This is a genomic window from Vibrio sp. OY15 (assembly GCF_000742455.1).
In the GTDB taxonomy this organism is placed as follows: Bacteria; Pseudomonadota; Gammaproteobacteria; order Enterobacterales; family Vibrionaceae; genus Vibrio; species Vibrio alginolyticus.
Map to the genome: position 1 here is coordinate 173,014 of NZ_JPIL01000004.1, position 57,671 is coordinate 230,684.

A 57,671-nucleotide genomic window follows, 5' to 3' on the forward strand; every position below is an offset into this window, starting at 1 on the left:
GAGCCTTACGTACCGAGTAAGTTTGCTGATTTAGATGTTTTCCCAACCATGCGTGGTGGTTTTGCGCAGGTTCAGCGCCAAGTGAACGACTTCCTAAATAAGATTAATAACTTACCGATGGAAGAAACGCTAGATTCTCTCAATTCAACGTTAAAAACGTCCGAAAAAACGTTAGCTTCAGCAGAACGCGTGGCGGACAGTATTGATAAACTTTTGAATCAAAAAGAAACGCAAGAGATCCCAACAGATATTCGCCAAAGCTTACAGCAATTACAAAAAACACTCGATGGTTATGGGCCCAACTCAACCATGTACAGCGAAATGGAAGCCACGCTAAAAGAATTAGAAAGCGTGATGACAGAGTTTAAACCCGTACTTAAACAGCTAAACGAAAAGCCAAACTCTCTTGTGTTTGGAGAAGATGAAATCAGTGACCCAATACCAGTTAAAGGCCAAAACTAATGAAACGAGTATTCTTTCTGTCTATCGCGCTATTTGTCGGTCTAACGGGTTGCAGTAGCGCTCCGCAAACTAAAGGAGCTATGTACCTTCTACCTAAGGCGGAACCAGTGACGCTGAGCTCTTCTGATATCGCTCAGCGCCCAACTTTAGTTGTTAGTCCAGTGACATTGGCGAGTTATTTGAATGATAATGGCATTGTTTATCGAACCTCTGAGACCCAAGTTATTCAGGCGAAACACAATCAATGGGCGCACAGTATTTCTGAGCAAATCACTCAGAGAGTTGTCGCGGAACTACGTCAAAAGCAAAGTCATTACTGGCCGACTGAAATGAACAATCTGTTGGATCAAAGCGGTGAAGCCAAACTACAGCTTACGTTAAATAAATTTAATGGCAGCTACAAAGGTAATATCGAAATTGAGGGAGAATGGTTGCTCATTAATGCCGAAGGTAAGGTCGAAAACAGTGCGCCAATACAAATCTCACAGCCGCTTCAAGATGAGGGCTATGAAGCGCTCGTCAACGCTTTATCCATAGGCTTAGAAAGCCTAACCTCAGACATTGCCAAACAACTCTAAGTCAATGTTAATTACAGGGAAGCAAGTTGCTTCCCTTTTTTATGCAGAGTGTAGCGACTTCTACTAAGCTGAAAGCTGACGAAAAGCCGAAAAGGAAATTGGATGAAACCATGTAACTTGCTATCACTCTCCTCACTCATTCTTGTATTACCTACATCAGTAGCGCTCTCAGCCGAGACACAAGAATCTCGTTGGCGAAATAGCATAGAAGTGTACATGCTAGGACTGAATATCCACGGGGATACCAGTATTGGTCGCTTTTCATCAGAGGTGGATGTCGATCCTAAGTTCATCGTAGACCACCTCGATATTGGGGCGATGTTGCGATTCGAGAGTATTTACCAAAGTAAGTGGGGCTACTACATAGATTATAGTTTCATGAACTTAAGTGGTGATGTTAATAATATCAAGGGCGCTCTGCCTAACGCTCGTTATCGTGCGGACATCGAAATACGGCAAGGTGTTCTAGAAGCAAAGGCATTCCAACGCGAACAATATTCATTTGGTAAACTGGATTATATGTTTGGATTACGTTGGTGGGACAATGACATCACCGGCAAGCTGTATCGTAATGATAACCGGGTACTAGAAGATAGACTGTCATTACAAGAAGATTGGGTCGATTTTTTAGTTGGCTTGCGACTCATTGATGAATTGAGCGAAAACTGGCGATTTCATGCCAGCATCGACGCCGGACTTGGCAACGATACTCACTTCACTTATGCCATTCAAACTGGTGTTCGTTATCGTTTTAACGAATGGTCTGATCTCAACTTAGCTTACAAGTCGACCTGGGTTGATTACAAAAATGAGGGAGTATTTGAATATGATACAGCTTCTCAAGGGCTTTTAGTCGGACTTGGCTTTTACTTTTGATCAGGTGAAACCCTAGCCTATATTCAAGCGTTGTAACGTGTACTAGCTCTAGGTACACGTCTAGTGTCGCGTTACAGATGCTTAAATAAGGCAAATTGATCTTCATCAGACTATAAATTGCTCTTCGGTGTTACTCTCTGTCGCAAAATGTAAAACCCCACTCTATGACCTCATATAGGTCTTATTGATAAGGTTCCCGAGTAGCAATGTCGATTAACATTTCCGATTTAACCACCGCCCTAAATAAGGTGGAGCATATTCATAAAGTTCAGCTTGAAAACGTACATCAGTTCTTCAAAGCAAACGAAGCTTTTTCGTTGCAAACATTCAGCCAGCTGATATCCAGCGACTCGCTTGATGATCGATTTAAAACCATCGATAGAGCGTTCTCTTTGCTTGGTGATGCAAAAACCTACCTTTTAGAAGTGTCTTACCTTATTAAGTAAAAAAGAAAGCCCCGATAAAATTCATTATCGGGGCTATCATTTTCTATCTAAACTACTGATTTACAATTTGTAACGATCATCAATTACCGTTAGTTCTGGGAAGGTTTTACCCTCGTCCATCGCTTCTTCTGTCTCTTCTTTTACTTGGTTATCAATCCAGAAATTACCGATATCCATTGGATGAAGCACCCATTCTGTCGCTTTTGTCATGCCGTTTTTAGGAATTTTAACCCAGCGCCAATGAGCAACTCGAGAATAAGGCACCATGTAGCCAGGAACGATGATATTTGCTTTGCTGACATAGTTTTGGATTTGATGCGACAAGTCGTAACGCTTCTCCTGATCAAACTCAGAGTCATACGCTTCAATTAACTTGTCTAGCTCAGGGCTGCTGTAGTTGGTGTGAGCATTCGTTTGTGGTCGATTTGCATTATCCGAGTGTAGGTATTCCCAATACGCAGGGATCTCACCAGAGCCCATATTCAAAAACGCTAGCTGATGCTTTTTCTCAAGAATGTATTTAAACGCAGATGAGCCATCCACCAAGTTTAAGGTGAACTCAAGACCAGCAAGTTTCGCTTGCTCTTTCAGGTATGCAATACGCGGTGTCCAAGAGTTGTATCCGTAGGTGATGGCAAAGCTCAAGCGTTGGCCCTTGTCGTTAACACGAATACCATCTGCGCCCACTTTGTCAAAGCCCGCTTTTTCGAAGTGTTTAACCGCCGCATCAGCATCAAACTTTGGCGGTGTATTGTTAGGATCATCGTATTCGCCATGACCAAAGCCGAGTCCATGCGGTTTACGTGAATAATCTCCACGCATGATGTTTTCAATCATGCCGTCATAGTCAGTGGCTGCCATAACACCTTTACGCACTTCTAGGTTATCCAACATCGGCATCGCTGTGTTCATCCAAAGACCACCAGCTCCTTGCGGTGCTTCGTTAAAGCCCCAGTACTTTTGGATATAGCCTTTTTTGTACACATCACTATTGGTTTTGTCATGCCAAAAGCTTGGTAGCACCATCTCAAAGTAGTCTAAGTTGCCTTTCTCAAAGTGCTTCATGGCAATATCAGGATCGCGAATTACCTTAATGCGAACCTTTTCAACGTTATAACGGTTTTTATAGTAGCGGTTGTTGTATCCCCACCAATCTTCACCGACATGTTTGAATGTTACGCTCTTACCTTTCTTCACTTGATCAATGTAGTAAGGCGCTGCGGTTGGCTCAGATTTAAAGTTAAACTTTCTGACGAAGTTATCAGGCATGCCATCGTTATTTGCGTCCTTTTCTCCTTCAAAGAAGTGTTCAGGACGAGGCTGAAAACCATTACTTGGCATGTTAATCATAACCATAAGTGAGTCATGACTTTGAGCTACAGCAAGATTGACTTTGATCGTGTAGTCATCAATTTTTTCAACACTCACAATACTGTTTGTGAAGAAGTCGTTATACCACGGGTCGATAATGTCTTTTGACGTGTAGTACTTCATCATAAAGACGTAATCATCTGCTGTAATTTTTTCACCATCTGACCACTCGGCCGTTTCGTCGAGTTTAAAGAATACGGTTTTGTTGTCCTCTCCAAATGCCCATGACTTAGCAAGTTGAGGGATCCATTTGCCAGTATTTGGATGACGCTGAGCCAGTTTTGGTGAACCATCCATTAAGTATTGGCGCAAACCTGAGTTCGCATCTGGACCAACACTTCGTAATGTTTGCGGAAAGCTCTGAATGTAAGTGCGATAGGTGCCACCTCGTACCGCTTCTTCAGAGGCAAATAGAGGTTCGTTGTTGTTTGAAATCCATTCGATATCAGCTGGCAATTCTGCCGCACTCAGTTGAAAACTGGCAGCGGTCAGTGTTGCTAGTACTGAAAATGGCAGTTTTTTAGTCATGTTTCTTCCTTGTTGTGTTTGCGCACTAAGGTCGTAACAAGGAAGACAGCGTGTGAAAGCTCACAGAAAGCTGCGATTTAAAATACGCAGATAGGAAATAATAGGAACGTAATATGAAGTGACGTCCTGCCAGCTTCTATATTAATTTCAAAGAGTTTCACTAGGTCATCCTAGACCTTACAACGCAGTGAATGCATCTTCGCCATAGTATTCTTTAGACATTTGTAACGCAAGCCATCAATAACACATGGTTGCATTTTCGAGGCATCACAGTGAGTTATGTTACAAAAGTGTGATCGGCATAGTACCAAGCCCTACTTTACTCAGAATAAACCGCAGAACCTTTATCTCAATTGGCCCCGATATACCAGTTAAAGCGAGTAAATGATCAGACATAGCTGGTTAAAAGGAATGGTTGTTTACCGCGATCAGTATTTTCATTCGATGTAAAAAGTGAGGCATCTTAGCCTCACTTTTCTCCATACAATCGAGACAGTGCTTACATGTTAGATAAGCTCTCATTGATCGACTTCAGCACTTCTGCAGGATTTGACGCTTGAGTGATAGGGCGACCAATCACAAGATAATCTGAACCTGATTGGATAGCGTCTACTGGCGTCATGATACGGCGTTGGTCACCTTGTTCTGAGCCAGCAGGTCGAATACCAGGGGTCACTAACTTAAATTCTTGGCCTAGTTCGCTCTTCAGTAATGAGGACTCTTGCGCTGAACATACCACACCATCTAAGCCTGCGTTTTTGGTCAAGGTTGCTAGACGAATCACTTGCTCCTGAGGCGCAACATTCAAACCAATACCAGCTAAATCACTTTGTTCCATACTGGTTAGTACCGTTACACCGATAAGAAGTGGACGATCTTTACCATATGGCTCAAGAATTTCACGTGATGCCGTCATCATACGCTCACCACCGCTCGCGTGTACGTTCACCATCCATACACCCATTTCAGCCGCAGCGCGAACTGCTTTCGAGCAGGTGTTTGGAATATCGTGAAATTTTAAATCTAGGAATACAGAGAAACCACGTTTATGGAGTTCACGTACAAAATCAGGACCAAATAGCGTAAACATCTCCTTGCCAACTTTTAGTCGGCATGACGCAGGATCAATTCTATCTACAAACGCAAGTGCATCTGCTTGGTTATCATAATCCAGTGCGACAATAACTTTTTGGTCGATCATTTCATCTCCTAACTGTTTTGGTTCTTATTCAATAAAAAGTTAAAAAAATGCAGCGGACAGAAACTCTGCCAGCTGCATTAAGAATTATTCACCATCCAATCCGCGGATTGGCTTGATCGTCCCCCATCCTTTACAGGACGGACAATGCCAATAAAGGGAATGGGTAGAAAATCCACACTTCCGGCATCGGTAATGCGGTTTCACTTTTAACTGTTCACCCACCATCGCTTGTAGTGTTGATAGGCTGTCTTTCGCTCGACCATCTTCTGCTTCTGCAATGTGGTAGCCAATTAAACGGTAGAAGCCCTTCATGGTTGGGTTTTTCAGCAATTGTTTCGTCAGTAACTCTTGAGCAGCCCCAACGTTCTCGTGATGAGCAACTAATTGAGCCAACATCAACTCGGCTGATACGCCTGCTTTCTTATCAATACAAGCTCTCAGAAACTCGACAAGTTCATCTTCCTGACCCAGATGATGATAGCATTCTGCAATAGTTGGCAAGACATCACTGATAAAGTCTTTATCTTGCTCAAGTACCCCCGTCAGATATTTGATGGTGTGCTTATAGTCTTCAGACTCTAGGTAAATTCGTCCCAAAGCAATACTTGCTCGAACACACTTCGGGTCTTCCGCTAACGCTTTTTTAAAATGCTGTATTGCCTTATTAGTATTCCCATCAGCTTGGTCGAGCATGGCTATTTCACACCAAAAATGGGCAATATTTGCACGCATCCTTGAGCGTTTATTACCTAACTTAGCCAATTGGTTCGCGTAATAAATCGCCTTTTCCCATTCTCGTGTTTGCTGATAAATGGTCACTAATTGTTGAAGAGCCGCCTCTTTGTAATCTGGCTCTTCGACTAACTGTTCGAAGATTTTCTCTGCACGATCAAGAAAACCTGAGACCATGTAGTCTTTCGCTAACTGTTGAAGGGCGAGGTTCTTTTGGTCCAGTGTTAAGCCTGAACGAGAAATAAGATTTTGGTGAATTCTGATTGCGCGGTCGACTTCACCACGAGACCGGAACAGGTTACCCAACGCAAGGTGAGTATCGATGGTCTCGTTATCAACTTGGAGCAATTCAATAAAGTGATCGACAGCCTTATCTGATTGGTCAGAGAGCAGCAGATTAAGACCCGTCATATACTGACGAGAGATTTGATGAGATTGCTTCTGCTTGTCTTGCTGAGCGCTGCGATGCCCCATATACCAGCCATACGCAGCAGCTATAGGCAACAACAAGAAGAGTAGTTCAAGCATTAAAGTTAAGCCTTATCCTTATGCCTGTTTTTCAATGGCTGGCTTATCAGCAGCGTTGTTTGATTCAGTTGGTTCGTACTTTTTCAGTTTTTTCTTTAAACGACGGACCTGTAGCTGAGTTTTCAGTTGGATGCTACCAAAGATAACCCACGCTAAAGCAAAGCCAACCACAAATACTACACCTAATAGCGTAGATAAGTGGAACTCTCCTTTTGCTAGAAGATAGTTAAAAGTCACGAGCTCTTGGTTTTGGGAACCTAACGCCAATGCAATTAAAAAGAGAGCTAAAACAGCAACGATTTTTATAATTTTCATGTTACATCACCCTTCTAGGAGTAAGTCGGTAAGATTATGCAGGAAAATGCTTCTTCAGACTACGTATATTAGCAATAATCTATACCCAAGTAACCTCAAGATGCTTAGTTTGTAGACATGCTTAGAAGTTAAAGTTATTTGGGTATAGAAAACAGCTGAATCCACAATTAGATTAGTAAACGATCTTGGATGTATGACTAACTTGGATACATTACAAAAAAGCGGCATACACAAACGTATGCCGCTTTTTTCAAACTAATAAGAGTGCATTAACCAATATTTACACGCTCACGAAGTTCTTTACCAGGTTTGAAATGTGGAACGTATTTACCTTCCAATTCCACTTTATCGCCCGTTTTAGGGTTACGACCTACGCGAGGCTCGCGGTAATGAAGAGAAAAACTACCAAAGCCACGGATCTCGATACGGTCACCGCTCTCTAGTGTAGAGGCCATGTGCTCTAAAATATCTTTTACAGCATCCTCTACCTCTTTCGCTGATAAGTGTGTTTGCTCAGCGCAGAGTCTTTCAATCAGTTCAGACTTAGTCATAGTTGCCCTCTTTGAGTATCTTTATCACTTATTATAGTAAGTAATACTAATTCCAACAAACACTTGCTGACAATTCTAGACAAATTTTATGCAAAATGCGCAATGAAGAAATGCCTTTTATTAAGATAGTTTACTGTCATTAGTATTACTACTTAAATATGACCAAATATAAAAAAGGAGCCTTGCGGCTCCTTTTTTGCTTAAGCGAGTATATTATTCGCCTTTAGCAGCTTTGAAAGCGTCAGCCATTGCGTTACCGAATGCATTGTCATCTTGCTTGTTGATAGATGCCATTGCTTCTTGCTCGTCAGCTTCGTCTTTAGCTTTGATAGATAGGTTGATTACGCGGTTCTTACGGTCTACACCAGTGAACTTCGCTTCAACAACATCACCAGCGCTTAGGATTAGAGAAGCATCTTCTACGCGATCGCGTGATACTTCAGAAGCACGGATGTAACCTTCAACGCCTTCTGCGATTTCAACAGTAGCGCCTTTAGCGTCAACAGCAGTTACAGTAGCGTTAACTAGAACACCTTTCTTGTTGTCAGCAACGTAAGCATTGAATGGGTCATTTTCCATTTGCTTGATGCCTAGAGAGATGCGCTCACGCTCAGCGTCTACTGCTAGAACAACTGCAGAGATCTCGTCGCCTTTCTTGTACTCACGTACAGCTTCTTCGCCAGCAACATTCCAAGAAATGTCAGATAGGTGAACTAGACCGTCGATGCCGCCTTCTAGACCGATGAAGATACCGAAGTCAGTGATAGACTTGATCTTACCAGTAACTTTGTCGCCTTTAGCTTGTGCTTCAGCGAATGACTGCCATGGGTTAGCTTTACACTGTTTCAGACCTAGAGAGATACGACGACGTTCTTCGTCGATTTCAAGAACCATAACCTCAACTTCGTCGCCAACATTAACAACTTTAGAAGGGTGGATGTTCTTGTTAGTCCAATCCATTTCTGAAACGTGAACTAGACCTTCAACGCCTTCTTCGATTTCAACGAAGCAGCCGTAGTCAGTTAGGTTAGTTACGCGACCAGTTAGTTTGTGACCTTCTGGGTAACGCTTAGCGATTGCTACCCATGGATCTTCGCCTAGTTGCTTAAGACCTAGTGATACGCGAGTACGCTCACGGTCGAACTTAAGAACTTTAACTTGGATCTCGTCACCAACGTTAACGATTTCAGATGGGTGCTTAACGCGCTTCCAAGCCATATCAGTGATATGTAGAAGACCGTCAACGCCACCTAGGTCAACGAACGCACCGTAGTCAGTAAGGTTCTTAACGATACCTTTAACTTCAGAACCTTCTTGTAGAGTTTCTAGAAGCTCGTCACGCTCAACGCTGTTCTCTGATTCGATAACTGCACGACGTGAAACAACTACGTTGTTACGTTTTTGGTCAAGTTTGATAACTTTGAACTCTAGCTCTTTGTTTTCTAGGTGAGCAGTGTCGCGGATTGGACGTACGTCTACTAGAGAGCCAGGAAGGAAAGCACGGATACCGTTTAGTTCAACAGTGAAACCGCCTTTAACTTTACCGTTGATGATACCAACAACAGTTTCAGCTTCTTCGTAAGCTTTCTCAAGTACGATCCAAGCTTCGTGACGCTTAGCTTTCTCACGAGAAAGTTGAGTTTCACCGAAACCATCTTCAACAGCGTCTAGAGCTACGTCTACTTCAGCGCCAACTTCAACTTCAAGTTCGCCAGCAGCGTTCTTGAACTGTTCAGCAGGGATAGCAGATTCAGACTTAAGACCAGCGTCAACAAGAACGAAACCGTTCTCGATAGCTACTACAGTACCTTTAACGATGCTGCCTTGTTGGAATTCTGTTTCGTTTAGAAACTCTTCAAAGAGTTGAGCAAAAGATTCAGTCATTTAATTAATCTTCAATAAATTAAACTTCCACGGGTATCCTACCGCATGGGGTTATTAAATTCGCCAGTCATCATCCTTGCGACCAACGCTCTTAGCCTAGTCGAGTATTATTACTCAGCTAGCTTCGATTCGATATATTGTAGTGCCTTTTCTACTACTTCGTCGATAGTCATCGACGTAGAATCTAGCACAAGCGCATCCTCAGCAGGGCGTAATGGCGCCACTGGGCGGTTACGATCTCGGTCGTCACGCTCTTGGATCTCGCTTAAAAGGTCAGCAAATCTAACATCTAACCCTTTCTCTTGCAACTGTTTAAGGCGTCGATTTGCACGCTCTTCAGCACTCGCATCAAGGAAGATTTTTGCTTGCGCACTCGGGAATACAATTGTGCCCATATCACGACCATCAGCAACCAGACCCGGAGCGGTCTCAAATGCACGCTGACGACGTAGTAATGCCTCACGAACACGTGGCAAAGCCGCAACTTTAGATGCTGCCATACCCGTTTCTTCTTTACGAAGCTCCCCTGACACGTCTTCGCCTTCTAGAATGACCTTAACTAAGTCACCTTCCGCGATAAATTGAACGTCTAGGTGGGTTGCTAGTGGGACAAGAGCATCTTCTGACTCGGTGTCGACACCGTGGTGAATCGCAGCGAGTGCAAGTACACGATAAATTGCGCCAGAATCTAAGAGTTGGAAACCCAACTTTTTCGCCAGCAACATACATAAAGTGCCTTTACCTGCACCACTAGGTCCATCTACGGTTACAACCGGAGTTTGAGAGGACATGTTCTTCTCCACCAATAGTTTCTTTTCAGCAATTTGCTCGGTTTTCGAGGCGCACATTATACGGGTAATCAGTCTTTGGAGCGAGGAAAAATGTCGTGTAAAGCATTACACCTAATGCGTAATTGGATTCATCAATAAACATAAAGTTCAACAAAAACGGCGAGAGCTTCTGCCCTCGCCGTTTTAAATGTCATGAACTTAAGCTCGATTAAACAATCGGTTTTTGACCACGCTCAGCTAACTTTAAAATCACACTATCAGCGACTTTACCCGCCACACCTGCTAGCTTGTCTGCCAGCTTTTTCTTCTGCACATAATGCACAGAAAGTACGGTTTTATCTTTGCATGCCGCAACAACGATATCATCAGATGTACTAATGTCATCCACCAAACCAAGCTCTTTCGCTTGTGTACCGAACCAGTGCTCACCAGTGGCTACTTTGTCTAGGTCCAAACTAGGACGACGCTCACGGATGAAGTCTTTAAACAAGACATGTGTTTCTTCAAGTTCTTGCTTAAACTTATCGCGCGCTTTATCGGTATTCTCACCGAACATCGTTAGCGTGCGTTTATATTCACCCGCTGTTAGTTGTTCGTACTCAATGTCATGTTTCTTCAACAGTTTGTTGAAGTTAGGAATTTGTGCGATAACGCCAATAGACCCCACAATTGCAAATGGTGCAGAAACAATCTTATCTGCTACACATGCCATCATGTAACCGCCACTTGCCGCAACTTTGTCAACAGAGATGGTCAGAGGAAGACCCGCAGCTTTGATTCGGTCCAGTTGAGAAGAGGCAAGGCCGTAACCATGAACCATACCACCGCCAGACTCTAAGCGAAGTAACACTTCATCACCTTCACGTGCGACAGCCAAAATAGCGGTGATTTCTTCACGTAGAGACGCGACTTCTTTTGCGTCTATGCTACCGTTGAAATCAAGAACAAATAGGTGTGGTTCACGCTTGCTATCTAATGAACCGTCTTTGCTCGCTTGTTTGATTTCTTTCTCGCGAGATTTGTTCTTCTCTTTTTCTTCTTTCTTGACGGCTTTATCTCGAGCCTTGATGAAAGCATCGTCATGCAAATGATGCTCTAACTGCTCAACAGATTGTTTGTGTTGCTCTGAAAGGTTGGTAATCTCTAACTCCCCTTTCGCCGCACCCGATTTGCCACCAGCCGATTTTGCAATAATGAGCAGAACAATTATCGCAGCAACCACCGTGATAATTTTGGCCAGAAACAGACCATAATCTAATAAAAATTCCAACGAGAGCTCCTTTATCTCATTTCAGATGACGTTAGTATGTTACGCAGAAACATCAGCGAGAAGGCAGCGCGGTTTGTAACCACTTGTTCTGATTGATAGCATACCTAACGAAAGTTCTGGAATTGGTATAACACATGAATTGGTGTATTGTAACCATCTTGTCACGATTACCAAGATTTTCCATTGAGAAACAGGCGTTTTTTAGCGTCAATTAACTATCATGGACCCTCTTACAATAATAAGGATTTATCGCCGTGAACTACTCCGTTTCAGCTGATGCTCTAAAAGGTAAAGTCATTCTTGTTACTGGCGCTGGTAATGGCATCGGCCGTCAAGCCGCGCTTTCTTATGCCGAGCACGGTGCAACTGTTATTCTCTTGGGTAGAAATGTGCAAAACCTTGAATCTATCTATGATGAGATTGAAGCTGCTGGCTATCCACAAGCAGCTATCATTCCATTGGATCTCAAGGGTGCAACTCAGCAGAATTACATTGATATGGCAGAGACAATCGAAGGACAGTTTGGTCGCTTGGATGGTCTATTACACAACGCAGGTGTCTTGAGTTCGCTGTGTCCATTTGATCAAATCAAAGAGGAAGACTTCGACGATATCATGCAGATCAACGTGAAAGCCGAAGTGCTAATGACTCAAGCACTACTGCCTGTGATGCGTAAATCAGAAGCTGGGCGTATTATCTTTACCTCTTCAACCGTCGGCCACTCTGGCCGCGCATTCTGGGGGCCATATGCTATCTCTAAATTTGCCGTAGAAGGCATGATGCAAGTTTTGGCTGACGAGCTGAGTGATACACCGCTCCGCGTTAACGCAATTAACCCTGGTGCCACTCGTACTCGCATGCGTGAAAAAGCATATCCGGGTGAAGATGCGAATACTCTCAAAACGCCACTGGATATCATGCCGCTATATTTGCACTTAATGGATCCTGCGGTTACCGATGTGAACGGTCAGTGCATCGACGCTCAACCGAAGCGTAAATAACTCATTCAGGTTACCTCACATAATCGATTGAAAAGGCAGCAAACGCTGCCTTTTTTCATTTCTCTCTTCATAAAAATCTTGCGACTTTCTCCCACAGAAATATACTGTACATATATACAGGTATTTATTATGCAAGATATTATTCAGAACTTAAAAAGCCAACACCTTGTTTGGCAAGCAAATTTAACGAAAGCAGATCCTCAGCAGTTGCAGACTAGTTCCGGTTTTTCTGAATTAGATGATTTGCTCGGCGGAGGCTTTCCACCTCATGGCGTAGTGGAGATGGAATCTATTGGTAGTATTGGTGAATTGCGTTTGCTCGCTCCCTATTTAAAAGCCACTCAGACCAATGGTATGACCGCATTTATTCAACCACCTGCGCTAGTGAATTCTCTGTTTTTACACTACATCGGGTTGGATATAAACCAAGTGTGGGTTGTTACTCCAACTCACCCCAAAGATGCTCTTTGGGCTGCAGAGCAATGTCTGAAAAGTGGGGTATGCAGTAATGTTTTGTTATGGCAAGAAGAGCTTGAAATACATCAAGTGAAACGCTTACAGGTAGCAAGTGAACAAGGGAGTTGCCCTCTCTTTATGCTTAAAACAGATACTATCAACCGCTTGTCTTTGCCTGTGTCACTCAGTTTAAAACTGAAAGGCGACGAGCAAGGGATTCATGTTGAAGTGCTGAAAAGGAAAGGAGGCTGGAATAGAGGTAGCGTTAGTATCGGCTTCCAACACCATTACCCGCAACTGGTGAAACCATCATCTGAAACTGTGCACTCGACTGTGGTCAATTTCCCACTGGCGAACCAAGGTTAGTGATATGGCTCTGTGGATTTACTTGCACTTCCCTCGCCTGCAGCTAGACGCACTCTTTGGTGATAACCAAGAACAACCCGTGGTGATTGTCGAAAGCCAACGTTGCCAGATTCTTCAATACAACGAGATTGCCGAACAACAAGGCATTAAGCCTGGTATGGGCCTAGGCAGTGCTGCGTCCTTGTGTCGAGATTTACAAGTGCATCCTTATCATCCGCACACCGAATTGAGCAAGTTACAAGAAATTGCTCAATGGCTGTATTTGATCACATCTGACGTTGTGTTGATGCCAAACCAAGGTATTTTGCTGCGTGCTACTCCAATGCTCGCTCTGTATGAAGGGCTTGAAAACTATTGGAACAAAGTCAGAGCTCACTTATCGGAGCTGAAACTGAGTTTTCAATTCGGATGTGGTTTTTCGCCTTTTGCTGCCAAATTGATGGCAATATCAGGAGCGAACGTCATCAGTGAAGACAAATCTGCCATACAAAAAGCTTTATCACCACTACCGTTAAAACTGACAGATTTATCAAACGCTACCGTAGAGAAGTTACAACGTGTAGGCGTCACCACATTGCAAAACCTGCTTGAACTGCCATTGCAAGACATCGCACGACGCTTTGATATCGATTTGGTGAACTACGTTGGTCGACTGACTGGGCAGTTTAAACACCCTGTCGACTTTTATCACCCTACCGAATCCTTCCAAGTTTATTTAGAGCTCTTGTTTGAGATCGAAAACGTTCAGTGGATTAAAAAGCCGTTGACCAAATTACTTCGTCAACTCGAAACCTTTCTAAAATTAAGAGATAAGGTCGCTTTTGAACTGTGTTTAACACTCCACCAGCGTGAGAAACAAGAGCAACACCTTCAACTCACTTCTGCGCAAGGTGATTACCTATGTCAGCGTTGGCAACAGTTAGCGAGTTTAAGCTTAGAATCACTCTCGCTTAATGGCCCAGTCACAGGGCTAACGTTAAAAGTCATCCGTCAAGGTGAGCCTCTTAGTGCATCACGCGATCTCTTTGCTGGGCAGAAAGGAAACATGAATGCTTTAGAGCTGCTCTCTTTACTGCAAGCTAAATTGGGAAAAAGTGCCGTTTTAAAACCCAATATTGCTTGCGATCCTAGACCAGAAAAGGCCAGTCAGTATCGCCCTGCTGATGCTCCGGATGAAAAGGGGCACGCCATACCATCCATACTACGCCCAGCAATGCAATTACCGACTCCCATTGTATTGCAAGAGCAAGTTTCTTTGGTCCACGGACCTGAGCGAATAGTTTCTGGGTGGTGGGATGGTGATGAGATCATGCGTGATTACTACATTGCACACACCAAGCAAGGCCGCTGGTTATGGATATTTCGCGATCAGCACAAGCACTGGTTTCTTCATGGCTATTTTTGTTAAATCGACAGTTATTTTTGTTGGGTCATTATGAGTTACGCGGAACTATTTTGTCAGTCTAACTTCTCTTTTTTGACTGGGGCTTCTCATGCAGAAGAGCTGGTACTCCAAGCAGCTTTCTATCGCTATCAAGCTCTAGCTATAACGGATGAATGTTCAGTCGCGGGCGTTGTCAAAGCCCATGCAACCATCGAACAACATAAACTCGATATCAAACAAATCGTTGGAAGTATGTTTTGGTTAAATGATGAATGCCAAATCGTACTGCTTTGCCCTTGTCGCAAGGCTTATGCCGAGTTGTGTCGTATCATCACAAACGCAAGGAGACGCAGTGAAAAAGGCAACTATCAACTGTTCGAATGGGATTTGATGTCGGTTCGACATTGTTTGGTATTGTGGCTGCCCACACATCAAGAGAGTGATCACTATTGGGGGCGCTGGCTCAATCAACACCACGCTAATCGTTTGTGGGTAGCGATTCAGCGCCATTTGAGTAACAACGATACTGAGTACATTGCGCACTGCGAGCAGTTAGCACATGAATTTCAATTACCTATAACTGCCTGCGGAGGCGTTCTCATGCATGATGTTGAACGCTTGCCATTACAGCATGTACTTACTGCTATAAAGCATGGGTGTAGCGTCGATAAACTCGGTTTTGACCGTATTTCGAATACTGAGCGAGCGCTTCGTCCTTTTAAAAAGTTGATTCGGATTTACAAACCAGAATGGCTGGAAGAAAGTACTTACATCGCCGATTTATGCGAGTTTAAGCTCTCCGATTTAAAATACGAATATCCTACCGAGCTGATCCCAGATGGTTATACACCCGACTCTTACTTACGTATGTTGGTCGAACGTGGTAAAAAGCTGCGTTTTCCTGAAGGCGTGCCAGCAGAAGTCAATCAAACCATCGAGAATGAACTGGCGCTTATTCAAGAGCTGAAATACCACTACTACTTCCTTACTATTCACGACATCGTAATGTTCGCGAAACAGCAAGGCATTCTTTACCAAGGGCGAGGTTCCGCTGCAAACTCTGTGGTGTGTTATTGCCTGGAAATTACCGCCGTCGATCCTCGACAAATCGCTGTCTTATTCGAACGATTTATCAGTAAAGAACGTAAGGAACCGCCGGATATTGATGTGGACTTTGAACACGAGCGCCGTGAAGAAGTTATCCAGTATATTTACAAAAAATATGGTCGTGAGCGTGCAGCACTTGCTGCAACAGTGATCAGCTATCGCTTTAAAAGTGCCGTGCGTGAAGTCGGTAAAGCACTAGGGATTGAAGAGACCCAATTAGATTTTTTCATTAAGAACGTTAATCGCCGAGATCGCAGCCAAGGCTGGCAAGCTCAAATTATTGAACTTGGCTTACAACCAGAATCTCTCAAAGGGCAGCAGTTTATCCAATTGGTCAACGAGATCATTGGCTTCCCACGCCATTTATCTCAGCACGTAGGTGGCTTTGTAATTTCATCTGGCCCTTTATATGAGTTGGTACCTGTTGAAAATGCCTCGATGGAAGATCGCACTATCATTCAATGGGATAAAGACGATTTAGAAAGCTTGAAGCTACTAAAAGTCGATGTACTCGCACTCGGCATGTTAAACGCCATCAAAAAGTGCTTTAAACTGGTCGAGAAACATCACCAGCGATCCCTCTCGATTTCCGAGATCACTCGCCGACAAGATGATCCACACGTGTACCGCATGATCCAAAAAGCTGACACGATAGGCGTATTCCAAATTGAATCTCGTGCACAAATGAGCATGCTTCCTCGCCTAAAGCCTGCTTGTTATTACGACTTAGTGATTCAAATTGCAATTGTTCGTCCAGGCCCTATTCAGGGTGATATGGTGCATCCTTTTTTAAAACGACGAGATCACAAAGAGCCTGTCAGTTATCCATCGGAAGAAGTAAAAAGCGTTCTGGAGCGGACTATGGGCGTCCCTATTTTCCAAGAGCAAGTCATCAAGCTAGCCATGGTAGCCGCAGGGTTTAGCGGCGGCGAGGCCGATCAACTCCGTCGAGCGATGGCATCATGGAAAAAGAATGGCGATCTCGCTAAATTCAGACCAAAACTGATCAATGGTATGCAAGAGAGAGGTTATGACTTAGCGTTTGCTGAGCGCATTTTCGATCAGATTTGCGGCTTTGGTGAGTACGGCTTCCCTGAAAGTCATTCAGCGTCTTTCGCAGTGCTGGCATATTGTTCTGCATGGTTAAAATATTATTACCCAGCCGAATTTTACACTGCATTGTTGAACAGCCAACCAATGGGATTTTATAGCCCATCGCAATTAGTACAAGATGCTCGCCGACATGGCATCGAAGTATTGCCGGTGTGCGTCAATCATTCAAAATATCAGCATCATCTCGTCTCACGTCCGAATGGCAGGCTCGGCGTGCAACTTGGTTTTCGCTTGGTGAAAGGCTTTAACGCAGAAAGCGCACAAAGGCTTATTGAGCGCAAACCACTTAATGGTTACCGAACGATTCAAGAAGTAAAGCAGATATTAAGAAGCCGAAGTGACATTGAATTATTGGCTTCAGCCAATGCATTTCAGGCCTTATCGGGGAATCGTTATAACGCTCGCTGGGCAGCAATGGATTCCTTATCTGACCTACCATTGTTTCACAAGGTCGAAGAACCCAATGTTAGCTACCAGACTCAACCCTCTGAATATGAAAATTTAATTGAGGATTACGCAAGCACGGGACTATCTCTTAGCCGCCATCCAATTAAATTATTAGAAGAAACGGGCAAACTCCCTCACTTTACTCGCATGATGCAACTGGCAGAGAAGCCGCATAAGTCACTGGTCACAGTGGTAGGCGTGGTAACAGGAAGACAATCTCCAGGCACCGCCGCTGGCGTGACATTTTTTACGCTAGAAGATGACACGGGCAACATTAATGTGGTCGTTTGGCAAGCGACAGCACGAGCCCAAAAGCAAGCGTATTTAGGCGCTAAAGTATTAATGGTGAAAGGCATTCTTGAAAGAGAGGGAGAAGTCACGCACGTTATTGCTGGCAAGTTGATTGATTGCACGCACTACTTGAACAATCTACAAAGTAAATCTCGGGATTTCCATTAGTACAGAGGAATTAAGGAGAGAGATGTTAAAAATCAGAGAGAGGTGCGCTCTCTCTGATTTCACTAGATCTAATCATGCACTTTTAGAAAGCATCTGGCGTAATCGGTCTTGAGCAACTTCAACCAGCAGATCCGGTTGGAATTTAGATATAAAGCGATCACAGCCTACTTTTTGTACCATGGCTTCATTAAAACTACCGCTCAGAGAAGTGTTCAATGTGATAAACAACTTAGACATACGTGGATCTTGGCGCACTTCATGGGTCAGTTTATAACCGTCCATTTCAGGCATTTCAGCATCCGTAATCATCATCAACAGCTCTTTTTCTACATCTTTACCTTCATCACACCAACGTTTTAAAACCGTTAACGCTTCTAGCCCGTCACGACACTCGATGATATTCATACCTAATTGAGAAAGCGTATCGCGAACTTGATTACGAGCTGTAGAGGAATCATCCACAATCAGAACATTACGCCCGACCATTGCTTGGGCCAATTCTTGATCGAGAATGTCCTCCGAAATAGTCACGTCGTAATGCACGATCTCTGCTAAAACTTTTTCAACGTCAATAATTTCGACAATTTGAGAGGCATCCCCCTCTTTGATTTGCGTGATAGCCGTGAGGTAATTCGAGCGACCAGACGTGGAAGGAGGCGGCTGAATTTCAGTCCATGCCGTATTAATAATGTTTTTAACCGGACCGACTAAGAAGCCCTGCACCGTGCGGTTGTACTCTGTCACGATCAAATTTTCTTCTTCCGCTTCACCACGTAAAGCAGGAAAACCAATTGCGCCTCGTAAATCAATCACTGGTACCGCTTCACCTCGTAGAGAAGCAACCCCACGAATATTGTAGTGCGATCCAGGGAGCTTGGTTAACGGTGGAAGCTTGATGACCTCTTTCACTTTGAACACATTAATCGCAAATAATTGGCGACTATTTAAAGTGAACAGCAGAAGCTCTAGTCGATTTTCACCAACCAAGTTTGTACGCTGGTCAACCGTATTTAACACTCCGGACATACTACTACCTAAATTATGGATAATTCTTATTTTACTCGAAATCAGTACAGACACAGCAAGGTTATATAACCAAATAACCTTAAAATATTTGGCTTTTCGAGCACAGCTTTAAAGTACAACAGTTTTAGCGTATTACTTCTCTTTGCATCAGACGCAAAGTCACGCAGCACATTGAAAGCCATTTTGTTTATTTACTTGAGCTTTTTAGGAAATTACATGAATGGCGCAGATATAGCAATGCAGCACAACTCAAATTCACCTTCTAGTAATAGGCGATCAAAAAGGGTGAGCTGTTAAGCCTCACCCTAAATCATCTAAAAAATGTATAGGCTCGACACCTAAACACTTAATCATATTTGAAGCAATTAGCCTTCCACAACCTTCATCAATAACTGACCATCGTACAACGCTTGCTTGATCAACGCGGCACCAGGCATTGTGGCTTGCTTATAGAAACGAGACTCCACCAGCTCAAGATCTTGGTGATAAACAGGTAAACTCTGCTCTTCGATACAGCGACGAACCGCAGGATAAAGCACATCTTTTGCTTGGTTAATCACACCACCGATCAAGATTTTCTCAGGGTTAAATAAGTTGATCACAATAGCAATTGCAGAGCCTAAGTAGCGTCCAAGTTTTTCAATCACATCGACGGCCAAAGGATCACCGTTTGCAGCGGCTTCACAAATGCTCTCAATACTCATTTCTTCTTGTTTAGCAAGAATAGAGTCTTCGCCATCAGCGATTCGTCTTACGACTTCTTCACGAATTGCTTGAGAACTGGCAACGGTTTCCAAACAGCCAATATTGCCGCAATGACAACGTTTTCCATTTGGGTCAATTTGAATATGCCCGAGTTCACCAATGTTACCGTGACGGCCTTGCAAAACGCGCCCATCCAGAATGATGCCCGCACCTAAACCGTGGTGGATAGAGATAAGAACGGAGTTGTCATTATCTTGAGAATGACCAAAAAGCTTTTCTGCTAATGCCCAAGCTCGCGTGTCATTGGCAATGAAAACTGGCAAGCCTGTTGCTTTGTATATCTCTGGTCCAAGAGCAAGATTTTCGACATTGTAATGAGGCATCTGCAAAACGACACCTTGCTCTGAGTTCACGAGACCAGGCAGCGTAAGGGCAATACTGGTAACCCGATCAAGTTGATCCGCGTAAGTCTGAAAAAATTCATCAATTTCGTAAAGCAGGCGCTCAAGCACATCGTCTTGATCAAGCTCGTGTATCTCGATTTTAGTATCGATCAGTACATCACCGCCTAACTCATGCAAAGCAATGGTTAAATAACCTCGCCCCAAACGCATTGACAAAAATTGCCAGCCTTCATTATTAACCTGCAAACCGACAGCAGGTCGACCACGACTCGTCGCTTCTTGTACTGTCGTTTCATGAATCAAGTGCGCTTCAATTAATTCTCGAGTGATTTTGGTGATACTAGCAGGAGCAAGCTCACTCTGCTTGGACAAATCAATTCGAGAAATAGGACCTTTTAGGTCAATTAGTTTATATACACGACCAGCATTGACCTGTTTGATATGATCAATATGGCCCGGTTGAGCCATGTACATCTTGCACTCCGAAATTCTATAACGGGACAATTTTTTTACTTTGCGAACTAATTGTGAAGTGAATTAATAAATCCCCGTGACAAGCATCACGTATAAACCTGTTTGTTTGTGTATTCAATCAAATAACGAAGAATCTACTCCTGTTAAATTGTTTGAAAAATAACTTATTTTTATTCACTAAATTATGAAGTAGTGCCTTTAAGCAGCGCATTTTTATCAATAAGGCCATTGCCTGTCGAATATCTGTCTGTTTTACCGGGGTTACTCTTAATGTAAACATTCTGTGCATATACTTATATTCAAGTAGCTTTAAGGTGTGGGCTCAGCAACGAGGCTAACCTTGAGAGCGATTGCGTAAAGTAAGGATAGAGTTCAAGTTACCTTTACACACACATTCATCGGAGAATCTATGACTTCCAAATTAAGACGAACAAAAATTGTCACTACGCTGGGTCCTTCAACGGATAAGGACAATATACTTGAGGAGATCATCAAAGCCGGTGCAAACGTTGTCCGTATGAATTTTTCACATGGAACCAGTGAAGACCACATTCAACGTGCGAACAAAGTCCGTACCATTGCAGCAAGACTTGGGCGTCAGGTTGCAATTCTTGGTGACTTACAAGGCCCTAAAATCCGTGTATCAACGTTTAAAGACGGCCAAGTCATTTTGAATGTGGGCGATAAATTCACATTAGATAGTGATTTACCAAAAGGTGAAGGCAATCAAGAATCTGTAGGGTTAGATTATAAAGAACTACCGCAAGATGTTTCACCAAATGACATTTTATTACTCGATGATGGACGCGTTCAGCTGCAAGTTACCAAAGTAGAGGGTAATAAAGTTCATACCCGTGTGATTGTCGGTGGTCCACTGTCCAACAATAAAGGGATCAACAAAAAAGGCGGCGGATTGTCAGCCGATGCGCTCACAGAGAAAGATAAAGCCGACATTCTTACCGCCGCAGCAATTCAAGTAGACTACCTTGCTATTTCATTCCCGCGTAACGGCGAAGACATGCATTACGCTCGACGCTTAGCCAGAGATGCAGGCCTTGAAGCCATGTTAGTGGCTAAAGTCGAACGAGCAGAAACCGTCGCGACCAATGAGTCTATTGACGACATTATTCTCGCATCCGATGTAGTGATGGTTGCACGTGGTGACCTTGGTGTAGAAATCGGTGACCCTGAGCTCATAGGTGTCCAGAAAAAACTGATTCGCCGCGCACGCAGTTTAAACCGTATCGTGATTACTGCGACACAAATGATGGAATCCATGATTACTAGCCCAATGCCAACGCGTGCTGAAGTGATGGATGTAGCCAATGCGGTTCTAGATGGCACTGACGCGGTGATGCTGTCTGGAGAGACTGCTGCAGGTAAATATCCTGTAGAAACGGTCAAATCTATGGCCGAAGTATGTGTGGGGGCAGAAAAAATGTCGGAGGCAAGTCTATCAACCTATCGCTTAGATAGAACCTTCGAAACCGCTGAAGAAACCATCGCAATGGCAACCATGTACTCTGCGAATCACATGGAAGGAATTAAAGCGATGATCTCGTTAACTGAGTCCGGCAGGACTGCGTTGATGATGTCTCGCTTAAGCTCTGGCTTGCCAATATTTGCCTTATCACGGAATGAATCGACACTAAATCGAGCAGCATTATACCGAGGCGTGACACCTGTATATTTCGAGTCAAAAAGTGATGCGGGTTTACCAACGGCTCAAGCAGCGATTACTAGCCTTAAAGAGCAAGGGTTCTTGCACAAAGGTGATTTAGTCATTATTACTCAAGGCGATGTAATGGATGTTGTGGGCTCAACCAACTGCATGCGCATTCTACAAGCGTAGTCGTTATACCTAACTGGAATTAACCACAAGAACCCGCAAATAAGGCTCCGAAAATGGAGCCTTATTTATATGCTTTGTATATTGCGCACATCGTGAACGTAAGAAGGTTTATGCACTCTCTCTACCATCAATTTCAACATCCAGCTGGTCATAGAGTTGAACTAGGTTAAACCCAGCTTGAAGCCCAAGTTGATAGTCATGCTCTAGTGACTCTTGGTCACTTAACAAAGAAGAAGAACGAAGTCCCTCTTTAGGCGCAACTTGTAAAATAAAAGTGTCGTCAGGTGGAGCAGATATAAAGGCCTGAGTGAGCTCAAATGTTTGATAATGAATCATCAGCATGTCGGCTAAACCTGAATCAAAATTCTCACCAATCAGATGACTTAAACGATACAAGTTATCGGCACCGAACAACCAACGGCCTCCATTTAACAGCATTTTCCCTGCAAGCTTCGATTGATGTGCTGCATTAATTTTTTGTTGGAAGAACGACGCCCAATCCAGCTTCCACTGATTCACTTTTTGCTGCCATGATTGCTGTACTGAGTTGATAGACTCTCGATACCATTCGACAGGCACATCCCCCACTTCACTTTGGGCTCTCGCTTCAATCTCTGAAAACGGCTCTGTGCGAATGACAATAATGTTGCGAGCATTCTGACGCCACGCTTCTTGTACAGGGATAGAGGCAGACACGCCGCCATCAACAAACTTATTGCCATTTACGTCGACAGGTCCGTGGTACAACTTGGGAATCGCACATGTCGCTAGCATAGTGTTAAACCACGAGTCATCCAAGATTGGTAGATATTGATCTGATAGCGTCTCTATATTCGTTACCGCAGCAAACGCTCCTCGTTTTCCCAATGCGCTGCGACCTAAATCAAGGTCAAGCTTGTATGGGAAATCTTGAATCCGTTCTAATGCCCACTCTAAACCTAAGTACTGCTGCTTTCGGATATAGCGAAACAGATTAAAAAATTCAGGAGACGTTGTCAGCTCGGTAATAAAAGCTTTGCCCATGCCATGTTGACGACACAAGTAAGAACATAAGTTAAGTGCTCCGGCAGAGGTGCCATAGAATTCATCGAAAGGATCGAAGTTGGAAAGTAAAAAGGCGTCTAAAACGCCAGCGGTAAAAATCCCTCTCTGCCCTCCACCTTGCGTGACTAAAGCAGTTTTACCATGCCTAAAGTGCTCATAAACTTTTACATCAAGCTCTGCATGGCTTTCTGTGATTATACCGCTGTTACGTATCATAGGCTCACGCCATTTTGTTAAAACGTTTGGTAAAAGTGGTTATCTTAAGCTGTTGTAATAGCAATGATGCCAAATGACAAAAGCACTGCAAAAACAGTCACCACAATGATTAATGCGGATTTTAGATCGTGTTCCATAAACACCTCCTTAATATGTAACAAATTAATAACACCGGTGTGAAATATGTTCAAGATTTGCTTAATTTAGTCGCGCAATTTTGACTAACCCATCACAATTAGCTTAGTCATAATAAGGAGATAGGGCATGAAACAAAAACTCAGCTGGCTAGTAGGAATCATGATGATGAGTACTGCTATCAATGCACAAGCGAATATCATCGTTACACCATACATAGGCTATACAGGAGGCGGCCAAGTAGAGGATGCAAGTGGTAATACATACAATCTCGACCCCGCAGTGAATTACGCTCTTTCAGTCGAGACTCCCTTAGAAAAAGGAAGGATCGGATTGTTTTACTCCAATCAATCGACGGAACTTGAAAAGCTGTCCAACTCGGCAGATATCCATTATCTGCACTTCCAAAGCAGCATGTACTATCCTGTCGCAGAAAATTGGCAAACCTATATCGGTGTAGGTTTGGGCGCTTCTTACGCCGATGTGGATTGGGTAGACAAAAAATACGGATTTTCGGCTAGCGCTTTTGCAGGGCTGGAATATGAATTTTCAAAGAACTTTGCATTAACAGCCCAACTGAGATGGTTAGGAACGGTCGTTGATAACGATACATCTGGCGCCTGTACTCTACCTAATGACGGCTCAAACTGTATCATTAAGTTCGATACTGATTGGATGAACCAATTCCAATCAAATGTCGGTTTTAGTTTCCGCTTCTAATTTTATGCATGTTCCTTTGTAGGACTCGTCACAAAGAACGCTGAACGAGTCCTGCACAGAGCCGATAAAGGATATCGTCTAAACACCATTGTTTGGCAAAGTAACGAAGCATCATCTAGATAGGTGCACAAAAGATAGCCGTACGCCCTAATTAATCAAAATAGTCTTAAACACCAAAGCAATTATTGGATCCCAGTCATTTATTCCAGACAAACAACCACCCACCCACACAAAACCACAATCAAACTCAAATTTAACAAGATTAAAACCAGACAACGCATCTGAATTAACATTTAGATTCTATTGCGCTAAGTATTATTAGAAGTTAGTCTGATCAGTGAAAACAGATAAATATTTCAGTTTTATCAAACACACATCAAAATTTTAAGATTAATAATCTACTTTCTCTTACAGTAGCCAGAATATAGCTCTATAAAATTATAAGAAGTTAGAATTAAGGATAGAAAAGCTGATGGATAACAGCGGTCCTTTCTTCCAACTGTTTGCGCAATTATTACTGTGTTACGTAGAGAGCTTCATTCCTCAGGGAGTCTTATAGGAGTCAAATATGAAGCGAGAACAATGGGGATCCCGGGCGGGATTCATCTTAGCAGCAGTTGGGTCTGCTATCGGTTTGGGAAACATTTGGCGTTTCCCATACATGGCCTATGAAAACGGTGGCGGCGCATTTTTTATTCCTTACATTTTTGCCATGATCACTGCCGGTATTCCATTTATGATCCTTGAGTTCAGTATGGGACAAAAATACCGAGGCTCGGCACCAAAAACACTAGCGAAAATTCATTCTAAATTTGAATGGCTTGGCTGGTTCCAAGTTGGTGTGGCTGCAGTTATTGCCGTTTACTATGTGGCTGTTATCGGTTGGTCGATTTCTTACTTTGGGTTGTCGTTCACTCAAGGTTGGGGAACCGATACCAACGCATTTTTCTTTAGTGAATACCTAAAGCTAGGTGACAACTCACCAACAGACTTAGGCAGTATTCAATGGAAGATTGCTTTATCCATGGTGATTGCTTGGGCAATTACTTACACCGCTATTGCCAAAGGCGTGAAATCAGGAATTGAACGAGCATCTAAAATTATGATGCCAATCCTATTCTTGATGGTGATTTTCTTAATCGGACGTATGATTTTCTTGCCAGGAGCTCTAGATGGCGTGAACTACATGTTCGAACCCGATTTCAGCAAAATTTGGGATGTGAAAGTATGGGCAGCGGCATATGGTCAGATCTTCTTTACGCTAAGTATCGGCTTCGCCATCATGCTAGCTTACTCTAGCTACCTACCAGAAAAGTCAGACATAACGAATAACGCGTTTATGACCGTGTTGATCAACTGTGGCTTCTCGATCCTAGCCGGCATCATGATCTTCTCAGTATTGGGTTACATGGCTCAAGAGCAAGGTAAGCCGTTAACAGAGGTGGTATCTGCAGGCGTTGGCTTGGCTTTTGTTACTTTACCTGCGGCAATTAACCTACTACCTGCCCCATATATTCTTGGTCCACTGTTCTTCTTTGCACTGGTGGTTGCTGGTCTAAGTTCGCATATTTCAATTATGGAAGCCGTAACTTCAGCCATTATCGACAAGCTGAAGTGGAGCCGTAAAAAAGCTGCAAATGTTGTGATTGGTATTGGCTTCGTTGTCTCTATGGCGTTTGCTACCAATGGCGGTCTGCTGCTACTCGATCTAGTAGACCACTTTGCAAACAACGTTGGCATCATGGTTGGTGGTCTGGTTGAGATTGTCTTGATGGCGTGGCTATTGAAGCGCGTGCCAGAAGTACGTAATTACGTTAACGAGCGCTCTGATTTCTCTGTTGGTCAATGGTTCGAGATCTGCTTACGCTTCGTTACACCAATCATGCTCGCCATTATCTTAGCGACCAAGCTATACGCCCTAATTACTGAAGGCTACGGTGGCTATGATCTAACTTTAGGCTGGGCACTTATCGCCGCACTCTTTATCTTTGGTCTAGTGATCAACGCAGTGAACCGCAAGGAGACAGCAAAATGACAATCAGCGCAATTATTATGATGGTTATTGGTTTAGGTATCACTTGGGGCGGCGCTGCCGTTTGCATCAAGCGAGCCATGAATAAACAATAGAACGTTAAGTTCCATACAAAAAAACGCCGGTAGTTACCGGCGTTTTTTTATACATACATTAGTTCAATTCTAGAAACTGTACTTGATGCCAACGGCGCCGCCAAGTTGCAAGTCAGCACCTTTGTAAAGATCTAGCTCTGGGTGTATTTGGCCATAAAGGTCCCAGCCGCGTGATAAATCCCAGTTCACACCAAGTGGTACTCTCACACCAAACTCGTCATCCCATTCATACCAGCCACCAACGCCGACATACCAAGTCACAGGCATGTTTTGATCGAATGTTCCACGCTTAGCGATGTAATCAAACGCCATACCATCGTTTCCGATAATGCCACGATATTTGTTATCTAACTCTACAACAACACTTAATTGTTGATCGACAGCCATACCAACTGATAGATCCGTTGGCTCGCTTGCCGCCATTGCCGTACTAGAAACTAGTCCCAAAACTAAAATGAATTTGTTCTTCATACACGTTATCAATTATTCAAAAAAACATTATTCGCTATTCAAACATAATGGCATATCAATATGTCAACGATGGGTAAGCTCGATGTATGAAAAAGCTGACAAAAGTAAAGATGAGTTTAGGATCACACTAAAAAGGAACTGTCAGTTAATAAAATAGGAACTAAAAAAGGAGGCCGAAGCCTCCTTTTATGCATTACTATGAATGACTGCGATTAACCGTGGTTACGAATCCACTCATCCATTTCAGTTTTTAGGTTATCAGACTTAGTACCGAAGATAGCCTGTACACCACCAGCTACAACTACAACACCAGCAGCGCCTAGTTGTTTTAGCTTGTCTTGGTCAACAGCAGCTGTATCTGCAACTGCTACACGTAGACGTGTGATACATGCATCTAGACCAGTAATGTTAGCTTTACCGCCAAACGCTGCAACCAGTTCACCGCCCATATCAGAGCCAGAAGTTACAGCTGCACTTTCCGTTTCATCTTCACGGCCAGGTGTTTTTAGGTCAAGCGCTGTGATTACACCACGGAACACTACGTAGTAAATTACTGCGTAAACTAGACCAACGGCAATCATTAGCACCATCTTCTGAGCGTTACCAGATAGAACTAGGAAGTCGATCAGACCGTGAGAGAAAGAAGTACCGTGTACAAAGCCTAGAGTGTTCGAAACGATGTATGCAGAACCAGCTAGTAGAGCGTGGATACCGTATAGTAGTGGAGCAACGAATAAGAATGAGAATTCGATTGGCTCAGTAATACCAGTTAGGAATGAAGTCAGTGCAGCTGACGCCATGATACCCATTACTTTTGCACGGTTTTCTGGTTTAGCACAATGAGCAATTGCGATTGCTGCAGCTGGTAGACCGAACATCTTGAACATGTAACCACCCGCTAGCTGACCGAAGCCATTACCAGCAGCACGAGATGCTTCATCAGCAACTAGGTAACAAGTTAGTACACCATTTTGAGCTTCACCGGCAGCGTTAACACAAGAACCTGCTTCGAAGAAGAACGGTACGTTCCATACGTGGTGTAGACCGAATGGGATTAGAGAACGCTCAACAACACCGTAGATACCGAATGCTAGCTGTGGGTTTTGGTGTGCAGCCCAATCAGAGAATGCAGAAATTGCACCGCCAATTGGTGGCCAGATAACAGAAAGGATAACACCTAGGATGATCGCAGCAAAACCAGTGATGATTGGCACTGCGCGCTTACCAGCGAAGAAGCCAAGGTACTCTGGAAGTTGGATTTTGAAGAAACGGTTGAATGCCCAAGCAGCCACACCACCGACAAGGATACCACCTAGTACACCTGTATCGATTTTCTCAACACCCATAACGCCCGCCATTACACCTAGCGTTGCCGTCATGATGCCGTAACCAACGATAGCTGCAAGACCTGCAACACCGTCGTTGTTAGTGAAGCCTAGCGCTACACCTACTGCAAATAGAAGTGCCATTTGGCCGAATACTGAACCACCAGCTTGTTCCATAAGATTAGAAACGATCTCTGGAATAAAGCTTAGATGGGCAGCACCCACACCTAATAAAATACCTGCAACTGGTAAAACTGATACTGGAAGCATCAGAGCCTTACCAACTTTTTGCAGGTTAGCAAAAAGGTTCTTAAACATGTTTATGCTCCTGATAAATTTATAAGTATTATTTGGGCACTAACGGCACACCCCCGTAGCCTAAAGGTTAGCACCCAATGAAAATGTAACCACAACTGCATTATATTTTCCGGCTCTAAATATATATTGATGACCCTCAAACTTTCCACACAGTTACGAAATTTAGTTTCAAAACAAGTCTTGGATCACACCCAAAAACAGCCGATGAAAAGGTTTGCATTGCACTTATATTACTGTTTTATAAAGAATTAATTATTTATATAATTAATTTTAAGGCGTAAATAAAATACGCCTCAATGTTATTTTTAGTAACAAAATTACATTTGTGATTTTTGAATGTTATTAAATCAACATTTTTAGTAAACATTAAACTCGTGAGCGTATCTGTTGTTTTTATCAACAAAAAAGGAGCCTAAGCTCCTTTTTTATGCTCTTATTATTTTTTCATCGCAAAAAAAGATTTCGGAAGTTTTCGGTGGTTTTTTGTGCCACTTCAGAAAGAGAGCACGATTTGAGTTGCGCAATATAAGAAGCGACTTCGACAACGTAAGCGGGTTGATTCTCTTTGCCACGATGAGGGACAGGAGCCAAGTAAGGAGAATCTGTCTCAATAAGAAGCTTCTCTAAAGGTAGAGTCTTCACCACTTCTTTTAACTCTGTAGCTTGACGGAAAGTAACAATCCCCGAGATAGAAATATAAAACCCCAGCTCCAGTGCAGCTTCAGCAAATGGAAGATCTTCTGTAAAACAATGGATAACACCACCACATTTCTCTGCCCCACCCTTACGCAAAATATCTAGAGTATCCGCACGTGCGTTTCTGGTATGGATAATTAAAGGTTTGTTGAGCTCCACTGCAAGATCAACGTGTTGCTCAAAGCGCTCTTTCTGTAACGCGGCCGTTTCGGGCTTGTAATGATAATCTAAACCCGTTTCGCCAATAGCGACGACTTTTGCATTCGACGCATGGTGGCGCAATACGTCCATCGAAAAGTCGCTTTCAACATCAAGTGGGTGCACACCGCACGAAGCATAAACATTGTCATAAGGCTCGATCATTTCCATCATTTTCGGGAAAGAATCCAGCGTTACTCCAACAGAAAGTAGCTCAGTTACGTTTGCTTGTTTAGCTTTGTTAATAACGTCTTCCACATTGATGTGGAGATCGTCGTAATTCAATTTGTCTAAATGACAATGAGAATCTACGAACATAATGCCTCTCGTGATTCAATTAACCAATTCATTGATAGTAGCTCAAGGTTCAGGCCAGGAAAGGCTTGCACCTGAGCTTTCAGGTTCATCAGCGCCTTCGCTGATGAGTACAAACCGTTATAGTTGTCCGGTTGAAACTTTGTCGCGCCCGGAAGCATTTGAGCTTCTGATACACCAAACTGCGCTTTCTGAGCATCTGTCAGTAAATACCATGCCCAGTCTAGTGATTGCTCTGAGTGTTTAGCGATTAAAGAAGCACACTCAGAAACGTCTGAAACAGGCGAAGACATTGCCTTAATAAAACTGCGTTCAAAAGCCAAGTAAGCTTCGAGCTCACCATTATTTAACGCATCCAATGTTTTTATTGGAGAGCCCATATTCAGTTTTAAGGCATAAGCAGGAACTTGCTTCGCCCCTTGTTCGTGCATCCATTGCATCGCTTGTTCCGCTGACGGAGGCGCAACAACCCAGTGTTGGCAACGGCTACGAATCGTTGGGAGCAGACGCTCCTGATTGTGGGTAACGAGCAAAAACAAGCACTTTGCCCCAGGCTCTTCTAGCGTCTTTAACAGCGCATTCGATGCCGACTCGTTCATAGAGTCCGCCGGTTCTATTACAAATAGGCGGTAACCATTAAGCTGAGATGATTCCTGAGCAAGACGGTTACAAGCGCGAATTTGGTCCACCGTTATCGCCTTTCCTTCTTTCTCTGGCTTGATCCAGTGTAAATCAGGGTGGTTTTGAGATTGATTTAGCTGGCAGCTATGACAAAAACCGCATGCTTCACTCGCGTAATTTTGGCAAAGAAGCGCTTGGCTAAAAAACTCGATAAGTTTTTCGATGCCTAAGCCCTGATCGCTTTGTAATAAAAGCGCACCTGGTATTCTGTCCGACTCTAACCCTACTTTGAGGTTATCCCATATTGGCTGTAGCCATGGATAATCATTTAACATGAGTCACCTAAATTTACATTTCACTTATTGACGAGCTAGCCACTCGTTTAGAGCGTCCCGAATATCACGCGACACGCCTTCAATCGTCTGTTCTGCGTTAATGATAACGATGGAAGGATCGGCATGAGCAATCTCCAAATAACGCTCACGTGTACGCTCGAAGAAACTAATATCCATCTTCTCTATACGATCTAACTCACCACGCCCACGCGCACGCTCAAGCCCAACACGAGGGTCAATGTCCATATAGAGAGTAAGAGCAGGTTTAAAATCACCAAGCGTTGTATCCCGGAGATTTTTCATTAACGATGCGTCAATCTGACGGCCACCACCTTGATAAGCTTGCGACGACATATCGTGTCGGTCACCAACCACCCACTGACCGTTTTCCAAAGCTGGTTTGATCACGTTCTCAACCAACTGAACACGTGCAGCGTACAGAAGAAGCAACTCCGTCATGTCCTTAAGTTCTTCGCCTTCGTGCTCTTCTTTCACCAGAGCGCGCATTTTTTCTGCTAGCGGTGTGCCTCCTGGCTCACGGGTATTTACGATATCCTCAATACCGGCCGCTTTTAGCGTATCTAAAACGGTTTTAATCGCAGTGCTTTTACCCGCGCCTTCTAGGCCTTCAACGACAATAAAGTTTGCTTTCATCATTTGTTCTTTCTTAGTTCTCTTAAATAGGCACGAACAGCACGGTTGTGCTCAGCAAGGGATTTCGAAAATACATGTCCGCCCTTTCCACTTGCTACAAAATATAAATAGTTGCTGCTTTCTGGATTCAAAGCCGCTTCAATGGAAGCTTCACCAGCCATCGCAATCGGTGTTGGTGGCAAACCATTGATGGTATAGGTGTTATATGGTGTCGGCGTACGCAAATCTTTCTTACGAATGTTGCCATCGTAGGCGTCACCCATACCATAAATAACTGTCGGATCAGTTTGTAACCGCATACGTTTGTTCAATCGGTTGATAAACACAGAAGCGACGCGCTCACGCTCAGAATCAATAGCCGTCTCTTTCTCGATGATAGACGCGAGAATCAAGGCTTCATATTTATCCTGTAATGGCAGCTTTTCTTGACGAGCTTCCCAGCTAGCGTCCAGTATTTTATTGAGTTTTCGATGCGCTCGTTTTAATAACTGGCTTTCACTCGCACCCGCTGTGTAATGGTAGGTTTCTGCTAAAAACAACCCTTCTAGCTTTTCTCTCTCAATTCCGAGCTTCGCAGCCATTTCTTTTTCTGAAAGATCGGTTAAATCATGCTTTAAATAAGGAGCACTTTTTAGTTGATCTACCCATTCAGAAAAGCGGCTGCCTTCAACAAAAGTGATCGCAAACTGGTATTCTTTTCCAGTATTCAGATGCTCCAATGTTTGCGAAAGTGACATACCAGGTTCAAGTTGGTAAGTACCCGCTCGCACTTGCAACAATTCTGGATACAAGTGAGGAATTAAACGGATGTACTCCGATGTTTCAATCACCTCATCTTCAACTAAGGCGCGCATGACATGATGAAAGCTTGTACCACTTTCTACAGTAAACAGCTGAGGTTGTTCCAATAGAATAGGCTTTTCAACGTATTGTTTAGCCTGTGAAATTATATAAAAAACAGCTGCTGCGCCTATCACTGCGATCAGCGCAACAAAAGCCAACAGTTTTTTAATCACGTAGTTAAATTCCCTTGCAGTCGTTGAGTCAATTTTCCTATCGGAAATATAGTCTTAGAGTTCGATGTCACTATGCTGCGAATAGGTGCGACACCTAATATTGAGTTACACATGAAAGCCTCGTCAGCACTCAGCAAATCTGGAAGTATAAAACGCCCCTCGATGACTTCAATATGACTTACTTTAAGTAACTCAAGCACCTTACGACGCATTACGCCCGTAACGCCTGATAAGGTCAGCTCCGGCGTAAATACTTTATTACCTTTAACCCAAAAAAGGTTGGCCATTGTAGTTTCAATGACATGGTTTTGCACATTTAACGTTATTGCATCTGCAAACTCTGTATTGTCGATTTCAGCCTTGGCGAGAATCTGCTCTAAACGGTTGTTGTGCTTATGTCCCGCAAGTAAAGGTTGAATCCCTAGACGAGTATTACAAACGCCCAAGTCCACACCTTGTTCTTGCCAAGATGAATAATGAGAAGGAAACACAAAATTGGAAATCGTCACGATAGGGCTTTCAATCCCATTAGGGCTATACCCTCGCCCGCCAATACCGCGGCTAACGTGAATCTTCACCCCCGCTCGTGCGTCAGATAAAACCGCTTTGCTTGCCCAATCATGCACAACTTTCCAGTCAGGTGAAGAGATCTTCAAAGCGTCAAGGCAAGCACTCATGCGCTCAGTATGTTCCTGCCAGTAAACCAACTCTCCATTTTGGGTCAGGATGGTGGTAAAGCCTCCATCACCGTATTGGAATGAGCGATCACCTAGCTCTACATGCGTTTGCGGAACTCCATTTACCCAAAACATTCACGTACCTTCAAATTAGCAGACAACAAATAAAACAAAACGGCTCAATGCTAAGCATCGAGCCGTTAGAATACAAGTTTCGCTTATCTAAATTAGGTTAGATAGTGTTACTCAGCGAACTTCTTGAAGATCAAAGAACCGTTTGTACCACCAAAGCCAAACGAGTTACAGATAGCGTACTCCATACCTTCAACTTTGCGCGCTGTATGCGGCACAAGGTCGATGTCTAGACCTTCTTCTGGATCATCAAGGTTAATGGTTGGCGGAACAATTTGGTCAACCAAAGACATAACCGTGATAATTGCTTCAACAGAGCCAGCAGCACCTAATAGGTGACCCGTCATCGACTTAGTTGAAGATACAAGAACTTGCTTCGCACCTTCTTCACCAAGAGCACGTTTCACGCCTTTGATTTCTGCAACATCACCAGCTGGAGTAGAAGTACCGTGAGCATTCACATAACCTACTTGAGTACCTGTGATGTTAGCGTCACGCATCGCCGCTTCCATCGCAAGTGCACCACCAGAGCCATCTTCGCTTGGAGATGTCATGTGGTAAGCATCACCAGACATACCAAAACCAACCAGTTCTGCGTAAATCTTCGCGCCACGTGCTTTCGCGTGTTCGTACTCTTCAAGCACCATCATGCCAGCACCATCACCTAGAACAAAACCATCACGGCCTTTATCCCATGGGCGAGACGCTTTTTGAGGCTCGTCATTACGAGTAGATAGCGCTTTAGCTGCACCGAAGCCAGCCATGCCAAGAGGCGTAGAAGCTTTTTCTGCACCACCAGCAACCATCGCATCTGCATCGCCGTAGGCAATCATACGTGCTGCATGGCCGATATTATGCAGGCCAGTAGTACATGCGGTAGAAATCGCGATATTTGGACCACGAAGACCACGCATGATAGATAGGTTACCTGCAACCATGTTTACAATGGTCGAAGGAACAAAAAATGGGCTAACTTTGCGAGGGCCTTTGTCTACTAATGCGGTATGGCCAGTTTCGATAAGGTCAAGACCTCCAATGCCTGAGCCGATAGCAACACCAACTCGAGCCGCATTTTCTTCGGTAATTTGTAAGCCAGAGTTATCAAGAGCTTGAATACCCGCTGCAATGCCGTACTGGATGAAAAGGTCCATCTTACGAGCATCTTTTTTAGACATGTACTCTGTGCAATCGAAATCTTTAACAAGACCTGCAAAACGAGTTGAGAAGTTCGTAGTATCAAAGTGCTCGATATTTACGATACCACTTTGACCTTCTAGCAGGGCTTTCCAAGATGATTCTACTGTGTTGCCTACCGGTGACAACATACCCATGCCAGTGACAACTACACGACGCTTGGACACGATATAATTCTCCGGGAATTGAATATTTCTATGAGAGGATAGAAGAAGTTAGAAAGAACACAGGCGGTCTAGGAGACCGCCTGGGAGAGCTAATTACTGAGCGCTGTTTACGTAGTCGATTGCAGCTTGAACAGTAGTGATCTTCTCAGCTTCTTCGTCAGGAATCTCAGTGTCGAATTCCTCTTCTAGAGCCATAACTAGTTCTACAGTGTCTAGAGAATCAGCACCTAGATCGTCAACGAAAGAAGCTTCGTTTTTAACTTCTGCTTCGTCTACACCTAGCTGTTCAACAATGATTTTCTTTACGCGTTCTTCGATGTTGCTCATTTTTCTTTTCCTTTACAGATTTCGCCTAATGCGATGATTCCGTAGTTTATTCGAACTATTGAAAGTTGCAAGGGGGTCCTTGCTGGTCAAACCACAAAATTAGCGAATTTAACCGAATTTCAATACATTTTTGACTTAAATCATGCACAAATCTTGCGCATAAGCATGACAAGTTCATGACAGTTAACTGCAACTATAGGCTATTTTTCACAATGTAAAATAGCTTATTTTGCATAAACTGTCGCATTAAACCATGTACATGCCACCATTTACATGCAAAGTTTCACCAGTAATGTACGCTGCTTCAGGAGAAGCAAGGAAAACTACTGCTGATGCAATTTCACGTGGGTCACCTAAACGACCTGCTGGCACGTTCGACAAAGTTGCCGCACGTTGGTCATCATTTAGCGCCTTAGTCATGTCAGTTTCGATGAAACCAGGAGCAACAGTGTTCACTGTTACACCACGAGACGCAACTTCACGAGCCATTGATTTAGTAAAACCAATCACGCCCGCTTTCGCTGCTGCGTAGTTAGTTTGACCAGCATTACCCATGGTACCAACAACAGAGCCTACGTTGATGATACGACCCGCACGTTTTTTCATCATACCGCGTAAAACCGCTTTAGACATGCGGTAGATAGGCGTTAGGTTGGTATCGATGATGTCGTTCCACTCATCATCTTTCATGCGCATCAATAGGTTGTCACGAGTAATACCAGCGTTATTCACCAGAATATCGATCACACCAAATTCTTCGTTGATCGTTTTTAATGTCGCTTCTATAGACTCGACATCAGTCACGTTAAGCGCTAAGCCTTTACCGTTATCACCAAGATACTCGCTGATAGCAGCCGCACCACTTTCAGAAGTAGCAGTACCGATAACCGTAGCACCTCGCTCGACAAGAAGTTCCGCGATCGCGCGGCCAATACCACGGCTTGCGCCGGTAACTAGCGCGATCTTACCTTCTAGATTCATCATGTTGTGTTTCCTTTTCTTATCGCAAATTTATCGCTTGATGGATTACTTCGCAGCGTCTAGCGATGCGATATCATTCACTGCTGCTGCAGTTAGCGTTTTCACGATACGTTTTGTTAGACCTGTTAAAACTTTACCAGGACCAAGCTCAAGAAGATTTTCTACGCCTTGTTCGTGCATCAGTTCAACTGTTTCAGTCCAACGAACTGGGCTATGTAGCTGACGAACAAGCGCATCTTTGATTTTTGCAGGATCTGTCTCAGCAACCACATCAACGTTGTTGATAACTGGCAGCTGTGGTGAGTTAAATTCGATAGACTCAAGAGCTACAGCAAGTTTTTCCGCTGCTGGCTTCATAAGTGCACAGTGTGAAGGTACTGAAACAGGAAGAGGAAGCGCACGCTTCGCACCAGCTTCTTTACATAGCGCACCAGCTCGCTCTACTGCGTCTTTGCTACCAGCGATAACGACTTGACCAGGCGAGTTAAAGTTTACTGGAGAGACCACTTCGCCTTGCGCTGCGTCTTTACACGCTTTTGCAATCGCATCATCAGCCAAACCGATAATCGCGTACATTGCGCCAGTACCAGCTGGTACTGCTTCTTGCATAAGTTGACCACGTAATTCAACCAGCTTGATGGCTTCTTTAAAGTCGATAACACCCGCACATACAAGTGCTGAGTACTCACCTAGGCTGTGACCGGCTAGGTTTGCTGGTTGCTCTAAGCCAAGTTCCTGCCATACACGCCAGATTGCAACAGATGAAGCTAGCAAAGCTGGTTGAGTACGGAAAGTCTCGTTTAAATCTTCTGCAGGTCCATTTTGAACAAGCGCCCATAGATCGTAACCTAGTGCGTCAGATGCTTCTGCAAATGTTTGTTTTACTACGTCATATTGTTCGCCTAGTTCTGCAAGCATACCTACAGCTTGAGAACCTTGACCTGGAAATACGATAGCAAACTTGCTCATGTTGTTTTCCTTTAAGCAAAGTAAAAAGAAATAAGATGCACCAAGTGCACCTTAAATTTTGAATTCTTGTGAAACTTAGAACTTCACAAGGGCCGAGCCCCAAGTGAATCCGCCGCCAAACGCTTCAAGAAGCAGAGTTTGACCGCGTTTAATACGACCATCACGTACCGCTTCATCTAGTGCTGTTGGCACCGTCGCAGCTGATGTGTTGCCGTGTTTATCAAGTGTAATCACGACTTGGTCTAGTGACATCGAAAGTTTCTTCGCTGTCGCTGAAATAATGCGGTAGTTCGCTTGGTGCGGCACTAGCCAGTCTAGTTCAGACTTATGCATGTTGTTGGCTTCAAGCGTGTCTTTTACTAGTTTCGATAGCTGAGTGACAGCGACTTTGAATACTTCGTTCCCAGCCATATGAAGCCATTTATCCGCATCTTGTCCCCGCACAGGTACAGGTAGGCTTAGAAGCTCTCCGAATTGACCATCCGAGTATATGTGGGTAGAGATAATGCCAGGCTCTTGGCTAGCGCCTACGACAACGGCTCCGGCACCATCACCAAATAGGATAATGGTTGAACGGTCTGTCGGATCACACGTTTTAGACAAAGCATCTGAACCAATCACAAGTACGTTTTTGCACATACCAGATTTGATATGTTGGTCTGCAACAGATAATGCGTACACAAAACCAGAACAAGCAGCGGCTAAGTCAAAAGCTGGACAACCTTTAATGCCAAGCTTTGCCTGCACCTGACACGCAGATGAAGGGAAAGTATGGCTACTGCTCGTTGTGGCTACGATAATCAGGTCGATATCGTTTTTATCAATACCCGCCATATCGATAGCGTTTTCAGCTGCGTAGAATGCCATGTCTGCTACAGTCTCGTTTTCTGCAGCAATTCGACGCTCTTTAATACCCGTGCGAGCAACGATCCACTCATCACTTGTATCTACCATTTTCTCTAGATCTGCGTTTGTACGCACCTGAGATGGCAGGTAGCTGCCAGTACCTAAAATTTTGCTATACATGAAGACTAATAATGCCTCTCGAGTAAAACCGCTTCCAAACGATCGCTAATACGGCTTGGTACTTGTCGTTTGACCTCGTGTACTGCCTCGCCAAGTGCATTGACAATCGCAGATACATCCGCACTTCCATGGCTTTTTATGACAATGCCGCGCAATCCTAGCAAACTTGCGCCGTTATACTGGTCGGGGTTCAGTGTTTTTAGTTCATTAAACAGCCTAGAAAACAACTTTCTAGCTATCCAACCCTTTATCGTTGATGCCATTATGCTGGTTTTAATTTTTTCGATAAAAAGTTGAGCTGTTCCCTCACTGGCTTTTAAGCATACGTTGCCGACAAATCCATCACAAACAATGACGTCAGCAACATCATGCAAAATTTGATTACCTTCAATATAACCGACAAAGTTAATCGCATCGGTCTGAGAAAGCATTTCTGCGCAACGTTTGACTAAATCGTTACCTTTAATCTCTTCTGCGCCAATATTGAGCACAGCAACGCGAGGAGGACGACCCAAGTGTTCTTCAGCTAATGCACTGCCCATTACAGCAAATTGGAACAAGCTATCAGCATCGCACGATACATTCGCCCCCAGATCTAGCATCCAAGTGCGCTTTCCGGTAATCGTCGGTAAAGCGGAAACTAAAGCAGGACGTTCAATGCCAGGAAGTAACTTAAGAATGAAACGCGATAGTGCCATTAATGCACCGGTGTTGCCACCACTAACACAAGCATCCGCTTTCTGCTCAGAAACCAAATCGATAGCCATACGCATAGAGCTATTTTGGCTATTACGTAACGCCAATGAAGGTTTTTCTGAGTTCGAGATAACTTTCTCGCTGTGAAGAATAGTCAAGCGGGAACTGGTCGAGGTACCGAGTTGAGATAATTGAGACGTGATCAGAGATTGATCACCAATAAGAATCACTTTTAGCTCTGGGAAATGAGACAGTGCCTGCACGGCGGCAGGCACTGTTACGCGTGGACCGAAATCCCCGCCCATTGCATCAAGTGCAACGGTAATACTTTGCAAAGGTTCAACCTTACTTGTTGATAACCTTTTGACCACGGTAGTAACCTTCAGCAGTTACGTTGTGGCGTAGGTGAGTTTCACCAGAAGTCGCGTCTACAGATAGAGCAGCTGTAGTTAGCGCATCGTGTGAACGACGCATACCGCGCTTAGAACGAGTTTTACGGTTTTTCTGTACGGCCATTGACCCTACTCCTATACTATTGGGTTAAAAACCTGAAGAAGAATCGGCTACCACACCTATTACTTTTTCAGACTTTTCAAAACGTCGAATGGATTCGGTTTTTCTTCCTCAATTTCTTCAGGAATCTCACCAAAAACCATGTTATTTGAATCAACGCTACAATCCGCTTCATCGTGCATCGCAATTTGAGGTAATGCTAAGATGAACTCGTCTTCAACAAGTTGTATGAGGTCTAATTCACCATATTCATTTAGATCTACCAAATCATAAATTTCTGGTGCTTCCTGTTCTGTTTTCTCACCGTAGTAAGGAGTAGAAAGGAATTCAACTTCGCACTCATGTGCGAATACCTCATTACAACGCTGACACTCTAAATCGACTTCGATGTTAGCTTTACCAGAGATAACAACGAGTCGCTGTTCATCCATCCCAAATGACAATGAGACTTCTGCGTCGCGTTTTACGCCTTCAGTTGTTTCCACTAAGCGCTTGAAAAGACTAGCTTGGATGATGCCATCGTAATCCAATCGTTTCTGTGCAGCTTTAGCTGGGTCAACCGTTCGCGGTATTTTTACCTTTTGCATAGGGCGCGAATATTATCTTCCAAATCAAAATTAGTCAAAGAAAAAGGCAAAAAAGTTGTACTTTTTTGCGCTTAACATACAGAGCATTAGCCAGAATCATTTTTGATCGATTATCCTATTGGAAATGCTCCCACGAATTGTAATTCAAAATGAAAAATTACCAACTGGTTTTAGCCTCAACTTCCCCTTTTCGTAAACAACTGCTTGAAAAGCTCTCACTACCATTCGTTTGTTTATCACCTGATTGCGATGAAACACCTTTTGACCAAGAAACGCCAACTGAACTTGTGCAGAGACTGGCCCAAGAGAAAGCAATATCTTGCCAGACGGATAAAGCAAGTTTAGTTATCGGCAGTGACCAAGTTTGTGTCATTAATGGTGAAATCGTTGGCAAGCCTTTAAATAGAGATAACGCGATAAATCAACTTTTGGCTCAAAGTGGAAAAGTCATCACTTTCTATACTGGTCTTGCGGTACATAACACCGTCACAAACCATACAGAAGTCGGCTTTGATTCTTTCGAGGTGCACTTTAGAGATTTAACGCTTGAACAAATCGAACGCTACGTCGACAGGGAAGAACCTTTTTACTGCGCAGGCAGCTTTAAAAGCGAAGGCATGGGAATTTGCTTGTTTACGAAATTAGTTGGTAAAGACCCGAACACACTTGTCGGACTACCATTGATTGATTTGATTGATATGTTGCATGCTCAAGGACTCGATGTCCTTTAACCCAAATACGATAAAAGGGAGCCTGTGGCTCCCTTTTGCATCCGCGAGGAAAACATGGTTACGCGTTTCTTAAACCCGCCAACACTTTTTCTAGTTTCGGTTCCATCGGTGCGTTGATTTCCATCCACTCATCATTTGATGGGTGTTGGAACTTGATGTTTGCCGCGTGTAGGAACAAACGATCTAAACCAACTTGACCTGTATAAGCATCAAAGCGGCGATCACCGTAGCGATCATCCCAAGCGATTGGGTGACCAGTGTATTGCGTATGAACTCGGATTTGGTGAGTTCGACCAGTAATCGGACTCGCCTGAATCAATGTAGCTTGTTCGAACTTTTCCAAAATCTTAAAACGCGTTTCTGACGGCTTACCATTAGGGTTAACACGAACAATACTGTTCACTTCGTTTTTGAGCAGTGGCGCGTTCACAACCTTACAACTGCTTTTCCATTGCCCCATGACAAGAGCTAAGTAAAACTTCTTTACTGTCTTTTCACGAAACTGGGCTTGCAAGTGACGAAGTGCAGAACGCTTCTTAGCAACCAGCAAAATCCCTGAAGTATCACGGTCAATACGATGCACAAGTTCAAGAAAGCGAGCTTGAGGACGCAGAGCCCTAAGCGCTTCAATCGCACCAAACTTTAAACCACTGCCACCATGCACAGCGGTGCCAGATGGTTTGTTTAGAATCAACATATGATCATCTTCGAAGATAATCATATTTTCCAACTCAGCGACTTTGTTAAGTTTCGTACTTGGTGCGACATCGTCATCTTTTTTCTCGACGGTAACCGGTGGAATACGAACGAGATCGCCTGCTTTTAACTTGTACTCTGCTTTTATACGCTTTTTATTTACGCGCACTTCGCCCTTACGCACAATTCTGTAAATCATGCTTTTAGGAATGTCTTTTAATTGGTTGCGCAAAAAATTATCAATGCGCTGACCCGCCATATCTTCGTCAATGTCGACGAACTGGACTTTTGTTCTTATTTCGTTCATGAGCCGTATTGTAAACTCAATTTCGTGCGACTTCACATTATTCTTGTCGTAAAAGAAACACTCGGTGGCACATACTGGTCTAAATTTCGCCAAGCTTTTGTTTAAATTATTAAAACTCTCAATCAAGTTCTCAATTTGTTTTCTGTCTTGAACAGTTTGCACATCTCAATTGCTTATGAAACAGCCAGTTATAAAATAGAAATTTTGAGTTTAGCGGCAAATTTTCTATCGTTTGCGTGAAAGCAGATTGCTGATAGCCACGCGCACTGCTATAGTTCACAGCTGCTAAGGAAGGTTTGGTTACATTTTATTCATTACCAATCATTTATCCTCAAGCAATGTGAGTAGATCGTTGAAGGTCGAGTGCAGCATTGGCGTGAGACACATCGAATTCAACACTCTTGCCACTCTACTCCTCGCATATTCACGTTGAGTACCTACCGCCCAAATAGCGGGTCACAAGTCTACGTTTCCAACAGAAACCACAAGAGGCTTGTGATGACTGAAGTGCCCGAGAGCATCCCCTTCCAGCCGGGAGGCTGCAAAATACAAGCCATGGGATCAGGCACCGTGAAAGAGCGAAAAAACAGTGGCAAGTCGACAAGAAAGATATAAAAGAAAAGACAACGAGAATTTTCAATGAAAAGAATGTTAATTAACGCAACTCAAAAAGAAGAGTTGCGTGTCGCTCTGGTTGATGGCCAGCGACTTTTCGATCTTGATATCGAGAGTCCAGGTCATGAATCTAAAAAAGCGAATATCTACAAAGGACGTATCACACGTATCGAACCAAGCTTAGAAGCCGCATTTGTTGATTACGGCGCCGAGCGTCACGGTTTCCTCCCTCTCAAAGAAATTGCCCGCGAATATTTCCCTGAAGGTTACACCTACCAAGGTCGTCCAAGCATCAAAGAAGTGCTAACGGAAGGCCAAGAAGTTATCGTTCAAGTGGAAAAAGAAGAACGTGGAAGCAAGGGCGCAGCTCTTACTACTTTCATTTCTCTTGCTGGTAGTTACCTTGTTCTGATGCCTAACAACCCTCGTGCTGGCGGTATTTCTCGTCGAATCGAAGGTGACGAGCGTACTCAACTAAAAGCCGCATTAAGTACTTTGGAACTGCCTCAGGGCATGGGCCTAATCGTACGTACTGCTGGCGTTGGCAAGAGTGCTGAAGAGCTTGAGTGGGATTTGAATGTACTACTTAACCACTGGGGTGCAATCAAAGGTGCAGCGGACTCTAACCCTGCTCCATTCTTAATCCACCAAGAAAGTAACGTTATCGTTCGTGCAATCCGTGACTATTTGCGTCGTGATATTGGCGAAATCTTAATTGATAGCAACACCATCTACGAACGTGCAAAAGAGCACATTCAATTGGTGCGCCCTGATTTCCTTAACCGCGTTAAGAAATATGAAGGCGAAGTTCCACTATTCAGCCACTACCAAATCGAAAGCCAAATTGAATCGGCTTTCCAACGTGAAGTGCGTCTGCCATCTGGTGGTTCTATTGTTATTGACCCGACTGAAGCACTAACGTCTATCGATATCAACTCTGCTCGTGCAACCAAGGGCGGCGATATTGAAGAAACAGCTCTAAACACGAACCTAGAAGCAGCCGACGAAATTGCTCGCCAATTGCGTCTACGTGACTTAGGTGGCTTAGTGGTTATCGACTTTATCGATATGACCCCAGTTCGTCACCAACGAGAAGTAGAAAACCGTCTACGTGAAGCCGTTCGCCTTGACCGCGCTCGTGTACAAATCGGTCGTATTTCTCGCTTTGGTTTGTTGGAGATGTCACGCCAGCGCTTGAGCCCTTCTCTTGCAGAAGCAAGCCATCACATCTGTCCTCGCTGTAGCGGAACTGGTGTCGTTCGCGACAACGAATCTCTAGCACTTTCTGTACTTCGTTTAATTGAAGAGGAAGCGCTAAAAGACAACACAGCACAAGTACTTGCAGTCGTACCTGTGCCAATCGCCTCTTACTTATTGAACGAAAAACGTCGTTCAGTAAACCATATCGAACGCATTCAAGAAGTGAAAATTACGGTTGTTCCTAACTCTGATATGGAAACACCGCACTTTGAAGTTATCCGTGTTCGTGAAGGCGAAGAGTTCGATCTGATTTCTTACTTACTTCCTAAGAAACTGGAAGCAATGAAAGAAGCAGAAGGTAAAGAGCCAGCGGAAGTTGACGTAAAACCAAAACGAATTGAAGAGCCAGTTCTTAAAGGCTTTGCGGCTCCGTCTCAAACCGCACCTGCACCAGCAGCTAAACCAGCTCCTGAGGCGAAGAAGAAAGAACAAAACGTTGAACAAGAAGAGAAACCTGGATTGTTCAGCCGTCTGTTTAAAGCACTTGGTAGCTTCCTATTCGGTGGTTCTGAAGAAACAAAAGAAGAACAGAAACCTCAGGAAGAGAAAAAACCAAATCGCGATAATCGACGTAACAAACGTGATCGTAACGATCGTCGTCGCAATAGCAACCAGCGCGATAATCGTGATAATCGCGATAACCGACGTCGTCGTAAGCCTCGTGATGAGCAGGCTAATGAGCAAAACGAAGCTCAACAACAAACAAATAAACCGCAAAACCGTAACCAAAAGCGTAAACCTAAAGCTCAACAGGCAGATAAAGCCCAAGAGCAGAAAGCAAACGCAAAAGTAGCGGAAAAAGGTCTGCAGCTAGCAGCGGAAGCTCGTACTGAAACAAAACCAGAAGAGAGCAAACCGAAGCAGCAAAATGCGAAAGCAGAAAAAGTGAAAGAGCGCCGCCAACGTCGCAAATTGAACAAGTCTGTACGCGTTAAGGACCAAGAAGCTATTGAGAAGAAAGCCGAAGAAACAGCGGTTAAGACTCAAGAAACGGTTGAAGCTAAAGTTGAAAAACCAACAGAAGCAGCGGTAGAGGCACAGCAAGACAACAAGCAAGCAGAGTCTAAGCAACGTCGTAATCGTCGTTCGCCACGTCACCTGCGTGCAAGCGGCCAGCGTCGTCGCCGTGGCCGTGATCGCCGCCCTAACCCGTTCCGCCTACGTAAGGGAGGTGTCGCTTCTCCTGAAATGGCTATGGGTAAAGTAATGCCACGTTACATTCCGAAACCAGCACCTAAGAAGGAAGAGCGAGTTAAGGAAGAAGCTGTAGCAGCAGTACCTACAATCCAAGGTGGCTTTGCGTGTCCAGAAATGGCAATGGGTAAAGTGATTATTCGTCGCGAGCAACCTGTCGTAACAGATGCGCCAGTTGTTGAACACAAGGTTCAAGAAACCGTTGAAGCGAAAGTGGAAGCTCCAGTAGTAGAAGCACCTGTTGTTGAAACAGTAATCGCAGAAAAAGCTGAATCGGCAGTAGTAGAAACAGCATCGGTAGAGCCTATCGTTGAAACTCCTGTAACTGAACATGCTGAACCGGTTGATGTCATTGTAGAAACGGCACCTGCTGAAGAGCCTATCGTTGAAGCAGCAAAAGAGATTGCAGCCGAAGCGCCAGTAGATAAACCAGAGCCTAAAGTCGAAGCCATTAAAGTTGCGGCTAAGCTAAACGCTAGCGCACCGATGACGAAAGCACCTGGCCCTCAAGAGCTACGCGAAATCACGGTTGCAGCAGCGCCGTTCAAAACCGAACGTTACCAAGCTAAAGGTGCAGGTAGCCAAGTGGCTAAAAACCGTGCATCGGCAGAGATGACAAAGCCTAACTTTAACTAGGCTAAATCATTACGTTCAACTGCTTAACGGCATAAATAAATTAAAGGCTACCATCTGGTAGCCTTTTTTATCTTCATATTTGCCCAATAAATTGTTCATATAAATACCAATTCGTGATCACATTTGTACGCCATTATTCGCATCATTCTTGAACTTAATCACACTTTTCGGTAGCATGCGCCGACTCAAGTTTTCGACACCATTCTGATGCTGCTCTTTTAATACTACGGTTTACACTGCAATGTTTGATTAAAAATCAACCTTCCAGTGGCTTGTGCAAATACGAATATGTGTCGGGTTTAACTCATTGCAAAGAGAACTTAAAAACAAACATGTTCGAATTTCCCCAATTTTCTAAGCACTCCGTAAAAAATGATGTGCTATCAGGCTTAACCGTTGCGCTAGCATTGGTTCCTGAAGCTGTCGCATTTGCGTTCGTCGCAGGCGTAGATCCGATGGTCGGTCTTTACGCTGCATTCATCGTTGGTCTTATTACTTCCATTTTCGGTGGTCGTCCTGGCATGATTTCTGGTGCAACAGGTGCCATGGCAGTCGTAATGGTTTCGCTTGTCGCGACTCACGGTGTCCAGTACCTATTCGCAGCCATCATGCTCGCTGGTATACTTCAAATTGCCGCTGGTATGTTTAAATTGGGTAAGTTCATCCGTATCGTGCCTCACCCTGTGATGATTGGTTTTGTGAACGGTCTGGCTATTGTTATCTTCCTAGCTCAGTTGGGTCAGTTTAAAGCGCCAGATATCAACGGCATGCTTACTTGGCTACCACAAGACCAAATGCTACTAATGCTTGGTTTGGTTGCGCTAACTATGGCAATCATTCACTTTCTACCAAAAATCACAACGGCTGTACCCTCTTCACTTGTTGCAATCGTAACGGTGACTGCTTTAGTGGTTGGTTTGGATCTGGAAACTCGTACTGTTGTTGACTTCCTGCGTACAATGTCTGGTGATGAAGCGGCAACACTCGCAGGTTCACTGCCGACCTTCTCTATTCCGGCGGTGCCATTTACGCTAGAAACTCTACAAATCATTCTTCCATACGCGATCATTCTAGCGGCCATTGGTCTAATTGAATCTCTACTAACACTGACAGTTTTAGATGAGATGACGAATACTCGTGGTCAATCTAACCGCGAATGTATCGGTCAAGGTATGGCAAACATGACGTGTTCTGTGTTTGGCGCAATGGGTGGTTGTGCGATGATTGGTCAGTCGATGATCAACGTAAACTCAGGTGGTCGCGGCCGTCTATCTGGTATCGTTGCGGCTATCGCTCTATTGATGTTTATCTTATTCGCTTCTTCGCTAATTGAAATGATCCCACTCGCTGCTCTGGTTGGTGTGATGTTCATGGTTGTCATTGGTACATTCGAATGGGCAACATTTAAGCTAGCACGCCGCGTACCGAAGCAAGACTTCTTCGTTATTGTTCTTGTGACCGTTGTTACTGTTCTTACTGACCTTGCTGTTGCCGTAGCGGTTGGTGTTATCGTTTCTGCATTAATGTTTGCATGGCAACACGCTAAGCACATCTATGCCGACACGTGCTTAAACGAGGAAGGTTCAAAAGAGTACAAGATTCACGGCCCTATTTTCTTTGGCTCTGCGGCTAACTTCCTGGAGTTGTTTAACGCGCCTGAAGATCCAAAAGATGTGATTGTCGATTTTGCAGACTCTCGCGTGACAGATCACTCTGCAATTGAAGCCATTGAAACACTGGCTGAGCGTTACAATGCTCAAGGTAAAACGCTACACCTTCGTCACCTAAGCCCAGATTGTCGTAAACTTTTGGACAAAGCTGGCAGCTTGGTTGAAATTAACGTGAAGGAAGACCCAAGCTACAAAGTCGCAACCGACATACTAGCGGGTTAACACGAATAAAAAGGGATGAGCTGAGCTCATCCCTTTTTCTATTGTCTTCAAGCACGGCGATTATAGCTTCTTCAAAATTGCGTCTGATGCCTCTTCGATTAAATCAAGCACCAGTTCAAAGCCATCTTCCCCACCATAATATGGGTCCGGGACTTCGTCGTAAACTGACTCAGAATGACTTAAAAATAACGATACTTTGTGTCGATACTTCAACGGACAAATATCCAATAAATCGGCCAAATTTGCTTTATCTGCGGCTAATATAAGGTCAAACTTTTCAAAGTCATCAATGGTGACTTGGCGCGCTTGCATTCCTTTAAAAGAATAGCCTCGCTGCTTTCCTGCTGCCATCGCTCTTGAATCCGGTCGGTTTCCTGCGTGGTAGCCAATTGTACCTGCCGACTCAACCTCTACTTCAACGCCTAGCTTTTGAGCTTTCACTCTTAACACTGCCTCTCCAGTTGGTGACCGACAAATGTTTCCCATACAAACAACAAGTATTTTCTTCATTTTATTCCCTGAATTATCGGTGGTTTTTCTTCACGATATGTTGGTCTATCATAGCGAGATAAATCAATGAACCCAAATTAGCTTGGGCACAGCACGAAAAGGAATTGAGGAAGTATTATGTCTATCGAAGAAAATAAAGAAGCACGCCATAAAGCTCGCCAACAAAAAGTCAAAGAACAGGTAGACGCAAAAATCGCTGCTGCTCAAGAGGAAAAAGGTCTGCTACTGATCATTACCGGAAATGGTAAAGGTAAATCGACATCAGGATTCGGTACGATCGCACGCGCAGTGGGTCATGGTTTGAATTGTGCTGTCGCGCAGTTTATTAAAGGTACTTGGGACAACGGTGAGCGCAACCTACTTGAGAAACTCGGCGTTGAATTCCAAGTAATGGCGACCGGCTTTACATGGGAAACTCAAAACAAAGCCGCTGATACCGAAGCAGCGCAAGGCGTATGGCAAGAATGTAAACGCATGCTGCAAGACGACTCTATCGATGTCATCTTGTTTGACGAGCTAACTTATATGGTGAGCTACGGCTACATCGACTTAGACGAAGTGGTCGAAGCGCTGAGCAACCGACCTAAAATGCAGTCGGTTATTATTACTGGGCGTGGCGCACATCGAACCCTGATTGAAATGGCCGATACCGTTTCTGAAGTGAAAAATGTAAAGCACGCATTTGAATCTGGCGTAAAAGCCCTCAAAGGCGTCGATTGGTAACACTCGCAGAGTAATTTAAAAAGGGTTGGCAAAATGCCAACCCTTTTGGTTTTCACGCACGGTTAGTTGAAAAGATTCTTCAATAAACCATCGACCGCATCTTTGGTTTTCTCGTCTTTGATTTTGTCCGTTAGCTTCTCTACGCCACGATCGATTTCTTTTTGAGCTTTCTGCTTCAGAACATCATCGAATACGAGCTTGAATTTAGGTTCTGCCCACTTACCAGACACATTGATTGGAATCGTGATGTCTTTCAGCTCATCTATATCTTTACCGCCCTGGCCTTCTAGGCTGCCTACAACTGACGTGCTGATAGTAAAGTCGACTGTTTCATTGATGTAGTTTGCGGTACCTTTACCACGAACACGTAACAATGGAGACTGAGCTTGCATATTATCCGTTGATACTACACCTTTGTTGAGTTTCAATGTCGCCGTCATCGCACTGAAGTCTGTTTTCTTAGCTTCATTGGTGCCTTCAACTTTTTGCCCTTTAAATTTCGCATAGTTTTCACGAATCAACTGAGCAACGTTGATGCCATTCACCGCACCGTCAGCAAAATTGATAACAACCGTACCAGATAGATTCTTCTTGATACCGGTAGGCGTTAGACTCTTACCTGTAACATTCACATCAATGTTACCTGTCCCTTCAAGTTTGTCGTTTTCAGCAACGTCTATAAGTAGCGGTTGAACTTTCACGCCTTTGATTGACTTTTTAACACTGTAAGTCGCTGGTGATTGGCGTGCATCTAACTTCGCTGTCGCTGAGATTGAGCCTTGGTACAACTTCGAACTAAAAGATGTAAGCTCAAACACGCCACGATTTACAGTGAAGCTCGTTTTTACCGCTTCCATCTTCGCATTTGCCGCTTTGAATTTGTCGATGGTAATGTCACCCTTTACATCTAACGTTTTCAACGCAGACAAATCAGGCTCAACCTCAGGTCCGGCAGGAGCACTCTCGCCACCAGAAGCAGGCTTATTACCTTCGGCAGCTTGCTTATCTAACCCTAAAAACTCATCAAGATCGATATTGGGGCTATGGAGAGCAAAGCGTACTTTAGGAACATCACCGAGTGTCACATCTGCCTTACCATCTAGGGCGATAGCATTCGCTGTTAACTTCTCTAGAACAAAACTCAGATGGTTTTTCGTTAGGTCGAAAGACAGATCAGACACCATGTCGACTTTCATCGGGGACTGAGGTAAAGCGTCACCCTCAAAAGTCGATTTAAGAGTTAACTTATCCAACTGTACTTTGCTGATAGCCTTGTCCACGCTAAGTTGACCAGCACCCTGCATATCTAACTTCATACCACCAGCGACACCCTTAATGGCATAAGTCAGGTTATTTACTTTATCGAATTCAAACGTGTCTAAACCGATCGTTGCCGATTCAATTTTATTGGCAGGGTCAGAGTATGTCGCATCAAAGTTGATGTTCTTTAGCGCGTAGTTTGCCAAACCTTTTTCTAGCTTAAAGTCTGCCTGACCTTTCGCGGTGAACTTTTGGTCGTTCATTTCGCCCTTCACGCCAAAATCAGCCGTTGTCCAGTTGTCAAAAGCGAATTCGGAAAGGTTTAATGAAATATCATAAAGTTTGGTGTAACTACCGGCTTGCTTATCCTGCATTCCTAATGAACCGTTAGAAACCGTAACGCCAGCAAGATTAATACTCCAATCAGAACCAGAAGTTTGCGTTTCACCATTTTGCGTAGGCGCAGCATTGCTCTCTTGTTCTGCTTGTTGTGTTTGGGCTTTCGTCAATGCATCAATATTCTTGCTGCCATCTTTCTTGGTTTCAATGTAGAACTCAGCACCATCAAGCGTGACGTTTCCAATTTCAAGCTGTTGACTAAAAAGTGGCATAACAGAGATGTCTACACCAACGGTATCAACTTTGAATAAATTGGGTTTACTAAAGCCTTGTGGGTTTCGCAATTCTGTATGTCCCAACTCAAAGCCAATCGATGGGAAAAATTGCCAACTGATATCCCCTTCAATCACCAACTCTAATCCCGTTTGCTTTTGCGCTTGCTCAACAATAAGGGGTTTAAACTGATTCGGATTGACGAAGATGGTTAACGCTAAAATTGCGACCAAAATGACCACAATCGGTATTGCTAGAATTAAGAGCAGTTTCTTCATTTGTTTTTCCTTGCTCGAGTGTTTTTACAATTATAAGCGCAGACTCCATTTACCGCTGACAGTTCCACAAAAGCGTGAAAAGTGTCTGGTTTTAACCTGCAACTGACTAATTTAAAAACAAAAAAAGAAGTGGCACTTAAGGTGCCACTTCTTCTCTTAAAAATAAAGCGATATAGCCGTCTATAGGCTTAAGCTTTCAAAAGTCTTGCAATGTGAGCTTTTAATACATCAATTGCGATACGGTTTTTACCACCGCGAGGAACAATAATGTCCGCATATTGCTTAGAAGGTTCGATAAACTGCATGAACATCGGACGTACTGTTTGTTGGTATTGCTTAAGAACAGACTCCATAGTTCGGCCTCGTTCTTCCACATCACGCTTAACACGGCGAAGCAAGCAAATATCTAACGGTGTGTCCATAAATACTGTCGCATGCATCAAATCACGAAGACGAGGGTCTGTAAGAAGAAGGATACCTTCTAGAATGATCACCTTTTTAGGTGTCATTGTGGTGGTGTTAATTGTTCTTGTGTGCTCAGTGTAGCTGTACTCAGGCACTTCTACTGCTTCACCACGTACCAATTTTTCTAGGTGCTCACACAGTAGGTCGTGGTCCAACGCACTCGGGTGATCGTAGTTCGTCTTTACTCGCTCTTCCATGCTTAAGTGGCTTTGGTCGTTGTAGTAGCAATCTTCCGTGATGACACCGATTTGATGATCGCCTACTTTCGCGCGAAGCTCATTATAAATAGTGCTCGCGATCAGACTTTTTCCAGAAGCAGAAGCGCCAGCAATACCTACGATGACGCATTGATTATTATCAGACATTAGTTTGCACCCGATGATGATTTCTAGTCACATAAAAAGATAAACTGCCTGATTATAGGGAGTTCACCCCATAGTTACTAGTTGGAATTAGGGTTTAGTCATAAGTTTCTGCCTGCTCAGAGGATTAACCTCCGAGCAAACGTTAAAATGTGCAATTATCAACCAACAGGCATAGTAAACTTAGTTCACCATTGTAAAGCTAATCGCATCTGGTTTTGCTTTGCCTTGCCAAAACATCGTGCTACATACGCGATCGGCAAGTTGCGTATAATACCCTGCATGCTCACTTTCTGGGCGTCTTGCTACCGTTGGCACGCCAGCGTCAATATCTTCTCGCATAGAGATATGAAGCGGAATTTGTCCTAACAATGCTAAGCCAAATTCTTGCGACATTTTTTCAGCTCCGCCCATACCAAAAATATGCTCTTTCGCGCCACATTGACTACAAATGTGATAACTCATGTTTTCCACAACACCAATAACCGGGACATGGACTTTGTTAAACATTGCCGCTCCCTTCCTTGCATCGGCAAGGGCTAAATCTTGCGGTGTTGTGACTAGCACGCTACCTGTTACCGGAATTTGTTGTGACAGAGTCAATTGAATATCCCCCGTACCTGGCGGCATATCAATCACCAAATAATCCAAATCTGGCCAATCTGTTTCAGTTAATAACTGCGACAACGCTTTTGAAGCCATTGGACCGCGCCATATCGCCGCTTCTGATTTATCCACCAAATAACCGATAGAATGAGTATAGATGCCGTGAGCAAAAATGGGTTCCATCCACTTGCCATCACGAACTTCTGGTTTAGCATCTTCTTGCCCCAACATCATAGGTACAGACGGACCATAGATATCTGCATCCAACAATCCCACTTTCGCCCCAGATTGAGCAATCGCCAACGCTAAGTTAACTGCGGTAGTAGATTTACCAACGCCACCTTTCGCAGAACTGACGGCAACGATGTTCTTAACACCCTTAACCGAGTTAGCCACTTGAGTTTCTAAAGCTTTAACTCCAAGGCGAATATTAAATGGGAATTCAGCCACTTTACCCGAGGCTTGCTGCTGTTTAATCCAGTCATGCAGTACGGTTTGAAGCTCATTACTTGCGAATGGCAACGTTATATCAATAGAACCCTGTGTCGTAATCGAAATTGCGCCATGAATATCTGCCCAGTTTTCCACCAACTGTGGATGTTGGAATTGGTTAAACCAGTGACAAAAATCTTGTTTTGAAGTGAACTGATGCATAAGCCCTCCTTTTAGATGTCATGCTACCACCGTCCAGGCTCAACCAGAACCCCAAAAAAACTAAGGCATTCCGCAGTTTGACACCTTGGAGTTAGTCAGTTCATGGGGTAGTATTATCCATCAAAATTTATTTATACCTATCAAGAAAAGCGAATATTAAGTATGGCAAACGATCCAAAAAACTTTCCGTCAAGGAAAATGCTGGTAACTTGTGCCCTTCCGTACGCTAACGGTTCGATCCACCTTGGTCATATGCTTGAGCATATCCAAGCGGACATTTGGGTTCGTTACCAACGCCTACGCGGCAACACTGTAAACTTCATCTGTGCTGACGATGCTCACGGCACGCCAATCATGCTTAAAGCGCAACAGATGGGTATTACTCCTGAAGAAATGATTGCCGCAGTTAGCGAAGAGCACCAAAAAGACTTCGCTGGATTTGATATCAGCTTTGATAACTACCACAGCACACACTCAGATGAGAACCGTGAGCTAGCGTCACACATTTATCTTGAGTTGAAGAAAAATGGCTTTATCTCTAGCCGCACTATCTCTCAGCTGTTCGATCCAGAAAAAGAGATGTTCTTACCGGACCGTTTCGTAAAAGGTACCTGTCCAAAATGTAAGTCTGAAGACCAGTACGGTGACAACTGTGACAACTGTGGTGAGACTTACAGCCCAACAGAACTGATCAATCCTAAATCTGCGGTTTCTGGTGCGACGCCAGTAATGAAAGATTCAGAGCACTTCTTCTTCGACCTACCTCAGTTTGAAAGCATGCTAAAAGAGTGGACTCGCTCTGGCTCGCTACAAGCTGAAACAGCGAACAAAATGCAAGAATGGTTCGAATCTGGTTTGCAGCAATGGGATATCTCACGTGACGCACCATACTTTGGCTTCGAGATCCCTGGTGAGAAAAACAAATTCTTCTACGTGTGGCTAGACGCGCCTATCGGCTACATGGGCTCTTTCAAAAATCTATGTGACAAGCGCGACGATCTAGATTTCGACGAGTATTGGAAAAAAGACAGCTCAGCAGAGCTGTACCACTTCATCGGTAAAGACATCGTTTACTTCCACAGCCTATTTTGGCCAGCAATGCTAGAAGGTTCTGGCTTCCGCAAGCCTAACAACGTATTCGTACACGGTTACGTAACCGTAAACGGCGCGAAAATGTCGAAGTCTAAAGGTACGTTCGTAAAAGCAAGCACTTACCTAGAGCACCTAGACCCTGAGTGTCTACGTTACTACTACGCTGCGAAGCTAAACAGCCGTATCGATGATCTAGATCTTAACCTTGAAGACTTCACTCAGCGCGTAAACGCTGACGTTGTTAACAAGATCGTTAACCTGGCATCTCGTAACGCAGGTTTCATCGCGAAACGTTTTGAAGGCAAACTGTCTGACAACTTTGCAGAGCCTGAACTTTACAACGAATTTGTTGCTGCTGCTGACCGTATCGCTGAGCTTTACGAAACGCGTGAGTTTGGTCGTGCAATCCGTGAAATCACGGCATTGGCAGACAAAGCTAACCAATACGTTGATGAAAAAGCACCGTGGGTTGTAGCAAAAGAAGAAGGCAAAGATCAGGAACTACAAGACATCTGTTCTGTCGGTATCAACCTGTTCCGCGTACTGATGACTTACCTGAAACCAGTAATGCCATCGCTAGCTGCGCGTACTGAAGCGTTTCTAAACCAAGAGCTAACTTGGGAAAACATCGCTGCTCCACTAACAGGCCACGAGATCACTAAGTTCAAAGCACTGTTCAACCGTATCGATCCGAAGAATGTTGAAGCGATGATCGAAGCATCTAAAGAAGATGCGGCGGCAGAAATGGCGGCGAAAGAGAAAGCAGAAGCGGAAAAGAACAAGGCTAGCGAAACTGAGCTAGACAAAGAGCCAATCGCTGAAGAGATTGAGTTCGATGCTTTTGCTGCAGTAGATATGCGTATCGCTCGTATCATCTCTTGTGAAGAAGTACCAAAAGCCAACAAACTGCTTAAGTTCCAATTGGACATCGGTGGTGAAACTCGTCAGGTATTCTCTGGCATCAAGTCAGCTTACAAACCTGAAGAGCTAGAAGGCAAACTAACGGTAATGGTTGCAAACCTAAAACCTCGTAAGATGAAGTTTGGTATGTCTGAAGGTATGATCCTAGCGGCAGGCCCTGGTGGTAGTGACCTGTGGATCCTTGAGCCACACGAAGGCGCTCAACCTGGTATGCGCGTAATGTAAGTATCTTTATTGAAAAGGCTTAACTAAATCAGTTAAGCCTTTTCTCGCAGTTAAGCTTATCGATTAAGCTTGATTGTACTACAAAGAGAATTCTTCTGGACCCCAAGTAATAATCGCGCCACATGCAAGGAAAAGTACAAAGCTGATCGTGACTACAAAAGCGAGAACTCGATCAAATGTCGTTGCGTATTTTAGTATTAACTGATCATCTACAAGTGATACTTTCGCAGGTTTACCTCGCATCAACACTGAGGCGTACATGGGAAATCTAAAACCCCACCCATTTCTGTCCCAGCCAATTGGATCATGACCATCCTGCAATATTTTTGTCTCAATCCGCTTTGCTGATACACGAATAAAAACCAATGTGCTCAGTAACCATGTCCAACCAACAATCATCAGTATAAGATCGAAACAAAACACAACTACTCCTTTAAAACCAATTTACTTTAGAGCTAGTTTCATAGGTTTTTTCTGCTAAACCTTGCCCAAACCAATCACCCATTTTTGCAGCCGCATAACCAGCCCCTAAACCAACACCTATTAATACTACTACTCCAAATGGGCCAGCAGCCAAAGCGACTCCCATTCCAGATACAATCACTTTGGATGTAGTCCAAACGCCAGCAGCGTTGCTCGCACCAAACCCTGCAACTTCCATTGCTGCTCTTTTTTGCCAATTTTCTCCGTTATTCTTGGCATTTCGAACATTGTTAAAGCGAACACCAGCATCAATCATGATGATCTTTTTACCCACAATACTAGAGCTTTGTTCAAGAAATCGAATTGAGCGGATGTTAGCTATAGATGTTAAATGTAACTTAGTTATATCCCTGCCACTTCGCGCGATATTGACAGCCCTATTCGGGTTGCTCCAAATGTTTCCACGGCTACTTTTAACTCGTCCTGCATAATGGGCAAGCTCTTTTGTAAATTTGGCATTCAAAGAACTGTGAGCTTCTTTAACTCTATATCCAAGCTTCACAAGCTCCTTTTTCTGCGCACCACTTCGTGAGGCTGTACGTACATCTAGTAAGGCGTTTTGATATTTGAGCGAAGCTTTCCCGAAATTACTCAATCTGACTTGCTTTTCATTAACAGCAGTAGCGGCAGCACCTACTGCAGTATACTCATCGATTCCCCCCTCCCCATAGTATGATTAGTAGCATCTAAAAAGGCTTAATCTCTTTTTCATAGAGGAGGGCTACCGCTTGTTAGTTTTCATCGCCAAACTCACGTGTTAGATTGGCTACATTTCTTTTGGTTTCTTGTGACCAACTTTTTACAGTATCAAGAGCACAAGCTATATCAGGTCTCTCGCTACGCAACTTAGCTATGTTGTTCACAGAGCCTTCGTTCAGTATGAAAGGAGTACCTGCGGGAATAAAACTACCAAATATATGTGGGTTGTCCTTACGAAACTGAAGGTACCTATCCTCATCATTTGTATCGATAGGGAGCGTTATCTTTGAGTGAGTACTGAAGCATAGGTCGAATTTATTAGACAAATTAATTACCTCGAACAATCAACAAAATAGACAACTTATATCATATGAAGTGTTCGAGTATTTTAATTTCTAAACATTGTGACTTGAATCAGACTACAAAAAGTAATCAATATGTAACTCACAAAGAATAACGCGTACACCAAGCATCGACACCGAATAATCAACCATATTCACAAATTTGGTGAATCCATGCACCAACAACGACCATTCAAAAAGAACATTCAATATAACCAATTGTTTAAATTGAGTTTTTGTTTGGCATCAAAACTGCAATCTTCCTTGTTAGGTCCAAACACTAACAAGGAGTTGGTTATGTTTGTTTTGATTTCCACACTATTGTCCATCGCTATTTTAGCCGGAATATATCACTTATCTTCTAAACGAGAGCAGCAACATGCGCGCAAATATCAGCTGTTAACATTGTTGCGAGATGTTGTTCACCTTCTGAGACACCACCGAGCTGCTACTCACTACTCGCTTCAATTCCAACAAAACGATCAACAAAAATTGGACGCTCTTCATGATGCTCTGACTAACAAGCTGCATCTTTTAGTCGAAACATCACGGTTTGAAAACAAACCCATGTATCGCGTATTACAGATTAAAGTAGGGAAACTACTTGAACAATGGAATGACCATAGTGTTGCAAGAAACCAGATGGAGCATGGTAAGTTAATTCGTCATTGCTTGTTTTTGATGGATGAAGTAACCATCGCATGGCTAGCGGTTGAGCAAAGAGATGACTTGCATAATGAGTATCACATGAACTGGCAAAACATTATGGATAGCTTGGAGACCCTGACTCAGTTACGAATCAGCATTCAAGATTTAGGAGAACAAGGCGGAAATGAGCGTTTCAAAAACTATGCATCGGTCATGATGCGTAAGCTAAACCAACTAGCGGTTATCGCTCCACTTAGCATTACCTCTCCTGCTTCCACGCGCTCAATACAGACGCTAAATGAATACGTGACAGGGAGTCATGTCGACTTAACAGAAGCAGAGCTTTATGGCGTCACATCGGACTTGTCATTGACCATCTTCAATACTTACGACCATGTCCTTTCAGATGTCGTAGAGTCATTATATCTACCGTTGCCCAGACTCTCGCTAGCAGGATAAACGTTCCATGCCTTATTATTGGTGCTAGGTCCGTCGCCGACTTATAAATAAAAACAAAAAAACCGCAGGCCTAAGGCACTGCGGTTTTCGTTTATTCAACTTGTCAGCGCTTAGCTGTCGTCTTCCGTGAAGTTCGTTGGTAATTGCTTTTTCATTTCGTTCCAGATCAACGCACTTTCCATACCATAATGACGAATCACTACTGGTAGTTGCTC

General features: G+C 43.8%; 53 protein-coding genes (2 of these 53 only partly in view). 18 read left to right on the top strand and 35 right to left on the bottom strand.

The annotated features are described in order from the left end of the window. The 4 genes from pqiB to IJ23_RS06000 all read left to right on the top strand — a co-directional run. Positions 1 to 462 carry the end of an intermembrane transport protein PqiB gene (gene pqiB, locus IJ23_RS05985; RefSeq protein ID WP_005376682.1) on the top strand. 1,185 nt of this gene lie to the left of the window's left edge, so only the last 462 of its 1,647 coding nucleotides appear in the window; the start codon falls outside the window, past its left edge; its stop codon occupies positions 460 to 462. Next, on the top strand, positions 462 to 1,040 hold the full coding sequence (locus IJ23_RS05990; RefSeq protein WP_033905727.1) for a PqiC family protein: 579 nt from the start codon (positions 462 to 464) through the stop codon (positions 1,038 to 1,040). The genes pqiB and IJ23_RS05990 overlap by 1 nt, the downstream gene beginning before the upstream one ends. 102 nt (positions 1,041 to 1,142) lie before the next feature. Then, a complete protein-coding gene (locus tag IJ23_RS05995; protein WP_005385811.1) occupies positions 1,143 to 1,916 on the top strand; it encodes a hypothetical protein in 774 nt (257 codons plus the stop codon). Between the two features lie 206 nt (positions 1,917 to 2,122). Then, positions 2,123 to 2,362, top strand: coding sequence for a hypothetical protein (locus IJ23_RS06000; RefSeq protein ID WP_033905728.1), 240 nt, complete (start codon positions 2,123 to 2,125; stop codon positions 2,360 to 2,362). A 60-nt stretch (positions 2,363 to 2,422) separates the two neighbouring features. On the opposite strand, the gene IJ23_RS06005 is transcribed toward IJ23_RS06000, so the two are convergent. From IJ23_RS06005 to sohB, 8 genes are all read right to left on the bottom strand, one after another. Beyond that, positions 2,423 to 4,261, bottom strand: a complete 1,839-nt coding sequence (locus IJ23_RS06005; RefSeq protein ID WP_017633867.1) for an extracellular solute-binding protein — start codon at positions 4,259 to 4,261, stop codon at positions 2,423 to 2,425. Positions 4,262 to 4,760: 499 nt separating this feature from the next. Next, positions 4,761 to 5,462, bottom strand: a complete 702-nt coding sequence (gene pyrF, locus IJ23_RS06010; protein WP_005376667.1) for an orotidine-5'-phosphate decarboxylase — start codon at positions 5,460 to 5,462, stop codon at positions 4,761 to 4,763. Positions 5,463 to 5,546: 84 nt separating this feature from the next. Next, positions 5,547 to 6,722: a lipopolysaccharide assembly protein LapB gene (gene lapB / locus IJ23_RS06015; RefSeq protein ID WP_033905730.1), complete on the bottom strand. Its 1,176-nt coding sequence runs from the start codon at positions 6,720 to 6,722 to the stop codon at positions 5,547 to 5,549. Positions 6,723 to 6,740: 18 nt separating this feature from the next. Further along, positions 6,741 to 7,037, bottom strand: coding sequence for a LapA family protein (locus IJ23_RS06020; RefSeq protein ID WP_005376663.1), 297 nt, complete (start codon positions 7,035 to 7,037; stop codon positions 6,741 to 6,743). Between the two features lie 269 nt (positions 7,038 to 7,306). Further along, a complete protein-coding gene (ihfB, locus tag IJ23_RS06025) occupies positions 7,307 to 7,588 on the bottom strand; it encodes an integration host factor subunit beta (protein ID WP_005385816.1) in 282 nt (93 codons plus the stop codon). Between the two features lie 213 nt (positions 7,589 to 7,801). Continuing rightward, on the bottom strand, positions 7,802 to 9,472 hold the full coding sequence (gene rpsA, locus IJ23_RS06030) for a 30S ribosomal protein S1 (RefSeq protein ID WP_005385817.1): 1,671 nt from the start codon (positions 9,470 to 9,472) through the stop codon (positions 7,802 to 7,804). Positions 9,473 to 9,582: 110 nt separating this feature from the next. Then, positions 9,583 to 10,263: a (d)CMP kinase gene (cmk, locus tag IJ23_RS06035; protein WP_021033981.1), complete on the bottom strand. Its 681-nt coding sequence runs from the start codon at positions 10,261 to 10,263 to the stop codon at positions 9,583 to 9,585. 208 nt (positions 10,264 to 10,471) lie between these two features. Further along, positions 10,472 to 11,533 (bottom strand): protease SohB, encoded by a 1,062-nt coding sequence (sohB, locus tag IJ23_RS06040; RefSeq protein ID WP_005385819.1) that lies wholly within the window; start codon positions 11,531 to 11,533, stop codon positions 10,472 to 10,474. 254 nt (positions 11,534 to 11,787) lie between these two features. Here sohB and IJ23_RS06045 point away from each other — a divergent pair, with 254 nt between their 5' ends. From IJ23_RS06045 to IJ23_RS06060, 4 genes are all read left to right on the top strand, one after another. Beyond that, positions 11,788 to 12,534 carry a YciK family oxidoreductase gene (locus IJ23_RS06045; protein ID WP_033905732.1) on the top strand — a complete coding sequence of 249 codons (747 nt, stop codon included), beginning with the start codon at positions 11,788 to 11,790 and terminating at the stop codon, positions 12,532 to 12,534. Positions 12,535 to 12,663: 129 nt separating this feature from the next. Next, on the top strand, positions 12,664 to 13,356 hold the full coding sequence (gene imuA / locus IJ23_RS06050; protein WP_033905734.1) for a translesion DNA synthesis-associated protein ImuA: 693 nt from the start codon (positions 12,664 to 12,666) through the stop codon (positions 13,354 to 13,356). Positions 13,357 to 13,360: 4 nt separating this feature from the next. Beyond that, positions 13,361 to 14,764: a Y-family DNA polymerase gene (locus IJ23_RS06055; RefSeq protein ID WP_033905737.1), complete on the top strand. Its 1,404-nt coding sequence runs from the start codon at positions 13,361 to 13,363 to the stop codon at positions 14,762 to 14,764. Positions 14,765 to 14,791: 27 nt separating this feature from the next. Beyond that, positions 14,792 to 17,866: an error-prone DNA polymerase gene (locus IJ23_RS06060; RefSeq protein ID WP_033905739.1), complete on the top strand. Its 3,075-nt coding sequence runs from the start codon at positions 14,792 to 14,794 to the stop codon at positions 17,864 to 17,866. Positions 17,867 to 17,938: 72 nt separating this feature from the next. Here IJ23_RS06060 and IJ23_RS06065 read toward each other — a convergent pair whose 3' ends face one another. Then, on the bottom strand, positions 17,939 to 18,892 hold the full coding sequence (locus IJ23_RS06065; protein ID WP_005372976.1) for a chemotaxis protein CheV: 954 nt from the start codon (positions 18,890 to 18,892) through the stop codon (positions 17,939 to 17,941). 365 nt (positions 18,893 to 19,257) lie between these two features. Then, a complete protein-coding gene (gene mlc / locus IJ23_RS06070; RefSeq protein WP_005385828.1) occupies positions 19,258 to 20,475 on the bottom strand; it encodes a sugar metabolism global transcriptional regulator Mlc in 1,218 nt (405 codons plus the stop codon). A gap of 409 nt (positions 20,476 to 20,884) precedes the next feature. Here mlc and pyk point away from each other — a divergent pair, with 409 nt between their 5' ends. Then, positions 20,885 to 22,327: a pyruvate kinase gene (gene pyk / locus IJ23_RS06075; RefSeq protein ID WP_005372972.1), complete on the top strand. Its 1,443-nt coding sequence runs from the start codon at positions 20,885 to 20,887 to the stop codon at positions 22,325 to 22,327. 108 nt (positions 22,328 to 22,435) lie between these two features. Here pyk and IJ23_RS06080 read toward each other — a convergent pair whose 3' ends face one another. Together IJ23_RS06080 and cydH are read right to left on the bottom strand one after the other, a co-directional pair. Next, positions 22,436 to 23,587 (bottom strand): patatin-like phospholipase family protein, encoded by a 1,152-nt coding sequence (locus IJ23_RS06080; RefSeq protein WP_005372971.1) that lies wholly within the window; start codon positions 23,585 to 23,587, stop codon positions 22,436 to 22,438. 44 nt (positions 23,588 to 23,631) lie between these two features. Beyond that, the gene (gene cydH / locus IJ23_RS24765) at positions 23,632 to 23,724 is read right to left on the bottom strand and encodes a cytochrome bd-I oxidase subunit CydH (RefSeq protein WP_005372970.1); all 93 of its coding nucleotides are present in this window, start codon (positions 23,722 to 23,724) and stop codon (positions 23,632 to 23,634) included. 127 nt (positions 23,725 to 23,851) lie between these two features. Here cydH and IJ23_RS06090 point away from each other — a divergent pair, with 127 nt between their 5' ends. The 3 genes from IJ23_RS06090 to IJ23_RS24770 all read left to right on the top strand — a co-directional run bounded on the left by IJ23_RS06090 (position 23,852) and on the right by IJ23_RS24770 (position 26,569). After that, the gene (locus IJ23_RS06090) at positions 23,852 to 24,442 is read left to right on the top strand and encodes an outer membrane beta-barrel protein (RefSeq protein WP_033905741.1); all 591 of its coding nucleotides are present in this window, start codon (positions 23,852 to 23,854) and stop codon (positions 24,440 to 24,442) included. Positions 24,443 to 25,010: 568 nt separating this feature from the next. Beyond that, a complete protein-coding gene (locus tag IJ23_RS06095) occupies positions 25,011 to 26,477 on the top strand; it encodes a sodium-dependent transporter (protein ID WP_005372966.1) in 1,467 nt (488 codons plus the stop codon). Continuing rightward, positions 26,474 to 26,569 carry a MetS family NSS transporter small subunit gene (locus tag IJ23_RS24770; RefSeq protein ID WP_017633863.1) on the top strand — a complete coding sequence of 32 codons (96 nt, stop codon included), beginning with the start codon at positions 26,474 to 26,476 and terminating at the stop codon, positions 26,567 to 26,569. Before IJ23_RS06095 ends, IJ23_RS24770 begins: the two co-directional genes overlap by 4 nt. 69 nt (positions 26,570 to 26,638) lie before the next feature. On the opposite strand, the gene IJ23_RS06100 is transcribed toward IJ23_RS24770, so the two are convergent. From IJ23_RS06100 to yceD, 15 genes are all read right to left on the bottom strand, one after another. Continuing rightward, complete coding sequence (locus IJ23_RS06100) at positions 26,639 to 27,040, bottom strand: hypothetical protein (RefSeq protein WP_005372960.1); 402 nt, start codon at positions 27,038 to 27,040, stop codon at positions 26,639 to 26,641. 212 nt (positions 27,041 to 27,252) lie between these two features. Further along, positions 27,253 to 28,683, bottom strand: a complete 1,431-nt coding sequence (gene ptsG, locus IJ23_RS06105; protein WP_005372959.1) for a PTS glucose transporter subunit IIBC — start codon at positions 28,681 to 28,683, stop codon at positions 27,253 to 27,255. 444 nt (positions 28,684 to 29,127) lie between these two features. Further along, positions 29,128 to 29,895: a TatD family hydrolase gene (locus IJ23_RS06110; RefSeq protein ID WP_005372957.1), complete on the bottom strand. Its 768-nt coding sequence runs from the start codon at positions 29,893 to 29,895 to the stop codon at positions 29,128 to 29,130. Then, positions 29,886 to 30,848 (bottom strand): DNA polymerase III subunit delta', encoded by a 963-nt coding sequence (locus tag IJ23_RS06115; protein WP_033905742.1) that lies wholly within the window; start codon positions 30,846 to 30,848, stop codon positions 29,886 to 29,888. The genes IJ23_RS06110 and IJ23_RS06115 overlap by 10 nt, the downstream gene beginning before the upstream one ends. Positions 30,849 to 30,872: 24 nt before the next feature. After that, entirely contained in the window at positions 30,873 to 31,505 is a 633-nt protein-coding gene (tmk, locus tag IJ23_RS06120; protein ID WP_005387350.1) for a dTMP kinase, read from the bottom strand. After that, complete coding sequence (gene mltG, locus IJ23_RS06125) at positions 31,502 to 32,518, bottom strand: endolytic transglycosylase MltG (protein WP_033905743.1); 1,017 nt, start codon at positions 32,516 to 32,518, stop codon at positions 31,502 to 31,504. The genes tmk and mltG overlap by 4 nt, the downstream gene beginning before the upstream one ends. Next, entirely contained in the window at positions 32,515 to 33,330 is an 816-nt protein-coding gene (gene pabC, locus IJ23_RS06130; protein ID WP_033905744.1) for an aminodeoxychorismate lyase, read from the bottom strand. Before pabC ends, mltG begins: the two co-directional genes overlap by 4 nt. Positions 33,331 to 33,437: 107 nt before the next feature. Next, positions 33,438 to 34,688, bottom strand: a complete 1,251-nt coding sequence (gene fabF / locus IJ23_RS06135; protein ID WP_033905745.1) for a beta-ketoacyl-ACP synthase II — start codon at positions 34,686 to 34,688, stop codon at positions 33,438 to 33,440. 93 nt (positions 34,689 to 34,781) lie between these two features. Continuing rightward, the gene (acpP, locus tag IJ23_RS06140; RefSeq protein WP_004406112.1) at positions 34,782 to 35,015 is read right to left on the bottom strand and encodes an acyl carrier protein; all 234 of its coding nucleotides are present in this window, start codon (positions 35,013 to 35,015) and stop codon (positions 34,782 to 34,784) included. A gap of 246 nt (positions 35,016 to 35,261) precedes the next feature. Then, complete coding sequence (gene fabG, locus IJ23_RS06145; protein ID WP_031781117.1) at positions 35,262 to 35,996, bottom strand: 3-oxoacyl-ACP reductase FabG; 735 nt, start codon at positions 35,994 to 35,996, stop codon at positions 35,262 to 35,264. A gap of 45 nt (positions 35,997 to 36,041) precedes the next feature. Next, the gene (gene fabD / locus IJ23_RS06150) at positions 36,042 to 36,965 is read right to left on the bottom strand and encodes an ACP S-malonyltransferase (protein ID WP_033905746.1); all 924 of its coding nucleotides are present in this window, start codon (positions 36,963 to 36,965) and stop codon (positions 36,042 to 36,044) included. A 75-nt stretch (positions 36,966 to 37,040) separates the two neighbouring features. Beyond that, entirely contained in the window at positions 37,041 to 37,991 is a 951-nt protein-coding gene (locus IJ23_RS06155; RefSeq protein WP_017821385.1) for a beta-ketoacyl-ACP synthase III, read from the bottom strand. Between the two features lie 5 nt (positions 37,992 to 37,996). Then, positions 37,997 to 39,022, bottom strand: coding sequence for a phosphate acyltransferase PlsX (gene plsX / locus IJ23_RS06160; protein ID WP_017633846.1), 1,026 nt, complete (start codon positions 39,020 to 39,022; stop codon positions 37,997 to 37,999). Positions 39,023 to 39,032: 10 nt separating this feature from the next. Then, positions 39,033 to 39,203 (bottom strand): 50S ribosomal protein L32, encoded by a 171-nt coding sequence (rpmF, locus tag IJ23_RS06165; protein WP_005396978.1) that lies wholly within the window; start codon positions 39,201 to 39,203, stop codon positions 39,033 to 39,035. Positions 39,204 to 39,262: 59 nt separating this feature from the next. Next, positions 39,263 to 39,787: a 23S rRNA accumulation protein YceD gene (gene yceD / locus IJ23_RS06170; RefSeq protein ID WP_005387307.1), complete on the bottom strand. Its 525-nt coding sequence runs from the start codon at positions 39,785 to 39,787 to the stop codon at positions 39,263 to 39,265. A gap of 149 nt (positions 39,788 to 39,936) precedes the next feature. Between yceD and IJ23_RS06175 the strand changes: the two genes are divergently transcribed. Continuing rightward, positions 39,937 to 40,518, top strand: coding sequence for a Maf family protein (locus IJ23_RS06175; protein WP_033905748.1), 582 nt, complete (start codon positions 39,937 to 39,939; stop codon positions 40,516 to 40,518). A 58-nt stretch (positions 40,519 to 40,576) separates the two neighbouring features. Here IJ23_RS06175 and rluC read toward each other — a convergent pair whose 3' ends face one another. Continuing rightward, complete coding sequence (rluC, locus tag IJ23_RS06180) at positions 40,577 to 41,521, bottom strand: 23S rRNA pseudouridine(955/2504/2580) synthase RluC (RefSeq protein ID WP_021033985.1); 945 nt, start codon at positions 41,519 to 41,521, stop codon at positions 40,577 to 40,579. Between the two features lie 639 nt (positions 41,522 to 42,160). Here rluC and rne point away from each other — a divergent pair. Further along, on the top strand, positions 42,161 to 45,226 hold the full coding sequence (rne, locus tag IJ23_RS06185; protein WP_033905750.1) for a ribonuclease E: 3,066 nt from the start codon (positions 42,161 to 42,163) through the stop codon (positions 45,224 to 45,226). A 332-nt stretch (positions 45,227 to 45,558) separates the two neighbouring features. Continuing rightward, on the top strand, positions 45,559 to 47,118 hold the full coding sequence (locus tag IJ23_RS06190) for a SulP family inorganic anion transporter (RefSeq protein ID WP_005380840.1): 1,560 nt from the start codon (positions 45,559 to 45,561) through the stop codon (positions 47,116 to 47,118). A 60-nt stretch (positions 47,119 to 47,178) separates the two neighbouring features. Here the strand turns inward: IJ23_RS06190 and IJ23_RS06195 are convergent, their stop codons facing one another. Then, positions 47,179 to 47,628 (bottom strand): low molecular weight protein-tyrosine-phosphatase, encoded by a 450-nt coding sequence (locus tag IJ23_RS06195; protein ID WP_033905751.1) that lies wholly within the window; start codon positions 47,626 to 47,628, stop codon positions 47,179 to 47,181. Between the two features lie 117 nt (positions 47,629 to 47,745). Here IJ23_RS06195 and cobO point away from each other — a divergent pair, with 117 nt between their 5' ends. Next, entirely contained in the window at positions 47,746 to 48,351 is a 606-nt protein-coding gene (gene cobO / locus IJ23_RS06200; RefSeq protein ID WP_005380837.1) for a cob(I)yrinic acid a,c-diamide adenosyltransferase, read from the top strand. Between the two features lie 62 nt (positions 48,352 to 48,413). Here the strand turns inward: cobO and IJ23_RS06205 are convergent, their stop codons facing one another. The 3 genes from IJ23_RS06205 to apbC form a co-directional block, all read right to left on the bottom strand. Continuing rightward, positions 48,414 to 50,501 carry an AsmA family protein gene (locus IJ23_RS06205; protein ID WP_033905752.1) on the bottom strand — a complete coding sequence of 696 codons (2,088 nt, stop codon included), beginning with the start codon at positions 50,499 to 50,501 and terminating at the stop codon, positions 48,414 to 48,416. A gap of 188 nt (positions 50,502 to 50,689) precedes the next feature. Further along, positions 50,690 to 51,331 carry a uridine kinase gene (gene udk, locus IJ23_RS06210; RefSeq protein WP_005380833.1) on the bottom strand — a complete coding sequence of 214 codons (642 nt, stop codon included), beginning with the start codon at positions 51,329 to 51,331 and terminating at the stop codon, positions 50,690 to 50,692. A gap of 180 nt (positions 51,332 to 51,511) precedes the next feature. After that, positions 51,512 to 52,588, bottom strand: coding sequence for an iron-sulfur cluster carrier protein ApbC (gene apbC, locus IJ23_RS06215; protein WP_033905753.1), 1,077 nt, complete (start codon positions 52,586 to 52,588; stop codon positions 51,512 to 51,514). 162 nt (positions 52,589 to 52,750) lie between these two features. Between apbC and metG the strand changes: the two genes are divergently transcribed. Beyond that, positions 52,751 to 54,826 carry a methionine--tRNA ligase gene (gene metG, locus IJ23_RS06220; RefSeq protein ID WP_033905755.1) on the top strand — a complete coding sequence of 692 codons (2,076 nt, stop codon included), beginning with the start codon at positions 52,751 to 52,753 and terminating at the stop codon, positions 54,824 to 54,826. A 78-nt stretch (positions 54,827 to 54,904) separates the two neighbouring features. Here the strand turns inward: metG and IJ23_RS06225 are convergent, their stop codons facing one another. Both IJ23_RS06225 and IJ23_RS25560 read right to left on the bottom strand, forming a co-directional pair. Beyond that, positions 54,905 to 55,249, bottom strand: a complete 345-nt coding sequence (locus IJ23_RS06225; protein WP_033905756.1) for a hypothetical protein — start codon at positions 55,247 to 55,249, stop codon at positions 54,905 to 54,907. 10 nt (positions 55,250 to 55,259) lie between these two features. Continuing rightward, a complete protein-coding gene (locus tag IJ23_RS25560; protein ID WP_225452447.1) occupies positions 55,260 to 55,904 on the bottom strand; it encodes a hypothetical protein in 645 nt (214 codons plus the stop codon). Positions 55,905 to 56,646: 742 nt separating this feature from the next. Between IJ23_RS25560 and IJ23_RS06235 the strand changes: the two genes are divergently transcribed. Continuing rightward, positions 56,647 to 57,456 carry a hypothetical protein gene (locus IJ23_RS06235; protein WP_017821380.1) on the top strand — a complete coding sequence of 270 codons (810 nt, stop codon included), beginning with the start codon at positions 56,647 to 56,649 and terminating at the stop codon, positions 57,454 to 57,456. Positions 57,457 to 57,566: 110 nt separating this feature from the next. On the opposite strand, the gene fadR is transcribed toward IJ23_RS06235, so the two are convergent. Then, positions 57,567 to 57,671, bottom strand: the 3' portion of a protein-coding gene (gene fadR / locus IJ23_RS06240; protein ID WP_005380824.1) for a fatty acid metabolism transcriptional regulator FadR. 735 nt of this gene lie beyond the right edge of the window; 105 of the gene's 840 nt are visible here — the last part of the coding sequence; its start codon lies off the right edge, out of view; it ends in the stop codon at positions 57,567 to 57,569.

Excerpts from the sequence above, each read along its gene's own strand:
- IJ23_RS06195 (WP_033905751.1), bottom strand. The coding sequence starts at position 47,628 with ATGAAGAAAATACTTGTTGTTTGTATGGGAAACATTTGTCGGTCACCA.
- rluC (WP_021033985.1), bottom strand. The coding sequence starts at position 41,521 with ATGAACGAAATAAGAACAAAAGTCCAGTTCGTCGACATTGACGAAGAT.
- IJ23_RS06175 (WP_033905748.1), top strand. The coding sequence starts at position 39,937 with ATGAAAAATTACCAACTGGTTTTAGCCTCAACTTCCCCTTTTCGTAAA.
- udk (WP_005380833.1), bottom strand. The coding sequence starts at position 51,331 with ATGTCTGATAATAATCAATGCGTCATCGTAGGTATTGCTGGCGCTTCT.
- rne (WP_033905750.1), top strand. The coding sequence starts at position 42,161 with ATGAAAAGAATGTTAATTAACGCAACTCAAAAAGAAGAGTTGCGTGTC.
- IJ23_RS06110 (WP_005372957.1), bottom strand. The coding sequence starts at position 29,895 with ATGTTCGTAGATTCTCATTGTCATTTAGACAAATTGAATTACGACGAT.
- imuA (WP_033905734.1), top strand. The coding sequence starts at position 12,664 with ATGCAAGATATTATTCAGAACTTAAAAAGCCAACACCTTGTTTGGCAA.
- IJ23_RS05995 (WP_005385811.1), top strand. The coding sequence starts at position 1,143 with ATGAAACCATGTAACTTGCTATCACTCTCCTCACTCATTCTTGTATTA.
- metG (WP_033905755.1), top strand. The coding sequence starts at position 52,751 with ATGGCAAACGATCCAAAAAACTTTCCGTCAAGGAAAATGCTGGTAACT.
- acpP (WP_004406112.1), bottom strand. The coding sequence starts at position 35,015 with ATGAGCAACATCGAAGAACGCGTAAAGAAAATCATTGTTGAACAGCTA.
- ihfB (WP_005385816.1), bottom strand. The coding sequence starts at position 7,588 with ATGACTAAGTCTGAACTGATTGAAAGACTCTGCGCTGAGCAAACACAC.
- IJ23_RS06115 (WP_033905742.1), bottom strand. The coding sequence starts at position 30,848 with ATGTTAAATGATTATCCATGGCTACAGCCAATATGGGATAACCTCAAA.
- IJ23_RS06090 (WP_033905741.1), top strand. The coding sequence starts at position 23,852 with ATGAAACAAAAACTCAGCTGGCTAGTAGGAATCATGATGATGAGTACT.
- ptsG (WP_005372959.1), bottom strand. The coding sequence starts at position 28,683 with ATGTTTAAGAACCTTTTTGCTAACCTGCAAAAAGTTGGTAAGGCTCTG.
- pyrF (WP_005376667.1), bottom strand. The coding sequence starts at position 5,462 with ATGATCGACCAAAAAGTTATTGTCGCACTGGATTATGATAACCAAGCA.
- fabG (WP_031781117.1), bottom strand. The coding sequence starts at position 35,996 with ATGAATCTAGAAGGTAAGATCGCGCTAGTTACCGGCGCAAGCCGTGGT.
- IJ23_RS06055 (WP_033905737.1), top strand. The coding sequence starts at position 13,361 with ATGGCTCTGTGGATTTACTTGCACTTCCCTCGCCTGCAGCTAGACGCA.
- IJ23_RS06020 (WP_005376663.1), bottom strand. The coding sequence starts at position 7,037 with ATGAAAATTATAAAAATCGTTGCTGTTTTAGCTCTCTTTTTAATTGCA.
- IJ23_RS24770 (WP_017633863.1), top strand. The coding sequence starts at position 26,474 with ATGACAATCAGCGCAATTATTATGATGGTTATTGGTTTAGGTATCACT.
- IJ23_RS06000 (WP_033905728.1), top strand. The coding sequence starts at position 2,123 with ATGTCGATTAACATTTCCGATTTAACCACCGCCCTAAATAAGGTGGAG.
- IJ23_RS06205 (WP_033905752.1), bottom strand. The coding sequence starts at position 50,501 with ATGAAGAAACTGCTCTTAATTCTAGCAATACCGATTGTGGTCATTTTG.
- fabD (WP_033905746.1), bottom strand. The coding sequence starts at position 36,965 with ATGAGCAAGTTTGCTATCGTATTTCCAGGTCAAGGTTCTCAAGCTGTA.
- IJ23_RS06190 (WP_005380840.1), top strand. The coding sequence starts at position 45,559 with ATGTTCGAATTTCCCCAATTTTCTAAGCACTCCGTAAAAAATGATGTG.
- IJ23_RS06095 (WP_005372966.1), top strand. The coding sequence starts at position 25,011 with ATGAAGCGAGAACAATGGGGATCCCGGGCGGGATTCATCTTAGCAGCA.
- cmk (WP_021033981.1), bottom strand. The coding sequence starts at position 10,263 with ATGTCCTCTCAAACTCCGGTTGTAACCGTAGATGGACCTAGTGGTGCA.
- rpsA (WP_005385817.1), bottom strand. The coding sequence starts at position 9,472 with ATGACTGAATCTTTTGCTCAACTCTTTGAAGAGTTTCTAAACGAAACA.
- IJ23_RS05990 (WP_033905727.1), top strand. The coding sequence starts at position 462 with ATGAAACGAGTATTCTTTCTGTCTATCGCGCTATTTGTCGGTCTAACG.
- apbC (WP_033905753.1), bottom strand. The coding sequence starts at position 52,588 with ATGCATCAGTTCACTTCAAAACAAGATTTTTGTCACTGGTTTAACCAA.
- tmk (WP_005387350.1), bottom strand. The coding sequence starts at position 31,505 with ATGATGAAAGCAAACTTTATTGTCGTTGAAGGCCTAGAAGGCGCGGGT.
- IJ23_RS06155 (WP_017821385.1), bottom strand. The coding sequence starts at position 37,991 with ATGTATAGCAAAATTTTAGGTACTGGCAGCTACCTGCCATCTCAGGTG.
- lapB (WP_033905730.1), bottom strand. The coding sequence starts at position 6,722 with ATGCTTGAACTACTCTTCTTGTTGTTGCCTATAGCTGCTGCGTATGGC.
- IJ23_RS06100 (WP_005372960.1), bottom strand. The coding sequence starts at position 27,040 with ATGAAGAACAAATTCATTTTAGTTTTGGGACTAGTTTCTAGTACGGCA.
- IJ23_RS06060 (WP_033905739.1), top strand. The coding sequence starts at position 14,792 with ATGAGTTACGCGGAACTATTTTGTCAGTCTAACTTCTCTTTTTTGACT.
- cydH (WP_005372970.1), bottom strand. The coding sequence starts at position 23,724 with ATGGAACACGATCTAAAATCCGCATTAATCATTGTGGTGACTGTTTTT.
- pabC (WP_033905744.1), bottom strand. The coding sequence starts at position 33,330 with ATGTTTTGGGTAAATGGAGTTCCGCAAACGCATGTAGAGCTAGGTGAT.
- IJ23_RS06080 (WP_005372971.1), bottom strand. The coding sequence starts at position 23,587 with ATGATACGTAACAGCGGTATAATCACAGAAAGCCATGCAGAGCTTGAT.
- yceD (WP_005387307.1), bottom strand. The coding sequence starts at position 39,787 with ATGCAAAAGGTAAAAATACCGCGAACGGTTGACCCAGCTAAAGCTGCA.
- pyk (WP_005372972.1), top strand. The coding sequence starts at position 20,885 with ATGACTTCCAAATTAAGACGAACAAAAATTGTCACTACGCTGGGTCCT.
- IJ23_RS06235 (WP_017821380.1), top strand. The coding sequence starts at position 56,647 with ATGTTTGTTTTGATTTCCACACTATTGTCCATCGCTATTTTAGCCGGA.
- IJ23_RS06005 (WP_017633867.1), bottom strand. The coding sequence starts at position 4,261 with ATGACTAAAAAACTGCCATTTTCAGTACTAGCAACACTGACCGCTGCC.
- cobO (WP_005380837.1), top strand. The coding sequence starts at position 47,746 with ATGTCTATCGAAGAAAATAAAGAAGCACGCCATAAAGCTCGCCAACAA.
- mlc (WP_005385828.1), bottom strand. The coding sequence starts at position 20,475 with ATGTACATGGCTCAACCGGGCCATATTGATCATATCAAACAGGTCAAT.
- IJ23_RS06065 (WP_005372976.1), bottom strand. The coding sequence starts at position 18,892 with ATGTCCGGAGTGTTAAATACGGTTGACCAGCGTACAAACTTGGTTGGT.
- rpmF (WP_005396978.1), bottom strand. The coding sequence starts at position 39,203 with ATGGCCGTACAGAAAAACCGTAAAACTCGTTCTAAGCGCGGTATGCGT.